This window comes from Comamonas kerstersii (assembly GCF_008801935.1).
In the GTDB taxonomy this organism is placed as follows: Bacteria; Pseudomonadota; Gammaproteobacteria; order Burkholderiales; family Burkholderiaceae_C; genus Comamonas; species Comamonas kerstersii.
Genome location: NZ_VZOT01000014.1, coordinates 1 through 54,987 on the forward strand (window position 1 = coordinate 1; position 54,987 = coordinate 54,987).

Consider the following 54,987-nt stretch of genomic DNA (forward strand, 5'->3'; position numbering starts at 1 on the left):
GCGCATCGATCACTTCGTTACGGCGCACAACGTCAACTGCCAGCCCTTCAAATGGACTGCCACCGCAGATTCGATCCTCGAAAAGCTCCATCGACTTTGCTCACGTATTAGCGGGACAGGACACTAGCACTTCCCTGCAGCGCCACTACATGGCCTTGGCCATCCACTCCGCAAAAGCCTGGCATTCCCAGCGGTCCATGGTGCCGGTGCGCCAGCACAGATAGTGGGCGTGGGGACTGGGGGCATCCAGATCAAACAGGCGTACCAGCGCGCCGTTGTCCAGCCATGGCGCGCCCAGCTTCAGCCGCACCGGGGCCACGCCCAGACCGGCGGCAGCGGCGTCACACAGCAGGCCAATGTCGTTGAACTGCGAGCCTTCCGAGGGCTCTGCCCAGTCCAGCCCTGCAGCCTGGAACCATGGCCGCCAGGACTCCAGCGGGCTGCGCAGCAGCGGCAGATCGCGCAGGTCTTCAGGGTGCTGGATCGGGCCATGGCGGCGCAGAAAGCCGGGGGAAGCCAGCGGGGTGTAGACATCGCGCGCGATTTCCATGTGCTCTACATCGGCGTAGTGGCCCATGCCATAGCGCACCATGAGGTCGGCATCTTCGGCCACCACATCCAGCAGCGGTATGGCCACCTGCAGAGCAATGTCGATTTCGGGATAAGCCTCGGTGAACTGCGCCAGCCGCGGAATCAGCATGCAGCGCGCAAACGTGGGCGTGACGGCAATCTTCAGCCGCGCACGGCCCGGCGCCACCGGGTGGTTAGGGAAGCACTGCAGCGCACTCAGCCCTTCACGCACCTGCTGCAGATAGGCCTGGCCTTCGGTGGTGAGGGAAAAATCCGCCCGCCCGAACAGCTGGGTGCCCAGCGTCTGCTCCAGCTGGCGCACGCGGTGGCTGACCGCGCTGGGGGTGACGCTGAGCTCTTCCGCTGTGAGCGTGACGCTGCGCAGGCGCGCCAGTGCCTCAAAGGTCAGCAGACACTGGATGGGCGGAATGCGCCGCGCCAGACGGCTGTCAAAAAAGCGCGAGGGTCGCTGACCGCTGTGACGTGATGTGGACATGAAGGCACACGCTGTGTCTGAGTGAAGATCTGCGCCATCTCTATGCTTTTAAAAGCACGTAGCGCTTGTGTCATCTGGTTTTGCAAATGTAATCATTCACAAAGCCAGAGACAACAAGCGCTAGACGCTTTTAATAAAAGAGCAGCCGTGCTTAGCGGAAGACGACGGTCTTGTGGCCGTTCAGAATCACGCGACGCTCGCTGTGCCACTTCACGGCACGGGCCAGCACCTGGCTTTCAGTATCCTGACCGCGTGTGGTCAGGTCTTCCACAGTGTCGGTGTGGTCGGCACGGGCCACGTCCTGCTCGATGATGGGGCCTTCGTCCAGATCGGCGGTCACGTAGTGGGCGGTCGCACCAATGAGCTTCACGCCGCGTTCGTGGGCCTGGTAGTAAGGCTTGGCGCCCTTGAAGCTGGGCAGAAAGCTGTGGTGGATGTTGATGGCCTTGCCCGCCAGCTTTTGACACAGGTCATTTGAAAGCACCTGCATATAACGCGCCAGAACGACCAGCTCGGCGCCTTCCGCCTCGATAATCTCGTACTGCTTGGCCTCGGCCTGTGCCTTGGTGGCAGCCGTCACGGGGATGTGGTGGAAGGGGATGTTGTAGCTGGCTGCGAGCTGATAGAAGTCGCGGTGGTTGCTGATGATGGCGCGAATGTCGATCGGCAGCTGACCCGAACTCCAGCGGAACAGCAGGTCGTTAAGGCAGTGGCCTTGGCGACTGACCATGAGGACGGTCTTCATGCGCTCTTCCTGGGAGTGCAGGCTCCACTTCATCTCATAGGTCTGAGCCAGCTGTGCTGTGGCCTCTTTCAATGCGGCGATGTCTGTGTTCTCACAGGCAAACTGCACACGCATGAAGAAAAGGCCGGTCGCATTGTCGTTGTACTGGGAGGCTTCTTCGATATTGGCGCCCTGCTCCAGCAAGAAGCCGGAGACGGCGTGCACCAGACCGCGTCGGTCTGGGCAGGAAAGAGTAAGAATATAGGCTTGGGTCATAGCCCTGCAATTGTCGCAGCATGGCTGCAGCCAATAATGAATTGAGGAAATACATGCAACAAGAGGGCGTTGACACCGTTGCACACATGGCACCGGGGCGTGCTTTTACGCTCTATCTGGTCGCCGGGCTGGTGTGGTTCGGCGCTGGTGACATCGGCCTGCCATGGCTCGTGCAAGACCGTGAAATGTATGTCCTGCTGCAGCGCTCACAGGACTACATCTTTGTGTTGCTGTCTGGCTGCTACGCGGCCTGGCTGATGTGGCGCATTCACCGCGGCGAAAAGCACCGCGCCAGCGTGGGTGAAGCGCTGGCCAAGAGTGAAGAGCGCCTGCGCCTGGCCCTGGAAGGCAGTGGCAGCGGCATGTGGGACTGGGATCTGGTGCAGGGCCGCCACACCTTCTCACCCAATGTGCCGGCCATGCTGCGCTACCAGGGCAGCGACTTTGACAAGGACTTTCAGCTGCTGCTGCGCCTGCACCCCAAGGATGCCAATCTGGTGCGGCAGCAGGCCTTTGATGCTTTGCACAAGGGCCTGCCCTTTGTCATGACCGTGCGTGTGCTGTGCTTTGACGGGCAGTACCGCTGGTTCGAAGCACGTGGCAACCGCTATCTGAATGAACAGGGCAAACCCATTCGCCTGTGCGGCATCGTGGCCGACAAGACGCAGCAGCGCGAGGAAGAAGATCGCCTGCGCCTGGCTGCGACTGTGGTGGACAACACCTCCGAAGGCATTGTGGTCACGGATGCGAACAGCCAGATTCTGTCCACCAACCCAGCTTTTTCCCGTCTGATGGGCTATGAAGCCAACGAGCTGATTGGCAAACGCCCTTCTGTGTTCAAGTCCGGCCGTCACGGCAAGGACTTTTACGACGCACTGTGGGACACGCTCAACCGCACCGGCCACTGGAGCGGAGAAATCTGGAACAAGCGCAAGAACGGTGAAATCTTTCCAGAGCGCATGTCGCTCAACGCCGTCAAGGATGCCAGCGGCAAGACCACGCACTATGTGTGCATGTTCACAGACATTTCCGAGGAAAAGCGGCGCGAGAAGCAGCTGGAGTTTCTGGCGCACCGCGATGCATTGACCGGGCTGCCCAACCGCGCCTGGTTCATGCAGGAACTCACGTGCATCACGGACACTGCGGCCCCACACACCCAGCAGCCCATGGCAGCCATCTTGCTCAATCTGGATCGCTTCAAGGATGTGAACGACAGCTATGGCCATGCCGTGGGCGACGAAGTGCTGCGCCACATCGCACGCCAGGTGCAGTCTGCGCTGCGCCCCGGTGATCTGATTGCCCGCATGGCGGGCGATGAAATCGTGGTGCTGGCCCGTGCGCTTAGCAGCCTTGAGGAGGCTTCGGACATGGCCGAGCAGCTCATTCAGGCCGCCGCCCAACCCTGGAAGTCTCCCGACGGGTTTGAAGTGGTTGTCAGCGTGCGTGCAGGCATCTGCTGCTACCCCCAGCACGCACAGACGGCTGCCAGCCTGGTGCAGGGCGCCCACGCCGCCGTCTATGGTGCCAAGCAGGGCAAGGGCGGCAGCAAATACTGGTGCTTTTTCGATGACGCCATGCCCCAGGCCGCGCACGAGCGCATTGCGCTGGAAGCACGCCTGCGCAATGCGCTGGTACAGGGGCACCTGCAGCTGTACTACCAGCCACAGGTGGACATTGCCAGCAACCGCATCGTGGGCTGCGAGGCGCTGATCCGCTGGTTTGACCCCGTGGAGGGCATGATTTCCCCCGCGCGCTTTATCCCGGTGGCAGAGACGTCTGGCCTCATCGGCCCGCTCGGTACCTGGGTGCTGGAAGCCGCCTGCAACCAGGCACAGGCCTGGACACGCCAGGGGCTGCCTGCCATCTCGATGGCCGTGAACATCTCCATGCACCAGTTTCTGCTGACTGACATCGTGGGCGGTGTGCGTGATGCGCTAGGCAGCTCCCAGTGGCCTGCCTCGCAGCTGGAGCTGGAAATTACCGAAAGCGCACTGGCCGAGCGCCCCGAAGAAGCCCTGCAGGTGCTGCGCAAGCTCAAGGCCCTGGGCGTGCGCCTGGCCATTGATGACTTTGGCACAGGCTACTCGTCACTGGCCCACCTCAAGCGCTTTCCGATTGACCTGCTCAAGATCGACCGCAGCTTTGTGCAGGATATTCCCCACAGCAAGGAAGACATGGCCATCAGCCATGCCGTCATCGCCATGGGCCAGAGCATGGACATGCAGGTGCTGGCCGAAGGCGTGGAAACGGCCGCACAGCTGGAGTTTCTGCGCCAGCATGGCTGCCAGCTCTACCAGGGCTATTACTGCAGCAAGCCCCTGCCTGCAGCAGAGTTTGCCGCCCTGCTGCGCGAAGACATGCAGCGGCCCAACGAAAGCAACCACTCCTTCGATATCTGAGCTTCCGCCAGATACCCGAAAAAAAAGAGGCGCTGTGCATCAGCGCCTCTTTGCTTTTTATAGGGGGAAATCTCAATGGATAAGCACCGGGTTCTGCGCCAGCTGTGCATAGCGCTCCAGCGTGGCTTCGACCTCGTCTTCGTCCGGTGCTTCACGCTGCCAGTCCTGTATGACCTGCTGGAACAGCTCAGCCCAGGAGCCATCGAGATACACCTCTTTGCCAGAGCGCTTGTCCACGATTTCAAAACCATGGCGGGGCAGCGCAGGCACCGAACCCATGCCATCAGCGCGGGGGACTTCCGTGGGCATGCCCAGATCAGGCCTCAGATGGAGCACCACAAAAGAATCCGAGTCATACAGCATTTTCATGGCGCCCTCCTTTCTTGTCTGCGTGTCCATATGTGAATACCGAGAGCCAAATAAGGACGTCGTATACAGTTTCAAGAGGCCTGCCCGGCAGACCGGTACACACAGTATTTCATGAAGCTGCGGCACCTGCGTTCACGCACGGAATTTAGGGCTTTGCGTGCGACTGCAGCTTCAGATCCAGCTCGTCACGGCCACCGTCTTCCAGCATGCGGATGCGCACCGGCAGATACTGCATGCCAGGTGCCAGCCACAGGGTAGATTGCAGATCGTTATCACCACCGTCAGAGGCATGTTCGAGCTTGAGCGCCGTCATGCTGCCTGCAGGCAGCTTCAGCGTTTCGCTGCCGCGCACGGTAAATGTCCATACCGCAACACGGCTGCTGCTGGCAGCCTGCACGGTAATGCTGCTGCCTGCGGGATATTTTTGGGGTGCGGCAGCAATCATGCCCGCCACCTGAAAGAACACACTCAGGCGGTCCTGTGTGCCAGCCACCAGCGGAGCGGCGGCTGAGCCACGGCTGAACACAATCTGCCCGGTCTGCGCATCAAAGGTGGTGCTGTATTCCTTGCGGCCACGGTCGATAAAGATTTCCGGCTGCAGGCCCTGGGGCACTATGCTGCCCACACTGGCCTGGCGGCGAATGCCTACCAGCGGCACCTGCACCTGCTGCGAGGCTTCGTAGCGCTGGCCTTGCGGCAACCAGTCCATCTGCGCCTTGGTCTGGTAAGGCAGGTTCTTGTACTTGCCCTGCACAGCAAACTGCATGCGCGCTGCGGCGGGCGCTTTCCAGGCCCACTGGCCCTGTACCAGCAGCCCCTGAGGGTTGCGCACTTCAATCGGCGATCCAGATGCAGCAGGCTGGGCACTGGCCGTGAACGCGCAGATGGTGAGCAGGCCTGCAGCAGCCAGCGTGCGGGTGTGCTTGGCAGTGCATACGGCAGGCACCAGAGAACGTAATGGCATGGGTGAACCTTAGAATTTGTGGGATACACCGCGGGGGCCGCTTGTTGTGCCAACCCTCGCATTCCAGTCTTTCCATTGTGGCAGCAGCGCCGGGCAGCTGCTGCACATGCCTTTCTATTCACCTTCCATGAAACTTGCTACTTACAGAGACGGTTCCCGCGACGGACAGCTGGTTGTGGTCTCACGCGACCTGCGGTTTGCGCACTATGCCACGGGCATCGCATCACGCCTGCAGCAGGTGCTGGATGACTGGAGCTTCATGGCCCCGCAGCTGCAGGACCTGTACCAGCAGCTCAACAGCGGCCGTGCACCCCATGCCTTTGCCTTTGACCCCATGCAATGCCTAGCCCCGCTGCCCCGGGCCATGCAATGGGTAGAAGCGGCCGCCTACCCCTCGCATCTGGCGCTGACGCAGCCTGACTGGACACTGAGCACCACCGAGCCCCTGCTGCGCCAGGGCAGCAGCGACCTTTTCTTTGGCGCCTGTGACGAAATCGTGATTCCCAGCGCCGCCATGGGCATTGACTTTGGCGCTGGGCTGGCAGCCATCACCGGCGACCTGCCCATGGGCTGCACCGCAGAGCAGGCGCTGTATGGCGTACGCCTGCTGATGCTGAGCAACACCCTGTGCCTGCGCCAGCTGATGCCTGAAGCACAGGGCATGGCGCTGAGCCACCTGCCCTGCTGGCCCGGCACAGGCATGAGCCCCGTGGCAGTGACCGTGGATGAGCTGGGTGATGCCTGGCGCGGTGGCCGCGTGCAGCTGCCCCTGCACAGCAGCTGCAATGGCCGCAAGCTGGGCATGTGCGATGCCGGACAGGACATGGCCTTTCACTTTGGACAGCTGATTGCCCATGTGGCCAGAACCCGCTCCATCCACGCAGGCAGCGTGATTGGCACGGGCGTAGTCAGCAATGCAGGCGAGACCACAGGCCGTGGCAAGGACAAGCATCTGGAGTGGCCCAAAGGGGCACACAGCATTGCTGAAAAGCGTGCCATGGAGCAGCAGCTGCATGGCAGCGCCAGCACCGGCTACCTGCAGTTTGGGGACAACGTACGCATCGAGATGAAGGGCAAAGACGGTGCCAGCATTTTTGGTGCGATCGACCACACCATCGTGTCACCGCAGGGGGATGGCAGCAGCGATGCATAAAGAAATTGGCCTCTAGCGCTTATTCCATAAGCGATAGCAGCTATCAATTCTCAAGCAGCCATTCACCCATCAGCGCTTGAGCGACAGGTCCATCTCATCTCCATTGACCTCCTGCATGTGAATGCGCACCGGCACAAAGCCCCGAGCAGGGTCCACCCAGAGCTGTGCGGTTTCTGCCTCATCCGCCTTGGGCTGACGGTGCAGGCGCAGCGTCTGCACCGCCCCTGCGGGCAATTCCAGCAGCTCATCCCCTTCCACCACAAAAGTCCACATCTGCAGGCTGCGTGAACCCAGTACAGGAGTTTCAATGCGCACCCCGGGCTGGCGCAGCTGGGGCATGGCCTGCAGCATGGCGGCCAGCTGCATGAACACACTCAATCGGTCCTGCGCACCCGTGCCAATGCGTGCAGCTGGGCGCTCTGGGGTAAACAGTGCCTGGCCAGCAGCCCAGTCAAAGTGCACGAATCGGGTTTTGAAAAACCGGCGGTCGCTGAAGTCCAGAGGCTGCAGGCCTTGCTCAGACATCAGCCCGGTGCTGTGCTGCTCCATGGACCCCAGCAAGAAGGCGCTGATGGACTGGCGCGCCTGATACTGCCCCCCGCCGACCTGCCACTCCAGCTCCGCATGCGCGTGGTATTCCTGCTGCTTCACAAAGCCATGCACTTTGTAGCGCAGCAGCATGTGCTGCTGCAGGGCAGAACCATCATCGGGCAGTGCCAGCGTCACCGCAGCGCCTTGGGCATCACGCACCTGCAGCGTGGGCCCTGCGGGGTGCTGTGGCGCGACAGGGGTTGCAGTCAAATGTTCTAGCTCCTGCGGCTGCACAGCCTCTGCAGCGTCCACCACCTCCCCCTCCTGCACGGTGGCTGCATCAGCAGCAGGCACTGTGATGGAAGGCAAGGGTTCCGGTGCAGGTGGTGCAACAGGCGCAATCCGCCTGCGCGATGGTGGCCGTGGTGAGGCAGGCTCTGCCGCGGGCTTAACCTCCTGCGGGATGGAAGGCTCAGGCTCAGGTGAAGGCATGGCCACCCACACAGCCTGCATAGGTGCTGGCTGCGCTGGAGCCAACACCAGCGCTGGCACACCCCAGGAGACCTGGCCCCCAGATCATGCACCAGTGCACCACAGCCACTGCTGCCGCAATGCCCACCACCGTACGCACGCGCATGCAGCTCACATGCTCCCGTGCCAGTGATCAGATGACCCGATGGTGCTCATGGTGCAAGACATGCGGCCTCAGTACTCGACCACAATCTTGCCGAAGTGCTGGCCGCTTTGCTGGTGGACAAAGGCCTCAGCCAGCTGCTCCAGCGCATAGCTGCGGTCAATCACGGGCTTGCACGGCATCAGATCCAGCGCGCGCACCATGTCCTGCTGCTGCTCGCGGCAGCCCACAATCAGTCCCTTGATGCTGGCCTGCTTGCTCATCAGCTCGGCCGTGGGCACCGCACCTGCAAAACCAGTCAGCACGCCAATCAGTGCAATATGGCCGCCAGCGGCACAGGCACGGATCGACTGCGGCAAGGAGCCAGGGCCGCCGACCTCCACCACGATGTCTGCCCCCTGACCTTGCGTGGCAGCCAGCACGGCATCGCCCCAATCCGGGGTCTCCCGGTAATTGATCACCACGTCTGCACCCAGCGCGCGCAGACGCTCTGCCTTGTCAGCACTGCTGGTCGTCGCAATGACGCGTGCGCCCATGCTTTTGGCCATTTGCAGCGCAAAAATGGAAACACCGCCCGTGCCCAGCACCAGCACCGTGTCACCAGCCTGGATCTGCCCATCCACCACCAGCGCACGCCATGCGGTCAGGCCTGCAGTCGTCAGTGTGGCGGCCTGCGCATGCGTCCATCCCTTCGGCGCGCGGGTAAAGGCCGTGGCAGGCAAGGTAATGGCCTCGCGCGCAAAGCCGTCCACGCCATCGCCAGGCACGGTACGGAAATGCGTGGGCACCTGTCGGCCAGACAGCCACTGCGGAAAAAAGGTGGAGACCACGGCATCCCCCACGGCGAATTCCGTGACGCCTTCGCCCACGGCTGTCACCACGCCCGCGCCATCAGCCATGGGAATGCGCTTGTCTGCCGCAGCACCGGGGCGTGAGCAAACCAGCAGATCGTGGTAGTTCAAAGAGGTGGCATGGATGCGCACCTGAATTTCCCCGGCTTGCGGTGCGGCGGCCTCTGGCAGCTCGACCAGTTGCAGGTGCTGCAGCCCACCGGGGGCGTTGAGTTGCATGGCTTTCATCGTCTATCTCCAAAAATCAGGCAAGGCGCAGGCTGCACTCAGCCGTGGCGCGCCACTTGCACGGCACAGTCATAAAAGGCGGGCGCACGGCCCATGTCCGTCAGCTGCTGGTGCGTGAGTTCATTCACATTCGTACCGTTCATGCCATCCTTGCGCCACCAGATACCCAGGCCCACAACCACGCCTGCACGGGCGCGGCCATTGATGCTGGCGTGGCACAGATATTCCCCACGGGCATTAAAGACGCGCACCGCATCACCATCGGCAATGCCACGTGCGGCAGCATCCTGCGGGTGCATTTCCAGCACCGGTCGCCCTTCGATATGGCGCAGCGTTTTCACGTTCACAAAGGTGGAATTGAGGAAGTTACGCGCTGGCGGCGAAATCATGGCCAGCGGGTAGTCCGCACTGGGCTGCTCGTAGTTGGGCAGGTAGTCCGGCACGGCGCTGATACCCATTTGCTCCAGCGCGCTGCTCACAAACTCGCACTTCCCTGATGGCGTAGGAAAGCCACCTTCGGCAAACGGTGCATCCGGCAAATCCTGCTGCGCAAAGCCTTGCATGCGCAAATCTGCAAAGTGGATGCGGCTGCCCTCCAATGCCTGGTGGCACAGGGCTTCATCACTGTCCTGAAAATGTGGGGCTGCAAAGGCCGGATCCCAAGCCGCCATGTGTGCCGCCAGTTCCCGGAAGATCTGTGCATTGCTCTTGGCCTGGCCCAGTGGCGCAATCGCTGCCTGGTTGAGCAACACATCGGTGTGGCCGTAGCTGCTGTGAATGTCCCAGTGCTCCAGCTGCGTGGTCGCGGGCAGCACATAGTCAGCGTAATCCGCCGTGTCGGTCATGAAGTGCTCCAGCACCACGGTAAACAGGTCTTCGCGCGCAAAGCCCTTCGCCACCTTGACCGAATCTGGCGCCACCGCCACCGGGTTGCTGTTATAGACCACCAAAGCCTCAATGGCAGGCTGCGCCTGCAGCAGGGCATCGCCCATCGTGCTCATATTAATGATGCGCGGGCGACGCTCTCCCAGCAGCTGCGGCATGTGCAGGCGTGCGGCGTTCAGCGGCGCATGCGATGAAGATGACAGCAGCAATCCCCCAGCGCGGTGTCGCCACGCACCTACCAACGCAGGCAGGCAGGCGATGGCACGCACGGCATTGCCACCACCGCGCGTGCGCTGCACGCCGTAGTTCAGGCGAATGGCGGCTGGCTTTGTCGTCCCATAGTCACGTGCCAGTTGCACAATCTGCTCCACCGGCAAGCCACAGACTTGGGCGGCGCGCTCAGGCGGCCACTCCAGCGCCTTGGCCTTGAGTTGCTCCCAGCCCAGGGTGTGCTCGGCGATGTAGTCATGGTCGAGCCAGTCGTTGCGAATCAGCTCATGCATCAGCGCCAGCGCCAGTGCTGCGTCCGTGCCCGGCAGCAGCTGCAGGTGCGCATGGCACTTGTCCGCCGTCTCGCTTTTACGGGGGTCAATGCAGATGAGCTTGGCGCCGTTGCGCTTGGCCTCCTGCGCAATGCGCCAGAAATGCAGATTGCTGCCAATGCTGTTGCTGCCCCAGATCAGAATGAGCTTGCTTTCCGCAAAGAACTCCACACGCATGCCCAGCTTGCCGCCATAGGTGTGCTGCAGCGCCGTGCTGCCCGCGCTGGCGCAGATGGTACGGTCCAGCAGGCTGGCACCAAGCTGGTGGAAAAAGCGCCGGTCCATGCTTTCCCCCTGAACGCGCCCCATGGTGCCTGCATAGCTATAAGGCAGGATGGCTTCTGGGTTGCGCTGGGCAATGTGGTGCAGGCGCTGGGCAATGTCTGCCAGTGCTTCATCCCAGCTCACAGGCTCAAACTGGCCGCTGCCTTTGGGGCCGCTGCGGCGCAAAGGCGTCAGCACACGCTCGGGGTGGTAGGTGCGCTCGGTGTATTTGCTGACTTTGGCGCACAGCACACCGCCGGTCATAGGGTGCTGTGCATTGCCTTGCACCCTGGTCGCTACACCATTCACCACCGTGGTGACCAGGGAGCAGGTATCTGGACAATCATGCGGGCAAGCGCCCAGAACAGTCTTTTCGTGCATTGCAAACCGTCTCATCGCAGGCATTGGAGGCTTGCATTTAAACATGTACGAAATGGGCCTGGTGCGTTCAGCTTGCTCACTCAAGGGCTGTACACCATCGCAACCCGTACACAGGCCGCCGCGTTAGAACGCTCGTGCTTTTCTGGACTTTTTTGGCTACACTGCCAGCGCACTTAACTATAAGGAGACTTGGTCTATGTCCGACCTGAATGCAACGTTCGAAGAAGCCGTCAAGAATTCCACTACGCTGAGCGAGCGCCCCGACAACGCCACACTGCTGAAAATCTACGCCCTGTACAAGCAGGCCACAGAAGGTGACAACGAAGCCAAGAAACCCAGCTTTACCGACATGGTTGGCCGCGCCAAGTGGGATGCCTGGGAAAAGCTCAAGGGCCAGTCGCAGGATGAAGCCAAGCAGCAGTACATCGACCTGATCAATTCCCTGCGCTGAAACCCTGCATCTTTTGCCGCGTGAGACGGGCGGCAAAAACAAAAAACCCTGCTGAATTTGCATTCAGCAGGGTTTTTAATTTGGTTGCGAGGGCTGGATTTGAACCAACGACCTTTGGGTTATGAGCCCAACGAGCTACCAGACTGCTCCACCTCGCGGTATTCCAAAATTATAGCAGACTTATTCTGCAGCAGGAGCTTCAGCAGCAACTTCTGTGCGCTCAACCAGCTCAACGTAAGCCATAGGAGCGTTGTCACCCACGCGGAAACCCATCTTCAGGATACGTGTGTAACCACCGGGGCGCTTTGCAAAGCGGGGGCCCAGCACGTTGAACAGCTTGGTCACGCTGTCGCGGTCACGCAGACGGTCGAATGCCAGGCGGCGGTTAGCCACGGTGTCCACCTTGGCCAGAGTGATCATGGGCTCGACCACGCGGCGCAGTTCCTTCGCCTTGGGCAGAGTGGTCTTGATGGCTTCGTGCTCGATCAGAGCGTTCATCAGGTTCTGCAGCAGAGCCTTGCGGTGTGCAGAAGTACGGTTCAGTTTACGCAGGCCATTTCCGTGACGCATGGTGCTTTCCTTTTCAAATAGTTTGGTCGGGTGGCCGTATCAGGTACCGCCCGGTGCACTGGTGTAAAAACCAACTGGCTCTTTGCCCGTTGTGCAAAGAGCCAGAGATTATAGTCTGAAAGTGCGAATTAACGCTTTTCCAGACCTGCTGGTGGCCAGTTCTCGAGCTTCATGCCCAGAGTCAGACCGCGGGAAGCCAGCACTTCCTTGATTTCGTTGAGCGACTTGCGACCCAGGTTAGGTGTCTTGAGCAGCTCGTTCTCGGTGCGCTGAATCAGATCACCGATGTAGTAGATGTTTTCTGCCTTCAGGCAGTTTGCAGAACGGACGGTCAGTTCCAGCTCGTCCACAGGACGCAGCAGGATAGGATCGAAGGTCTGGGCGCTCGAACGGCTGCCGCCAGCCTGCAGGATGCCACCTTCGGCGAATTCGCCATCCAGTTGTGCGAATACAGCCAGTTGTTCCACCAAGATCTTGGCAGATGCGCGCACTGCATCTTCTGCACCGATAGCACCGTTGGTTTCGATTTCGACAACCAGCTTGTCCAGGTCGGTACGCTGCTCCACACGAGCAGATTCGACGGTATAGCTCACGCGACGAACGGGCGAGAACGATGCGTCCAGAACGATGCGGCCAATCGACTTGGTCGACTCATCGCTGTAGCGACGCAGGTTACCGGGCACATAGCCACGGCCCTTTTCCACCTTGATCTGCATATCCAGCTTGCCGCCTTGCGACAGGTTGGCGATCACGTGGTCAGGATTGATGATCTCAACGTCATGGGGAGTCTGGATGTCACGCGCAGTCACTACACCTTCGCCATCCTTGCGCAGGCTCAGTGTTACTTCGTCACGGTTGTGCAGCTTGAACACCACGCCCTTCAGGTTCAGGAGGATGTTCACCACATCTTCTTGCACGCCATCAATGGACGAGTACTCATGCAGAACGCCAGCAATCGTGACTTCCGTCGCTGCGTAACCCACCATGGACGACAGCAGTACGCGGCGCAATGCATTGCCCAGCGTATGACCATAGCCACGCTCAAAAGGCTCCAGCGTCACCTTGGCACGATTGTGACCAAGCTGCTCGACATTAATCGTCTTGGGTTTCAGCAGATTTGTTTGCATGCAGACTTCCTCTCAATACCCCCGGCTCGTTACACCGGTAAGGCTGGTGAAGCACCTAAACCGCGATGCCTCGCGGTTTAGGAACGAGATGGTTGATTGCTCAACCTTTACTACGATTAACGCGAGTACAACTCAACGATCAGAGATTCGTTGATGTCGGCGCCGAATTGATCGCGGTCAGGCACTTGCTTGAAGGTACCTTCTACCTTGTCGATGCTCACTTCCACCCAAGCAGGGAAGCCAACTTGTTGAGCCAGTTGCAGGGCTTCAACGATACGGGCTTGCTTCTTGGACTTTTCGCGAACAGCGATCACGTCGCCTACCTTCACCATGTAGGAAGGAATGTTCACGCTCTGACCATTCACAGTGATGGCCTTGTGGGACACCAGCTGACGAGCTTCCGCACGTGTAGAGCCGAAGCCCATGCGGTACACCACGTTGTCCAGACGGCTTTCCAGCAGACCCAGCAGGTTCGCACCAGTGTTGCCACGGCGACGGTATGCTTCTTCGAAGTAACGGCGGAATTGCTTTTCCAGCACGCCGTACATGCGCTTGACCTTCTGCTTTTCACGCAGTTGCAGACCGTAGTCAGAAGTGCGCTGACCGGAAGTGCGGCCGTGCTGACCGGGCTTGGTGTCGAATTTGGCCTTGTCAGCGATCGAGCGACGAGCAGACTTCAGGAACAGGTCGGTGCCTTCACGGCGGGAGAGTTTGGCCTTGGGGCCGATATAACGTGCCACTTGAGTTTCCTTTATTCATCTACCGTGTTGAAACACGGGAGCCACCTGCGGTGTCAATGACACCACAGGTGGCGGTGGGCTTATAACAGATTAGATACGACGACGCTTTTGAGGGCGGCAACCGTTGTGGGGAACCGGAGTCACGTCCGAGATGGAAGTGATACGGATACCCAGGGCGCCCAGAGCGCGAACCGAAGATTCACGGCCGGGACCGGGACCCTTGATTTCCACGTCCAGGTTCTTGATGCCCTGTTCGATAGCAGCACGACCGGCCACTTCCGAAGCAACCTGAGCTGCAAAAGGAGTCGACTTACGCGAACCCTTGAAGCCCTGGCCACCCGACGAAGCCCAAGACAGAGCATTGCCTTGACGGTCGGTGATGGTGATGATCGTGTTGTTGAACGAAGCGTGCACGTGTGCAATACCGTCAGAAATGTTCTTGCGAACCTTCTTACGTACACGTGCTGCAGCGTTGTTTTGTGCCTTAGCCATAGTGATCTCTCAATCCCTTATTTCTTCAGTGCAGCTGCACCTTTACGGGGACCCTTACGGGTACGCGCATTGGTACGTGTACGTTGACCGCGCATGGGCAGACCACGACGGTGACGGAAACCGCGGTAGCAACCGATGTCCATCAAACGCTTGATGTTCATGGTTGTTTCACGACGCAGATCGCCTTCCAGAGTCATAGGATTCAGGAAGTCACGGATCTTATCCAGATCAGCGTCCGTCAGATCCTTGATCTTCTTGGAGTACTCGATGCCGCAAGCTTCGCAAATCTTGCGAGCAGTCGAACGACCAATGCCATAAATGGCGGTCAGGCCGATTTCAGCATGCTTGTGGGGCGGGATGTTAATACCAGCAATACGTGCCATATTAGTCCTCTAATACTTTCAATCAGCCCTGGCGCTGCTTATGGCGCTGGTCTGTGCAGATCACGCGCACCACACCCTTGCGGCGGATGATCTTGCAGTTGCGGCAGATTTTCTTGACCGAAGCCGAAACTCTCATTTCATTCTCCTAAAACTTGCATCCGTAACACTTCTTCGACCTGGGCACTGCCTGTGACCGCGAAAAAGCGTAGAGCACTCATTCTTGCCTGTTGTTAAATTCCTCCTGGGACACCCCAGGAGGAATCCGGTTCATATATCTCAGCGAGCTGATGCCTTGAAGTTGGCCTTCTTCAGCAGAGACTCATACTGCTGCGACATCATGTAGTTCTGTACCTGCGCCATGAAGTCCATGGTCACCACCACAATAATCAGCAGTGATGTACCGCCGAAATAGAACGGAACGTTGTATTTCAGGATCAGGAACTCGGGCAACAGACAGACAAACGTGATGTAGATCGCACCAGCCAGTGTCAAGCGCACCAAAATCTTGTCAATGTAGCGTGCTGTCTGGTCTCCAGGACGAATGCCGGGAATGAAAGCACCGCTCTTCTTCAGATTATCAGCGGTCTCGCGGCTGTTGAACACGAGGGCTGTATAGAAGAAACAGAAGAAAATGATGGCGGCTGCGTAGAGCATTACATAAATCGGCTGACCGGGAGTCAGTGTCGATGCAATGTCCTTCAGCCAGCGCATGGATTCCCCTGCACTGAACCAATTCACCACGGTTGCTGGCAGCAAGATGATCGAGGAAGCAAAGATGGGAGGAATCACACCCGCCATGTTGAGCTTCAGTGGCAAGTGCGAAGACTGACCACCATACACCTTGTTGCCGACTTGGCGGCGTGCGTAATTGACAAGGATCTTTCGCTGGCCTCGTTCAACAAACACGACGAAGTACGTCACGGCTGCCACAACGAGAACGATAAAGATCGCGACCAGAATGCTCATGGCGCCAGTGCGAACCAGCTCCAGCAGTCCACCGATCGAGCTGGGCAAGCCTGCGGCAATACCAGCAAAAATCAGAATGGAAATACCGTTACCCAGACCACGTTCAGTGATCTGTTCGCCCAGCCACATCAGGAACATAGTGCCAGCGGTCAGGCTCACCACCGCAGTCATGCGGAAGCCGAAACCTGGGTCCAGCACCAGACCTGGAGAGCTTTCCAGAGCCACGGCAATACCCAACGACTGGAAGATTGCCAGGCCCAATGTGCCATAGCGGGTGAACTGGGTAATCTTGCGACGACCCGCTTCACCTTCCTTCTTCAGTTGCTCAAATGTTGGGACAACATACGTCATCAGTTGCATGATGATCGATGCCGAGATGTACGGCATGATCCCCAGTGCAAACACCGTGAAGCGCTCCAGCGCTCCACCCGAGAACATGTTGAACAGGTTGAGAATGCCCTGCTGGCCATTGAACAGCTGCTGCAGCTGCGCTGGGTCGATGCCCGGCACCGGGATATGAGCCCCGATGCGGTATACGACCAGCGCAAGCAACAGAAAAACCAGTCGGTGACGCAAGTCACCAAACTTGCCGGTTTTTGCAATTTGAGCTGCGCTAGTAGCCACGGATGTCTTCTTTCAGTTAATCAGGCGATGCTGCCACCAGCGGCTTCGATAGCTGCCTTAGCACCGGCAGTAGCACCGATACCGTTCAGCTTCACAGCCTTGGTGATTTCACCATTCTTGATGACCTTCACCACTTGAGCGTTGGCGGGCACCAGGCCAGCCTGCTTCAGAGCGGCAACATCGACTTCGGCCAGACCCAGCTGTTCCAGAGCCTTCAGAGTCACTTCAGCGTTGAACTTCAGCGACGCAGACTTGAAACCACGCTTGGGCAGACGGCGCTGCAGAGGCATCTGACCGCCTTCGAAGCCTACCTTGTGGTAGCCACCCGAACGCGACTTCTGACCCTTGTGACCACGACCGGCGGTCTTACCCAGACCGGAACCGATACCGCGACCAACGCGACGCTTGGCGTGCTTGGCGCCTTCTGCGGGCTTGATGCTATTGAGTTCCATCATCAATCCTCTCAGAGTACCTTCACCAGGTAGGCGATCTTGTTAATCATGCCGCGCACTGCAGGAGTGTCCTGCAGTTCGCTGACGCTGTTCAGCTTACGCAGACCCAGGCCTCGCACAGTCGCGCGGTGCGACTCTTTGGTGCCGATGGGGCTACGAACCAGCTGAACCTTGATGGTTTGTTGTGTAGACATGTGCTGGACTCCGATCAGGCGAACAGGTCTTCAACCGACTTGCCGCGCTTAGCAGCCACTTCTGCAGGAGTAGTGACGTTCTTCAGCGCGTCGAAAGTGGCGCGAACCATGTTGTAGGGATTCGAAGAGCCATGGCTCTTGGCCACGATGTCGGTAATACCAACCACTTCGAACACAGCGCGCATTGGGCCGCCGGCGATGATACCGGTACCCTTGGGGGCGGGGTGCAGTTCCACGCGCGAAGCGCCATGGTGACCCACCACAGAGTGGTGGATGGTGCCGCTCTTGAGCGAAACCTTCATCATGTTGCGGCGAGACTCTTCCATGCCCTTTTGCACAGCTGCAGGCACTTCCTTGGACTTGCCCTTACCCATGCCAACGCGGCCGTCACCGTCGCCAACCACGGTCAGTGCAGCGAAGCCGAGGATACGGCCACCCTTCACAACCTTGGTGACGCGGTTGACCGCGATCATTTTTTCGCGCAGACCGTCGTCACGACCTTCGTCTTGCACCTTGGGGGATACTTTTGCCATTTTGTCCGCTCCGCTTAGAACTGCAGGCCCGCTTCACGAGCGGCTTCTGCCAAAGCCTTCACACGGCCATGGTATGCAAAACCGGCGCGGTCGAAAGCCACTTTCTCAACGCCAGCTGCCTTAGCCTTTTCAGCAATACGCTTGCCGATCAGTGCGGCTGCAGCCACGTTGCCACCCTTGCCAGCGGCGCCCAGTTGTGCGCGCACTTCGGCTTCTGCAGTAGAAGCAGTAGCCAGCACCTTGGTGCCGTCTTCGGAGAAAACGCTGGCGTAGATGTGGAGGTTCGTACGGTTCACGCTCAGACGTGCCACGCCTTGCTGTGCAATGCGGATACGTGTTTGGCGTGCACGACGCAGACGCTGCTCTTTCTTGGTCAACATATTGCAGCTCCTTACTTCTTCTTGGTCTCTTTGATCACGACCTTCTCATCCGAGTAACGGATGCCCTTACCCTTGTAGGGCTCTGGGGGACGAACGGCACGGATCTCAGCGGCCAGCTGACCCACCACTTGGCGGTCAGCACCCTTGATCACGACTTCAGTAGGCGTGGGGGTAGTGATGGTGATGCCCTGAGGAGCTTCAAAGTGCACGGGGTGCGAGAAGCCCACATTCAGGTTCAGCTTGCTGCCCTGCACAGCGGCCTTGTAACCAACGCCGATCAGGCTCAGCTTCTTTTCGAAGCCTTCGGTCACGCCCTTCACCATGTTGTTGACCAGCTGGCGGAAAGTACCGGCCAGAGCGTCAGCTTCACGGGAATCGTTAGCGGGGGCAAACGACAGCTTGCCTTCGTTGTTGCTGATGGTCACCAGGGCGTTCAGAGCTTGGGACAGTTCGCCGCCCTTGCCCTTGACCTTGATGGAGTCAGCAGTGATAGACACATCCACGCCAGCGGGGATGGTCACATTTGCTTTAGCTACGCGAGACATTTCAGTATTTCTCCTTCAATGTCCGTTAGGCCACATAGCACAGCACTTCGCCACCAACACCGGTAGCACGCGCCTTGCGATCGGTCATCACACCCTTAGGTGTAGTAACAATGGCCACACCCAAGCCGTTTTGGACTTGAGGAATTGCGTTACAGCCCTTGTACACGCGCAGGCCAGGACGGCTTACACGCTCGATGCGCTCGATCACGCCACGACCGGCGTAGTACTTCAGGGTAATAACGAGTTCAGATTTGCCGCCTTCAGTTTTGACTTCAAAACCGTCGATATAGCCCTCGTCCTTCAGCACTTGTGCGATGGCAACCTTCACCTTAGAGGAAGGAGCCGACACGGTGGCCTTAGACACCAGTTGGGCGTTGCGAATACGGGTCAGCAAGTCGGCGATAGGATCACTCATGCTCATCTTGTATCTCTCCTGCTTGCTTACCAGCTAGCCTTGGTCACACCGGGGATGTCACCAGCAAAGGCCAGTTCACGGATCTTGGCGCGGCCCAGACCGAATTGACGGAATGTGCCACGTGGACGACCAGTGATTTCGCAACGGTTACGTTGGCGAGTAGGGTTGGCGTTGCGAGGCAACTTCTGCAGACCCAGACGGGCTGCATCACGTTCTTCGTCGGTGCGCTTTGCGTCGCCGGCGATTGCCTTCAGTTCTGCGTACTTGGCAGCGTACTTAGCTGCCAGCTTTTCGCGCTTCAGTTCGCGCTCGATCAAAGCTTTCTTAGCCATGCGCCACCTCAGTTCTTGAAGGGGAATTTGAACGCTGCGAGCAGTGCCTTGCACTCGTCGTCAGTCTTGGCGGTCGTTGTGATGCTGATATTCAGACCACGCAGAGCATCCACCTTGTCGTATTCGATTTCGGGGAAAATGATCTGTTCTTTTACGCCAACGTTGTAGTTGCCGCGACCGTCGAACGAACGACCAGAGATACCACGGAAGTCACGCACGCGAGGCAGAGCGATCGTCACGAAGCGGTCCAGGAATTCGTACATGCGAACACCGCGCAGGGTCACCATGCAACCGATAGCCTGGCCTTCGCGGATCTTGAAACCAGCGATAGCCTTCTTGGCCTTGGTCACCACGGGCTTTTGACCAGCAATCTTGGTCAGGTCAGCCACAGCGTTGTCCAACACCTTCTTGTCGGCCACTGCCTCACCCACACCCATGTTCAGGGTGATCTTGGTCAGACGGGGCACTTCCATGACGGATTGGTAGCCGAACTTTTCTTTCAGTTCAGCCGCGATCTTTTCGCGATAGAGTTTTTGCAGTCGTGCCATGTGTTACTCCTTAGGCGGCCTTGATTTCAGCGCCATTGGACTTGAACACGCGAACACGTGTGCCGTCGGCGTTCACCTTGATGCCCACGCGATCGGCCTTGCCTGTCGCTGCGTTGAAGATAGCCACGTTGGATTGGTGGATAGGCATAGCCTTTTCCACGATGCCGCCAGTGGTGCCCTTCATGGGGTTTGGCTTCACGTGCTTCTTCACCAGGTTGATACCTTCGATCACCAGGTGAGAGTCATCCTTACGCGCAGTAACGATGCCACGCTTACCCTTGTCACGGCCAGTCAGCACGATGACTTCGTCGCCCTTGCGAATCTTGTTCATTGCGCTTCCTTTAGATAACTTCAGGTGCCAGGGACACGATCTTCATGAACTTTTCAGTACGCAGTTCACGTGTCACAGGGCCAAAAATACGTGTGCCGATAGGCTCGAGCTTGGCGTTGAGCAGCACAGCGGCGTTGGTGTCGAACTTTACCAGGGAGCCGTCTGCACGACGGATACCCTTGGCAGTGCGAACCACCACAGCACTGTAAACATCGCCCTTCTTGACGCGACCACGGGGGGCCGCCTCTTTGATGCTCACTTTGATGATGTCACCAACGCTCGCGTAGCGACGATGAGAACCGCCCAGTACCTTAATGCACTGAACAGACTTCGCGCCCGTGTTGTCGGCAACCTCTAAACGAGATTCTGTTTGGATCATTTCAATATTCCCAACTTGCTCCAGCAGACCCGGACAGCCCCAGAGAACTTCTCAAGGGCTGACTTAAGACAGCCGGTCAGTCTTGGGCCCGTCGTCCACCTCCCGGACCATTCCGAAAGGCTTCCCGCTGGGCAGAAACTTTCACGCTTTAATACGTGAAGCAGGCAATTGTCGCAAGAAATTCCTTGCATGTCAACCGCTTAGACCATGAAAACCGCAGCATCCACAGGGAATGCCATTCCGTCTTAAGTGCTTACAAAAAGGATAGCTAATAGCGCTTGCTAGATATTGATTTCAAATAAGTTTTTATCTGAAATCCACAAAAATAAAGCGCTGGCAGCTTCTTTTTCAGGAGCTATCCAGCGCTTCATCATGCAACTTCCGTGCCCAAATTACTTCTTGGGCGACAGGGTGTATTGTTGTGCCAGGGCCAAAAAGTCCGCCAGCTTGACATCAGCACCGGGCAGCTCCTGAGCCAGAATGTCGGCCACGCGCGGCGCTACGGCAGCGGCCTGGCGCGCATCCAGGAACAGCAGGCGGCAGCGGCGGGCCAGCACGTCTTCCACGGTGCGGGCGTATTCGTAGCGCGCCGCAAAGCGGACCATGGCCTCTGACAGACCATCGACCAGCCACTGGTCTGCACCCTTGAGTACGCGCACGGCTTCGGCCTCTGTGCCGTAGATGTGCTCACCCTGGGCCGCATTCATGCGGTGCTTGACCTGCGCTGGTTGGGGTGCACCCACCAGCGGCATCTTGACGGTAACGCCACCGGCACGTGCGGGCAGGAGCTTTTGCTCAAAGCATTCCTTGAGCACGTCTTCGGCCATGGCGCGGTAGGTGGTCCACTTGCCGCCGGTCACGGTGACGAGGCCGGACTTGCTGGTCATCACCGTGTGCTCGCGGCTGATCTTCTTGGTGTTCTCGCCATCATCGTCCTGTGGCTTGACCAGCGGACGCATACCCACCCAGATGCTGCGCACATCGGCGCGGGTCGGACGGCGGCACAGGTAGTTACCTGCTTCCTTGAGGATGAATTCGATTTCCTGCTCGAAGGCTTCGGGCTCACGCGCCAGGTCGTGGCGGGGGGTGTCGGTCGTGCCCAGAATGACCTTGCCCAGCCATGGCACGGCAAACAGCACGCGGCCATCGGCGGTCTTGGGCACCAGCAGGGCGTGGTCGGTCGGCAGGAATTCGCGGTCCACCACCACGTGCACGCCCTGGCTGGGCGCGACCATGGGCTTGACGGGCTTGCCCAGCATTTCGGCGTCCTGCTGACGGAACAGGTCCACCCAGGGGCCTGTTGCGTTGACCACACACTTGGCATGCACTTCGTAGCGAGTGCCGGTTTCTGCGTCTTCACAGACCACGCCCGACACCTTGCCATCCGTGTGCAGCAACTCCTTGGCGGGGCAGTAGTTCACCAGCAGAGCGCCCTTGGCGGCGGCCGTACGGGCCAGCGCCAGCGCCAGGCGTGCATCGTCGAACTGACCGTCCCAGTACTTCACGCCACCCTTGAGGTGGTCGGTACGCACGGTGGGCAGCAGGCGCAGGGTCTTGTCCTTGCTCAGAAATTCGGTGCGTCCCAACCCATCCTTGCCTGCCAGCGCGTCATACATCTTCAGACCGGCGCCGTAGAAGGGCGTGTCCAGCAGCCTGTACGAGGGCATAACGAATGGCAGAGGTTGCGCCAGGTGGGGCGCATTGTTCAGCAGCGTGGTGCGCTCGTGCAGCGCTTCGCGCACCAGCGAGATATTGCCCTGTGCCAGATAGCGCACGCCGCCATGCACCAGTTTGGTGGCACGCGAGGATGTACCCTTGGCAAAGTCGTGCGACTCCAGCAGACAGACCTTGAAGCCTCGCGCCACGGCATCTACTGCAGTACCCAGACCGGTGGCACCGCCGCCAATAATCAGCAAATCGTAGGTTTCTGGCTGAGCCAAGCGTGCCAGCAGCTCGGCACGGTCAGTGGTCAGGGGCGTAGAAGCAATCGTCATGGCGCTACAAAACTGGGCAAAGGGGCTGAAGGGTAATCAAAAAAACGGCCGTACCAGCGTCAGCCACACACCGATACTGTGCATTCATGCCATATTGTCATGCTTTCTGTTCGTTTGTGATTGGTTTTTTTCGATTTCCGGCGTTTCATGTTCGGTTTTACGATCGCAACGTCGCTTTTTCGTTCATCTTTGTTCTACCGTGATCAGCAATAACAATCCCCGCCAGCTGCGGCTGCTGGAAGAAGTCCGTAACCAACAATCTGCCACGGTGGAACAACTGGCGGAAACGCTGGGCGTGACGCTGCAGACCGTGCGCCGTGACGTGCAAAAGCTCGCGGCCTCGGGCCTGCTGGTGCGCTTTCACGGTGGTGTGCGCGTGCCCAGTGCCACGGTAGAAAATCTCGCGCACACGCGCCGTGAAACGCTCAATGCCGAAGGCAAGGCACGCATTGCCAAGGCCGTGGCTCAGGCGGTACCCAATGGCTGTTCACTGATTCTGAACATCGGCACCACCACCGAAGCCATTGCCAAAGCCCTGCTGCACCACCGCGGCCTGCGCGTGATTACCAACAACCTGAACGTGGCAGCCATTCTGAGCAGCAATGCCGAGTGTGAAGTCATCGTCGCTGGCGGTGTGGTGCGCACACGTGACCGCGGCATCATCGGCGAGACGGCCGTGGACTTCATGCGCCAGTTCAAGGTGGACATTGCCCTGATTGGCATTTCTGCCATTGAAGCCGACGGCACGCTGCGCGACTACGACCTGCGCGAGGTGAAAGTGGCCCAGACCATCATCGAGCAGTCGCGCGAAGTGTGGCTGGCTGCCGACCACAGCAAATTCCACCGCCAGGCCATGGTGGAACTCGCCAGCCTGAGCCAGATTGACCGGTTGTTTACCGATACCCCGCCGCCCAAGCCTTTTGACCGGCTGCTGGAAGATGCCGAAGTGCAGTGCGTGGTGGCGCAATGAGCAGCTTTACCATCCGCACAGCCCAGCCTGAGGATGCACCCGCCCTGGCCCGGCTGCTGCAAAGCATTGGCTGGTTTGCCAGTTTTGAGACTGGCTGCCCCGAAGACCATGCCGCAGCCATCGCCCCGCTGCTGAAGCCTTGTGAGCGCCAGCTGCAGCTGCTGGCTGTGGACGCACAAGGCCAGGTGCTCGGCTACTGCGCCACCCACTGGCTGCCTACGGCCATCCTGCAGCGCATGGACGCCTATGTGAGCGAGCTGTTTGTGCATGCATCGGCACGCGGCATGGGGGTGGGCGCCAAACTGCTGGATCAGGCCGTGGCTGCTGCACGCGAGAAGGGCTGCAGCCGCATCTGGCTGGTGAACAATCGAGACCGAGATTCCTACCTCCGGGGTTTTTATGCCCGGCAGGGCTGGCAGGAGCAGCCGCAAGCGGCGCGCTTTGTGCTGCCCCTGTGACTTGCACCTACTGCTTATGACCACCTATTTGCTCGCCTTGGACCAAGGCACTTCCAGCTCCCGCTCCATTGTGTTTGACGCACAGGGCCGCATCGTGGCCTCGGCACAGCAGGAACTCCCGCAGATCTACCCCCGCCCCGGCTGGGTGGAGCATGATCCGCGCGAGATCTGGCGCACACAGCTGAGCACCGCCCGTGAAGCGCTGACCAAGGCTGGCCTGAAGGCCAGCGATATCCGCTCCGTAGGCATTACCAACCAGCGTGAAACCACCATCGTCTGGAACCGCGCCACCGGCACGCCGATTCACCACGGCATCGTCTGGCAGGACCGCCGCGCCGAGCCCACCTGCCAGCAGCTGCGCGAAGCCGGACACAGCGACGCCATCCTGCAAAAGACCGGCCTGCGCATTGATGCCTACTTCTCCGGCACCAAGCTCAAGTGGCTGCTGGACCACAGCCCCGGCGCCCGCGCTGCGGCCGAGCGCGGCGAGCTGGCCTTTGGCACGGTGGACAGCTGGCTGATCTGGCAGCTCACCGGCGGCAAGCGCCATGTGACCGATGTGTCCAACGCCAGCCGCACCATGCTGTTTAACGTGCACACCAACCAGTGGGATGCCGACCTGCTGGCCCTGCTGGACATTCCCGCCAGCCTGATGCCTGAAGTGCTGCCCTCCGCTGCCGACTACGGCCACACGGCAGAAGACGTGCTGGGCGGCGCCATCCACATTGGCGGTGTGGCGGGCGACCAGCAAAGTGCGCTGTTCGGTCAGGCCTGCTTCAGCGCCGGCATGGCCAAGAACACCTACGGCACGGGCTGCTTCATGCTGATGCACACGGGCCAGCAGTTCCAGCCCTCAGCCAACGGCCTGCTGACCACCAGTGCCGCCCAGCCCAGCGGCACGCCCCAGTTTGCGCTGGAAGGCAGCGTGTTTGTGGGCGGTGCCGTCGTGCAGTGGCTGCGCGACGGGCTGCGCGCCATTGAGCACAGCGGCCAGGTGCAGCAGCTGGCGGAAAGCGTGCCCGACTCCGGCGGCGTCATGCTGGTGCCCGCCTTTACCGGCCTGGGCGCGCCCTACTGGGATGCCGATGCACGCGGCTCCATCACGGGCCTGACACGCGGCACCACGCTGGCCCACATTGCCCGCGCTGCGCTGGAATCTATTGCCTACCAGAGCGCTGCCCTGCTGCTGGCCATGAGCCGCGATGCCGTGGCCAACGGCGGCGCAGCCGTGAGTGAGCTGCGTGTGGACGGCGGGGCCTGTGTGAACAACTTGCTGATGCAGTTCCAGGCCGATCTGCTGGGCATTCCCGTGGTGCGCCCCGCCTGCGTGGAAACCACGGCCCTGGGCGCGGCCTATCTGGCGGGTTTATCGTCGAATGTGTACCAGAGCACGGAAGAACTCTCGCAGCTGTGGAAGGCCGAGCGCCGCTTTGTACCCACCATGGACAAGGCCCGCGCCGATGAGCTGATGGCACGCTGGGAGCGCGCCGTGCGCCAGACCACTGCCCAGTAAGCCCTGTAACCACTACACAAAAAAGAGCTGCTAGCGCTGACGCAATGGACTTTTCAAAGCAAAAAGTATTTGAAAACCAAGCAATACAGGCACTGGCAGCTCTTGTTTTTTAGAAAGCACTGATATGAGCCAGACATCTTCTACACGGATTGCCTTTATCGGCGGCGGCAATATGGCCAGCGCCATCATCGGCGGGCTGATTGCACGCGGCCTGCCTGCGGCGCAGATCACCGTGGTCGAACCTTTTGAAGCCGCGCGCACTGCGCTGAAGGCCAAGTTCGGCATTGATGCCCTGCCCGCTGCCAGCGATGCGCTGGCTGGCGTGGATCTGGTGGTCTGGGCCGTCAAGCCCCAGACCTTCAAGGACGCGGCAGCGCCCGTAGCGGCCTACACCACCAATGCCCTGCACCTGAGCGTGGCCGCTGGCATTACCACCGACAGCATTGCCCTGTGGCTGGGCTCGGGCCGCATCGTGCGCGCCATGCCCAACACCCCTGCCCTGGTGGGCAAGGGCATGACGGGCCTGTTTGCACGCGCAGAAGTGAACGCCGAAGGCAAGGCGCTGATCGAGCGCGTCATCGGCACCACCGGTCAGTTTGTGTGGGTGGATGCGGAAGACAAGCTGGATGCCGTCACAGCCCTGTCTGGCTCCGGCCCCGCCTATGTCTTTCTGTTCCTGGAAGCCATGACCCAGGCGGGTGTGGACATGGGCCTGAGCGCCGAGCAGGCCTACCAGCTGGCGGTAGCGACCTTTCAGGGCGCATCGGAACTGGCTGCACGTTCGGAGGAGCCCGCCTCCGTGCTGCGCGAGCGCGTCACCAGCAAAGGCGGCACCACCTATGCAGCCCTCACCCACATGCAGGCGAATCAGGTTCCCGAGCACTTTATCGCTGCCATGCGCAAGGCCGAGACCCGAGCCAAGGAGCTGGCCGCAGAATTTGGCAAATAAGCCGCACTGCACCACCAAAACCAAGGGGCCACGAGGGCCCCTTGTTGCATGCATGGCAGCGGCGTTTTACGACTTGCTGCTGATGCGCGCTTTCAGGTGTGCGGCAGAGGCCTTGACCTCGTTTTTCCAGTCCTCCACCTTGTGCTCCCACTTGTCCAGATGCTGCAGTCGCAGCGCACGCACGGCGGCCTGGGCCGCAACGTCATGGGCTTCTTTTTGTGCACGCACTTCCGCCTGCACAGCCTCCAGCGGACGGCGCAGCAAAGTGGCTTCCAGCTGTTTGGCAATGGCATCCACCGCTGCCACATCGGCTTCATCCACCTGGGCAATCAGGGCGGTGCTGCCCTGAGGAATCACGGTGCCAATCTGATCCACCACGCTGGCGCGGTCTTCCGCACGGTCCAGCGCCACGGCGTCACCAAACACCGCGCCATACACGCCGCCCAGCAAAATACCCAGCGGGCCTGCCAGCATGCCCACCAGGGCACCAATCAGCGTGCCGTTCAGGGCCACACGGGCTACGGCACCATCCGAGGCCTGGTCCTGAATGTTCAGCATGCCCTGCGCATCGCGCTGCACCACCACAGCGTTGTGCAGCTTCAGCTGCGGGCCCACGGCATTCTTCAGGAGTGACAGCGCCTCAAAGGCGCGGCTTTCTTCGGCAAAGCTCAGTACGACAACGTTTTGGTCCATGGCAAGTTCCTTGATTGCAATCCGGCGAAAGGGCTAGCAGCCCCACAACTTGAACAGTGTGCATACAGCATGCCTGCACAACTGCCAGAAAATGCCGCATTCGTGACAAAAAGCGACACGCTTCTGGATCTAAGTCAAGCCGCGCGCAGATGACATGCCCTCCGCACGGCCTCACAAGGTCTGACGAGGCTTAACGCAGCGCAAAACCCAGCGCCACGCCCGCAAAAATGGCCATGCCAATGTAGTGGCTCTTGCTGAACGCCACAAAGCAGCCTTCGCGTGAACGGTTTCGGATCAACGTGAAATGCCAGATCACCTGCGCCGCGGCCACAGCCATGCCCAGCCAGAACGGCCAGCCCAGACCATAGGGCAGCACCGCCCAGATGGTCAGCCCCAGGCACAGCACAAAAAAGCCCATGACCCCCAACACATCAAAGCGCCCCAGCGTAATGGCCGAGGTCTTGATGCCGATTTTCAGGTCGTCATCGCGGTCCACCATGGCGTATTCGGTGTCATAGGCCAGCACCAGGCACATATTGGCCAACCACAGCACCCAGGCCGTAGTGCCCACCGTACCCACCACCGCCGCAAAGGCAATCAGTATGCCGAAGTTGAACGCAATGCCTAAAAAGGCCTGCGGCATGGCAAAAAAACGCTTGGTAAACGGGTAAAGCATCGTGAACAGCACCGCTGGCACAGACCAGGCCACAGCCTCCCAGCGCGTGGAAAGCACCAGAAAGAAAGACACCAGCGTGAGCACCAGGCCCACCATGGCCGCTTCCTTGACGCTGACCTGCCCGCTGGTAATGGGGCGCTGCGTGGTGCGCTTGACGTGCTTGTCAAAGTCGCGGTCGGCAATGTCATTGATGGTGCAGCCTGCACTGCGCATCAGCACCGTGCCCAGCGCAAACACCAGCAGCAGGTGCCAGCCCGGAAAGCCATCGGCCGCAATCCATAGGGCCGCCAAGGTAGGCCATATCAGCACCAGCCAGCCAGCCGGGCGGTTGAAGCGAATCAAATCCAGATACAGCGACAGCTTGCTGCGCTGCACCTCAGGAGAGCTTGGAGAAGTCATACACCTCGGTTCACAAATTGGGGAGTCGCCATACTCTAACCAGCCTGGCGGCGATGCGCAGCCACATGGCGCGCCATGTCTGCGGCGGCAATCACCAGCGACAGCCATGCCAGCCCCAGCAGCCAGCCTGCCAGCACATCACTCACATAGTGGGCACCCAGCACCACGCGGCTCATGCCGACCGATAGCACCACGGCCACGGTCAGTGGCACCACGCCCCGGGGCGGTGCATGGCGGGACATGCTCAGCCACAGCCAGGCCAGCAGGCCATAGCACACCAGCGTACCGGCACTGTGCCCGCTGGGGAAACTGTAGCCCTGCTCCAGCACCCAGCGCACTTCGGGGCGCTCGCGGCCCACGCTGTGCTTGATCAGACGCACGCACAGACCCACACCGGCCACACCAACCACCCATGCCCCCAGTTGCAGCCATGCCCTGCGCCACAACAGCCAGAAGCTGGCCATGGCGCCCAGTGCGGCCATCCAGACGATGTGGCCAAGCTGTGTCAGCAGCTTGACGACACCCAGCCAGGGTGCACCTTCCTGCGCCTGCACCCAGGCGGCCACGCGACCATCGATGGACAGCCAGTCCACACAGCCCGCACAGGAGGCCGTGCCACCGCCCTGCGCCATATTCCAGACCATCCATGCCAGCGGCAGTGCCGCCAGCAGGCCCAGCGCGCACCAGCCATACGCCGCACGCAGCGTGCGCTGTGCGTGCATGTCCCGCACTGGCAGGCGCCAGCGTTCATGCAAAAAAAAGCCGCCAGCGGCGGCTATCAGCAGCAGCGCCAGTAACGGTGCTGCTGCCTGGTCAATCCACTGCATCATGCGTGGCAGTGTGTCGACCACATGCTTACTCTTCCAGCAGCGAGCGCAGCATCCATGCGTTTTGCTCGTGCACGGTCAGGCGCTGTGTCAGCAGGTCAGCCGTAGGCTCATCATTGGCCTTGTCTGCCAGCGGGAACAGTTCGCGTGCCGTGCGGGCTACAGCTTCGTTGCCTTCGACCAGGGTGCGAATCATCTCGCTGGCCTTGGGTGGTGTGACAGGCACATCCGGCAGGCTGGTCAGCTTGCCAAACTGTGCGTAGGAGCCTGGTGCATAGTGGCCCAGCGAGCGGATGCGCTCGGCGATGGGGTCCACAGCGTTCCACAGCTCGGTGTACTGCTGCATGAACATCGTGTGCAGCGTGTTGAACATGGGCCCCGTCACATTCCAGTGGAAGTTGTGCGTGGTCAGGTACAGGGTGTAGGTATCAGCCAGCAGGCGCGACAGGCCGCCGGCGATTTCTTCACGGTCCTTGGTGCTGATGCCAATCTTGATGGGCATGCCCTTGGTGGCCTTGGCCTCAGGGGCTGCAACAGCCTTGGTGGTTTGCTTCTTGGTTTCTTTTGCCATGATGTACTCCTCAATCATGTAGCCCGGCGCAGCAGCATGCCACTGCGTCAGATGGAAGATGTTTTCTACTGTAGCTCAACCCTGTACATGGGGTGGCATTCACAGTTTGCAATGAGCCGAGCCCTGGCTCAGGTCAGCAGCTTGGCGCCTGACAGTTCGCAGGCATAGACCGCATTGCGCAGCGCTGCAATCGCCTCGTAGCGCGTAAAGCTGCGTCGCCACACCAGCACCACACGGCGCGATGGAGGTTCGTGCCCGTCTTCGTTATGAATGGGCAGATAGCGGATGTGTGGAGCATCGGTGGCACGGCGGCGTGGTGACTCCAGCGCTTCCTTGGGCACGGACAGGCGGGGCACCAGCGTCACGCCCATGCCGGCGGCCACCATGTGCTTGATGGTCTCCAGCGAAGAGCCTTCAAAGGTGCGGCGAATGCCTTCGGCATTGCTGGCGTAGCGTGCGAACTCAGGGCAGACTTCCAGCACATGGTCGCGAAAGCAGTGGCCCGAGCCCAGCAGCAGCATGGTCTCGTTCTTCAGATCGGTGGTGGTGACGGCATCCTGCTGCGCCAGCGGGTGGTTGCTGGGCACGGCAGCCATGAAAGGCTCGTCATACAGCGGCGCCATGGCCAGACCGGTTTCAGGAAAAGGCTCAGCCACGATGGCGCAGTCAATTTCACCGGTGCGCAGCATCTCCAGCAGCTTGACGGTGAAGTTCTCCTGCAGCATCAGCGGCATCTGCGGCGTCATCTTGATGGAGTTGCGCACCAGCTCAGGCAGCAGATAGGGGCCGATGGTGTAGATCACGCCCAGCGTCAGCGCGCCAGACAGCGGGTCTTTGCCACGCTTGGCAATTTCCTTGATCTCTGCCGCCTGCTCCAGCACGCTCTGTGCCTGACGCACGATGGCTTCACCCAGCGGGGTCACCGAAACTTCACCGGCGCTGCGCTCAAAAATCTTGACGTCCAGCTCCTCTTCCAGCTTCTTGATCGCCACCGACAGCGTAGGCTGTGACACGTAGCACGCGTCTGCGGCGCGTCCAAAGTGCTTTTCGCGCGCAACGGCCACGATGTATTTGAGTTCTGTAAGCGTCATAAGCTTTTGAGATTGCCTATCGAGGTGAAGAATCAATCACCTATTGTGCATTCATGTCAGCGCATGCATGCGCTTTGTAACCAATATCCAGACGCATTTTGGTCTTGTCCTACGCCTTCAGGAACTCAGATTTGGCGCCCAACCAACGCTGGATATGCGCCTGCGCCAGATGCGGGTACTGACTGAGCATGCGCGGTGCCAGCTCACGCGCCCATTCCAGCAGCGCCACGTCCTTGTCCAGGTCGGCAAAACGCAGCAGCGCATCGCCCGACTGGCGTGCCCCCAGAAATTCACCGGGGCCACGGATTTCCAGGTCGCGCCGCGCAATCTCAAAGCCATCATTGGTCTCGGCCATGGCACGCAGGCGTTCCTTGCCCGTTTCAGACAGCTTGCCGTTGTCCCCCACGGAGTACAGCAGCACGCAGGCCGACGCTGCCGCGCCACGCCCCACACGGCCGCGCAGCTGGTGCAGCTGGGACAGGCCAAAGCGCTCGGCATGCTCAATCACCATCAGCGAGGCATTGGGCACATCCACCCCCACCTCAATCACCGTGGTGGACACCAGCACGCCCATCTTTCCGGACGTGAACAGCTCCATCACCGCTTTCTTCTCAGCCTGCGGCATGCGTGAGTGCAGCAGTCCCACCATGACGCCAGGCAGTGCCTCGCTCAGCTCCACGTGTGTGGCCGTGGCATTGGACAGGTCCAGCGCCTCGCTCTCTTCAATCAAGGGGCAGACCCAGTAGACCTGCCGCCCCTGTGCAATCTGCGCGCCAATGCGGGCGATGACTTCGTCCTTGCGGCTGTCGGAAATCACCTTGGTCACGATGGGCGTGCGCCCCGGTGGCAGCTCGTCGATCACGGAGACGTCCAGGTCCGCGTAATAGCTCATGGCCAGTGTGCGTGGAATGGGCGTGGCACTCATCATCAGCATGTGCGGCTCCAGCCCCTGGTGGGCGAGCTTCTGGCGCAAGGCCAGGCGCTGCGCCACGCCAAAGCGGTGCTGCTCGTCAATCACCGCCAAGGCCAGGTTGTGGAACTGCACCTGCTCCTGAATCACGGCATGCGTGCCGACCACCAGCGCAGCCTCGCCACTGGCCACCAGCTCCAGCATGGCCGTGCGTTCTTTTTTCTTCTGCGCACCCGACAGCCAGGCGACCTTTTTGCCAATCGGCGCCAGCAGTGGCTCCAGCCAGCCCACGAGCTTGGCAAAGTGCTGCTCCGCCAGAATTTCCGTGGGAGCCATCAGCGCGCACTGCCAGCCGGCCGCAATACACACCATGGCCGACATGGCCGCCACCACGGTCTTGCCCGAGCCCACATCACCCTGCAGCAGGCGGTGCATGGGAATAGGCCGTGCCAGGTCCTGTGCAATCTCCCGGCACACACGCTGCTGCGCACCCGTCAGGCCAAACGGCAGCTGCTGCAGAAACTGCTCCACCAGTGTCAGCGTGCCCGCTGCGGGCTGGGGCACCTGCAGCACGGGGGCCTTGAGCGCGGCACGCTCCTGCCGTGCCTGGTATTGCGACAGCTGCTGGGCCAGCAGCTCTTCCGCCTTCAGGCGCTGCCACGCGGGGTGGGTGTGATCTTCCAGCGTAGCCAGTGCCACATCGGGCGTGGGGTGGTGCAGAAATTGAAGCGCCTCGCGCAGCCCCATCAAGGGCTGGAGGCCATTTTCACCCCAATAGTTTTCAATCGGCGGCTGTGCATCGGGCGGCAGGGTCTCCGGCAGCTGCACGCGCTGCATGGCGCTGGCAATGGCGCGCCGCAGATAGGCCTGCGGCAAGCCTGCCGTAGCGGGGTAGACGGGCGTGAGTGCCTGGGGCAGATCGCCTCCTGCGGTCTTGACCACGGGGTGCATCATCTGTCTGCCCCAGAAGCCCCCTTTGACCTCGCCACGAATGCGCAGCGTCGTACCCACGGCCATGCTTTTTTGCTGCGAGGGGTAGAAGCTGAAAAAGGTCAGCACGCAAGTGCCTGTGCCGTCATCCACCGTGACTTTGAGCATGCGGCGCGGGCGCAGCTGCACTTCGCAGTGGGTGACCGTGGCTTCAATCTGCACCGTGTCGCCATCGCGTGCATTGCGCAGCAGGGTGATCCGGGTTTCATCTTCGTAACGCAGGGGCAGGTGCAGCACGAGGTCGATATCGCGCACCAGCCCCAGTTTTTGCATGGCCTGCTGCGCCGGGCTGGGTGCCGTTTTCTTGGCAGGCGTAGAAGAAGAGGAAGGCATGAATCTGAAAGCGTAGGCAAAGCACAGAAGTAAGCACCAAAGGCTAACACGCCCCATCGTGCTTCCATAGGCCATATGCACAGAACATGGGCCCTGCGTGCAGGCATTGGCTGCGCATGGATATTGCAGACCATGACGCCATCACCACGGCGCAGATTTGCGAGAATGCGCGCTTTGATTTTTCCTTGGGACGGGCTTGTCAGGCCCTCAAGAACTCTCATGTCTTCTAGCCACCGCGCTCCTCATACCCTCAGCGATTTTGACTTTGTGCTCCCCGAGCACCTGATTGCCCAACACCCTGCTGCTGAACGCAGTGCCTCGCGTCTGCTCGACGCGCGCGCCCCGGAACTGGTGGACCGCGTCTTCAAGGATCTGCCCGATCTGCTGCATGAAGGCGACCTGCTCATCTTCAACGACACCAAGGTGGTCAAGGCCCGTATCTTTGGCGAGAAAGCCAGCGGCGGCAAGCTGGAACTGCTGATCGAGCGCGTGCTGCAGGGCAATGAAGTCGTGGCCCACATGAAGGTCAGCAAAAAGCCTTTGCCCGGTGCACGCATTCATCTGTGCGGCGGCGTGAAAAACGGCGGCTTTGACGCTGTACTGCTGGGCCGCTGGCCCGATGAAAGCGGTCCGCTGTTCCGCTTTGCGCTGCAGGGCGCCAACAACGAGTCGCCCTGGGAGCTGATGGACCAGTTTGGCCACCTGCCCCTGCCACCCTATATCGAGCGCAACCAGAACGCCGAAGAAGACCCGGACGAGGAAGAAGATTCCGAGCGCTACCAGACCGTGTTCGCCAGCCACCCAGGCGCCGTGGCCGCGCCTACGGCTGCGCTGCACTTTGACGAACAGGTGCTGGCCGCCCTCAAGGAAAAAGGCGTGGAAACTGCAGCCGTGACCCTGCACGTGGGCGCAGGCACTTTCCAGCCTGTGAAGGTGGAAAACATTGCCGAGCACCAGATGCACAGCGAGTGGTACAACATTCCGCTGGAAACGCTGGCAGCCTTGGAGCGCTGCCGCCAGCGCCGTGGCCGCATCATTGCCGTGGGTACGACCAGCGTGCGCACACTGGAATCCTGGGCACGCACAGGGCAGATTTCGGGCGACACCAACATCTTCATCACCCCTGGTTTTGAGTTCCGCGTGGTGGACTGCCTGATCACCAACTTCCACCTGCCCAAGAGCACGCTGATGATGCTGGTGAGCGCCTTTGCGGGCTACAAGCACATCATGGACACCTACCAGCACGCCATCCAGAATGAGTACCGCTTCTTCAGCTATGGCGACTCGATGATCCTGGAGCGCCGCCGCTAAGCGCTGGGCTGCATGGCACACACAGGGAGCACTTGCGTGCTCCCTTTTTTGGTGATTGCGCAAGTGCTCCTGCATTGATCACAATGCGCCATGCTTTCCTCTTCGCTCTCTGTGGCACGCACCAGCCTGTGCGTAATCTCTGCATGGTTGCTGGCCAGTTGCGGCGGTGGTCACCATCACGCGCCAGACGCTTCCAATGCACAGCTCATCGACATCCACTTGCTGGCATTCAATGACTTGCATGGCCACTTGGATGCGCCCGGCGTACAAGCGGATGTGCCTACGCACGCAGGCAGCACGCAAAAGATCGCGCTGGGTGGCATGCCATGGCTGGCAGGCACGGTGCAGCAGTTGCGCCAGCGCTACCCGCATCATGCCGTGGTAAGCGCGGGGGATATGGTGGGTTCTTCGCCGCTGCTGTCGTCCTTCTTTCTGGACGAACCCACGATTGAAGCTGCCAATGCCATGCAAGTGGACTTTGCAGCCGTTGGCAACCATGAGTTTGACCGCGGTTGGCAAGAGCTGCTGCGCCTGGCACAAGGCGGCTGCGAGACCTATACCCAGCGCACACCTTGCCAAGTCAACCCCAGCTTTGCGGGTGCGCAGTTCCCCATGCTGGCCGCCAATGTGTTCAGCCAGGATGGCCGCAACCTGCTGCCAGCTACCGGCCTGAAAACCTTTGAGCACAACGGCCAGCAAGTGACGGTGGGCTTTATTGGCATGACGCTCAAAGACACGCCCAAGCTGGTGATGGCGACCGCCATCCAGGGTCTGCGTTTTGACGATGAAGTGCAGACCGCCAATGCTTTGGTGCCCCAGCTGCTGGCGCAGGGTGCTGACATCATCACCGTGCTGCTGCACGAAGGTGGCCAAACCGATGTCTCACCATTTGAGCAAGGCTGCGAGGGCCTGAGTGGCTCCATCGTGCCGATTCTGGAAAAACTGGACCCTCGCATCAGCGTGGTGGTGTCCGGCCACACGCACCAGACCTATGTGTGCGACTACGCCACGGTCAATCCACAGCACCCATTTCTGCTCACCAGTGCAGGCCTGCATGGCACGCAGCTGACGGACATTCAACTGCGCTGGGACCCGCAGCTGCGCCAGCTGCACAGCCGCAGTGCTCGCACCCTGGCCATACCTGCCAACGCACAAGCAGCGACAACACCTTCGCCCTTCGTGGTTGAGCACACCCATGCGCATCCTGAGGTGCAACGCATTGTGGAGCGCTACCGCAGCGTGATTGCGCACGAAGCGCAAAAAGTGGTGGGCCGCATCATCTCGCCGGGCAATATGCCGCTGTCCAATCTGCCCGTCGCGTCCGGCGAAATTGCCTTGGGCAACCTGATATCGGACGCACAGGTCTGGGCCATGCAAGACCCTAAGCTGGGCGGCGCGGATATTTCATTCATGCACAGCGGCGGCATTCGCGCAGCGCTGCAGCCTGATGCCGATGGCCATGTGCGCTTTGACCAGCTCTACGCCATCCAACCCTTTGGCAATGCCTTGATTGGCATGACGCTGACCGGCGCACAGATCAAGGAACTGCTGGAAGACACCTACGCCGTGCCGCTGTCCAGTTCTGGCCGCCGCCGTGTGCTCTCACCCAATGCAGACTTGCGCTGGCGCCATGACGCCCATGCCCCCGTGAACGAGCAAGTCAAAGACCTCACGCTGCGCGGCCAGCCGCTGGATATGCAGGCCAACTACCGCGTGGTGGTCAGCAGCTTTTTGGCCGACAATGGTGATCGCTACAGCGTCTTCAGCCAAGGCACTGATCGCACGCAAGGCCCGCTCGATATCGACGCGCTGGAAGCCTATGTGCGCGCACACAGCCCGCTACCAGCGCCTGCCACCGATCGCATTCAATAAAAGTAGCTGCCTACGCTGTATTAAAAAGGATTTCAGATACTTTTTTATCTGAAATCTTTTATCTGTCAGCGCAACAAGCTCTTATTTCTGAACCCCATTGCAGACTTGCATGCGTGCATCGGCCATCTTCTGCGGAGCCAATAACGCCACCAATCCACAGCCCAGCGATGCCTGCCACTGCACATAGTCGTGGCCTGAAATCCACTCGCGCTGCGTCACAGACAAGCCGTGCGCGCGCAACACGTCGCCCAATTCGCGTGAAGTTTCCAAAATGCCATTGCGCCCGCCGCGGCCAGTTTCAAACCGGCCGGCGTCGATGTAAAAACGCACATGGGGCATGGGCGACGGCAAGTTCTGCCACGCGCGTTGCATCCATCCCGCTGGCTCGCCTTGCGGTGCCCACCAGTACGAGCCCGACATGCTCAGCACATTGCCAAATAGCTCTGGGTGCATCAGGCCCAGATAGCTCGAAACCAAGCCGCCATAGCTACTGCCTGCCACCACCGTGTGGCGCGCCATTTGCGCCAAGCCCTGCTCGCGCACCCAAGGCATGAGCTCCTCAGCCATGAACTGCGCAAACTTGGGATTGGGCGGCAACTCTTGCCCACGCGCTTCGGGGCTGGCATTGCCCACGATGACCGCTGCCGTGTTTGGCAATAAACCATCGGCCATCAAGTTGTCCAAAATGCGCGGCGTGGGCACATCGTGCACAAAGGCATGCGCGTCAAACAGCACCAGCAGATTCTGTGGCTCGGCGCCTGCAGGCACATAGGTCCAGACATCGCGGTCATTACCCAAAATCTGGCTGTGCACCACATGGCGCGTGAGCGTGCCCTGCGGCACATCGCTGCGCGCTTGGACCCACGGCTGCTTGGGCGCTTGCGGCAATTGCAACACCGAGCGGCCTTGGAACCTATCGACCGCTTGCGTGGCCAATTGCGCTGGGAAGGTATGCGGATTGAGTGGATCACGCTGCAGCGTGGCCAAAATCATGCGGCGCTGCTGGGCGGCATTCGCCACCTTGGGCACATCGGGCGCCAAGGCATAGCTCAACCGCGCGCGTGGGTCCATGACCACGCTGGTCCACCACACATCACTGCCACCCAGCTTGCGCAGCGGGTTGTGGTCACCGCTGGGGCTGCCAAACAGCCGCACATTGTGGTTGCCTTGGTCGCGCCACAAGAAGGTAACGAGCAGCTGGCCGCCCTCCCAAGGCTCCACCAGCGGCGTGCCTTGCTGCTGCACCTGCTGCCAGAACGCATCGGTGCTATGGCCTTGGGCCAGCGCCTGTTGCAATTTTTTCAGCCGTGGCCCCATGGGCGTGTCTTCAGGCTTTGGCTGCTCTTCGCCCTGTACCTGCCAAGTGTTCAGCACCTGCAATGAGAACGGCGCGGCTGCAAGATTCTTTTCAGCGGGCACCACCCACAGCTGTTCTTGCTGCGCGCCCAGCGAACGCCACATGGCCGTTTGCACGCCACGCCCGTCTTCGGCCAAGCGGCGAATGTGCTGGCCTTGCGCATCGCGCAAATCCAGATGCAGGCCCGCGCCCGCAAAGCGCAGCTGCACGACAGCGCCTGCAGGCACCTGCAACTGCACTTGCTGCGCCATGCCTTGCAGCTGTGACTGCACCACTTGCTGATCGCTCACCACCAGGGGCTCAGCCTGCGCTGCGCAACTACCCACCATCCAAGCCGCTATGGCGGCACTTAATTTTTTCTTCAAAAACATAGCTACTTACGCTGTTAAGACCAAGGATTCGCGGGGAAAGTTGCTTGAAGTCGAGGTTCTACCAACGCTACAAGCTATGTTTTTATCGATCTTGGTGCGCGCTAAACGCTACGCAAAGTAGTGGCACAGGCGCTGGCCTTTGATCTCATGCACGCTGACGGGAATCTCATACAGCGCGCTCAAGACCTCATCCGTCACCACCTGCAACGGTGCGCCTTCGTGCGCCACATGGCCGTTTTTCATGGCGATGATGTGGTCGGCATAGCAGCTGGCAAAGTTGATGTCGTGCAGCACCACCACCACGGTTTTCCGGCGCTCATTCACGAGGCGGCGCAGCAGCTTCATCATGCTCACGGCATGGGCCATGTCGAGGTTGTTCAGCGGCTCGTCCAGCAGGATGTAGGGCGTGTCCTGGCACAGCACCATGGCGATGTAGGCACGCTGGCGCTGACCGCCTGAGAGTTCATCCAGATAGCGATCCGCCAGCGGCGTGAGCTGCAGGAACTCCAGCGCCTGATTCACGTGCTGAACGTCCTCAGCCGTCATGCGGCCCTTGCTGTGTGGAAAGCGGCCAAAGCCCACCAGATCGCGCACCGTCAGGCGCAGGGTGGACTGGTTGTCCTGCCGCAAAATGGCCATCACCTTGGCCAGCGCATCGCTGGCGGTTTTGGCCACATCCAGCCCCGCCACATGGGCCGAGCCAGACGTGATGGCATCCAGGCGGCTGACCATGGACAGCAGCGTGCTCTTGCCCGCTCCGTTGGGGCCGATGATGGCCGTGAACTGCCCCACCGGAATCTGCACACTCACCCCATGCAGTACCGTGGTGCTGCCGTGGGTCTTCGCGACCTTATGTGTCTCAATCATTGTTTGCCCTTGCGCAGCAGCAGCCCGATAAACACCAGACCGCCCACAAATTCCACCACCACCGACAGCGCGGAGTTAAAGCCCAGCACGCGTTCCAGAATCACCTGGCCGCCCAGCAGCAAGATGCAGCCCCAGAGCACCGCCGCTGGCAGCACCCACTGGTGGCGGCGCGTGCCCATCCACTGGTAGGCCATGTTGGCGACCAGCAGGCCAAAGAAAGTCACAGGGCCGACCAGCGCGGTGGAAATCGCCACCATGGCACACATCACCACCAACAGGCGCAAGACCTGCGGCTGGTAGTCCACGCCCAGATTCACCGCCGCGTCACGCCCCAGCGCCAGCACGTCCAGCACATGGCGCTTGTGCCAAAAATACGCCACGCCGAAGGCCAGCAGCACCAGCGAAGGCCACAGCAGCTGCGTGTGGATGGTGTTGAAGTTCGCAAACATACGGTCTTGCAGCGTGGCGAACTCATTGGGGTCGATCATGCGCATGGCAAAGCTGGTCATGCTGCGAAACAGAATGCCCATGACCATGCCCACCAGCAGCATCAGGTGCAGGCTGGACGCATGGCCCGTGAACAGCCAGCGCATCAGCGCCACGCTGAGCACAACCATCAGCACAATCTCCAGCCCAAACTTCGGGATCACGCCCAGACCGACCACGCCGACCGATCCCAGCACCAGTACCAGCACGGCCTGCAGGAACAGATACAGGGCATCGAGCCCCATCACCGCAGGCGTCAGAATGGTGTTGTGCGTCACCGTCTGGAACACCACCGTAGACATGCCCAAAGCGCAGGCCACCACCATCATGGTGATGACCTTGGTGCCACGGTGCTCCAGCACAAAGGCCCAGTCGGCATCCACACCCAGCGTCATAAAGGCAGCGATGGCCACCACGGCCATCAACACCAGCGTCCACAGGCGGTTGCGGGACTGCGACCACCATGCGGGCCTGGTCGCCGGTTCGTACAAATCTTGCGCCATGACTTATCCCTTGATACGACGGCGCAACAAAATCGCCAAGAACAGACCACTGCCCACGACACCCATCACAGTGCCGACAGGAATCTCATAGGGCGCAATGATCAGGCGCCCAAACAGGTCGCAGAGCATGGTCAGCGCTGCACCGGCAATCGCCACCCACCAGACGCTGCGGCGCACGTTGTCACCCAGCATCAGACGCACGAGGTTGGGCACGATCAAGCCCACAAACGGGATGGAGCCCACGGTCACCACCACGCAGGCCGTGACCACTGAGACCACGATCAGCCCCTGCAGCACCAGCGCCTTGTAGTTCAACCCCAGATTGGTGGCAAAGGATTCGCCAAGCCCTGCCACGGTAAAGCGGTCGGCCGCCAGCACTGCCAGGCCGGTCACGCCCAGCGACAGCCACAGCATCTCGTAGCGGCCTTCAATCACCACGGAAAAATCGCCGTTAGAGAAGGCGCGCAGCGACTGGATCATGTCGTACTGGTAAGCCCAGAACGTGGTCGCCGCCTCAATCACCCCCGCCAAAATCAAGCCCACCAGCGGCACAATCCAGGCCGAACGCAGGCGGATGCGCGAGAGGATGGCCATGAACAAGGCCGTACCCGCCATGGCAGTGAGCGCTGAGACGCCCATCTTGGCAAACACCGGCAGATCAGGCGCCACCAGCATGCAAAACAGCATGCCCAGCGTGGCGGACTCCACCGTGCCCATGGTCGATGGCTCCACAAAATGGTTGCGCGCCAGCATCTGCATCAGCAGACCTGCCACCGCCATGGCGCTGCCCGCCAGCATCAGGGCCAGCGTACGCGGCACGCGCGAATACATCAGCACCTGGGCCACCATGTCGTCTTCGTTGTCACTCCACAAGGTGTTCCAGGACACATCGCTCACGCCCACTGACAGGCTCCACAGCGCCAATGCAAAAAGGGCCACAAGGGCCCCTGTCCACGCCAGGGCTTGTCGCCCCGCGGGTGTGTGTTTATTTGGAGAAAGCATCCGACAACTGTTTCAAATTGGCTTTGAGTGCAGAAGGGCTCGAATTGGACATGGTGTACCAGTCTGCCGCGTTCAGATACACCACACTCCCATTGCGCCAGGCTTTGGTGGCGTACACCAGCTTGTTGTCCAACAGCTTCCTGGCAGCTGCGCCATCGTTGCCGATGGCGGCGTCGCGGTCCAGCACCAGCAGGTAGTCAGGATTGGTCTTGAGCAGGTACTCAAACGACACGGCCTGGCCATGCTTGGACACCTCAATCTTGTCCTTGATGGGCTGCACGCCAAACACCGAATACAGCATGTCAAAGCGCGAACCTGGGCCATAGGCGCTGAGCTTGCCGCCATTGGTCATCAAAAACAGTGCACCACCTTTATTGACTGCTTTGGCCTTCACATCCGCAATGGCCGCATCAATTTCCTTGATTTCTTGCTCACCCTTTTCCGGCACGCCGTAGATGGCCGCAATGGAGCGAATATTGCGGTAGACATGCGCCATCTGGTTCTGGTTATCGATGGTCACATCGAGCACGGGCGCAAACTTCTTGAGTTCTTCCACCTTGGGCAGAGAACGGTTGCCCGCAATGATCAGATCGGGCTTGAGTGCTTTGACTTTTTCATAGTCAGGCTCAAACAGCGTGCCGATGTTGGCGTACTTGCTGCTATCTCCATATTCCTTGAGCGAGGGTGGCAGCGCCTGTGTGGGATTGCCCGCCACCTGACCACCAATGGTCTTGATGATGTCCAGCGCGCCAAAGTCATAGACCAGCACTGTCTTAGGCTTGAGCGGCACAACCACTTCACCCGTGTTGTCCTGCACCTTGATGGTCTCTGCCGCCTGCGCAGCAGCAAAAGGCAGGGCCACGGCCAACATCAAACCCGCCAGTGTCTGGCGACGATTCCACACAGCTTTCATGTTCAACTTTCTAAACCGTCTTGCGCGACGGAGGATCACAACATGAAGCATTTTATGAGAATCATTCTCAATATTTTTAATGTGGACTTGTTGCCTTCAATGGGCCAACTGAATTGCAGCGATGCTTTGACGACCTCCACCGCGCGCCTCTGAGCCTCATGCTGTACGTAAAGCCTGTGCTAGATTCGAGGTTTTCAATCTTTCACTTGTGATGTATTTGTAATGGAATCCTCAGCTGCACAAACAGACGATGAAATCGATTTGCTCGACTTGCTGGTCGTCATTGCAGAAAACCTGAAACTGCTCATCTTGGGACCATTGTTCGTTGGTATTTGCGCTCTGGGCACTGCTTTCACGCTGCCTCAGACCTATGAAAGCCAATTCACTCTCAACCCACAAAAACCTGGTCTGAATGTTTCGGGCGCAATGCTCGCCAGCTACATCAAATCCTTCGACGTACTCAAAAAAGCAGCGGACGATATCGGATTCGAGCCAGACAGCAGCACACAGCAACGCATCGAAAAACTGGAAAAACTCCTAGCCGTTTCCGTGGGAAAGCAAGATCAGCTGGTGACGCTCAAAACCCAAGGTGATTCACCTGAGAGTGCGCGTTTACTCAATGAGAGTATCTGGAAAAATGTCTTGCCTTTGACCATTCCGCGTGGCAAGGATATGGAGCGTCTGCAAACCCAAATTCAGGCAGAACGTGAGCGCCTGCAGGCAGGTCAGAAACTGGAGATTGAAACTGCGAAGAAACTGTTGAGCGGTAGCGCCTCTGCCTCAGAGGTAACTTCGCGCCTTTACGGTGAACTGCTCGCAGCCAATAGCACACGACTCCAAGCAATTGCTGCCTTGGAAGCCCAAGCAGAAGGCTTAACCCTCGAAAACTTGACGGAACAGCCCACTGTGCCAGAGCGCGCCATCAAACCCAAGAAAGCTCTGATCGCCATTGCCGCCACCTTAGGGGCTGGCATGCTGCTGCTGTTCTTTGTGTTTGTTCGCCATGCGCTGCGCAGCTCCAGCAAAGATCCTGAGCAAGCAGCCAAGCTGCAGCAGATACGACGCGCTCTGGGCTTTAAGTCGTAATTGCGCTGCAAGCCTCTACACCAAGCGCCTTCGGGCGCTTTTTGCTTTCAATACCCGTGCCGCTCCCGAAACGCCTTGGCCTGCCCGAAGTGGCCATTGCCCATAAACGGCACCGGCGGGCGCAGGGCGGACAGCGGCGAGGGGTGGTTGCTCATCAGCACCAAGTGGCCGCGGTCCTGCGGGATCAGCACACGCTTGGACTGGGCGTGGCTGCCCCAGAGCATGAACACCGTGGGTCTGCCCTGCTGCGCCACATACTGAATGATGCTGTCGGTCAGCACTTCCCAGCCTTTTTTGCTGTGGCTGGCGGCCTGGCCTTCTTCCACCGTGAGGCAGGTGTTGAGCAGCAGCACGCCGTTCTGCGCCCATTTCACCAGTGAGCCGCCGGGGTTGGGAAACGGTGGAAAGGGCACGCCCAGATCGCGCTGCATTTCCTTGAAGATGTTCTGCAGCGAAGGCGGCAGGCGCACACCGGGGGCGACAGAAAACGCCAGCCCTTCGGCCTGCCCACGGCCGTGGTACGGGTCTTGCCCCAGAATCACCACACGCACATCGTCAGGCGCTGTCAGCTCCAGCGCACGCAGGGGCTGAGGCGGGAAGATCACCGCCCCGTCATCGAGCCGCTGCTGCAAAAAGTCCAGCACCTTCTGCCCCAGGGGCGAGAAAAAGAAACTGTCGACCAGTTCCTGCCAGCCCGGCGCAACAGGCCAGTCGCTGGGGTTGGCGCTCATCAATTGCGTAGCTGCTTGCGCTGATGAATCGGTCATTTCAGGCCACTTTCTCTCTGAAAACAAATAAAGGCAAGCGCGAGATGCTTCTTTTATGAAAGCATTCCACACTTGCCTTGATCGTAACGCGCTGGCTCATGGCCTACCTTAAGAGCCGCTCACGCTACCCAGTCAACCGCAGGTTGACGTTGGAGACGAGGCGTGCAGCCGCAGGCAGTACAAGTCGTACGACAAGGCTGCGCAACGACGTATCCAGGGTTGCATGAGGGGTCTCCAGGCGTTTAGCCAAACAGCTTGGCCAGTGCCTCGCCAGGATCTTTGGCGCGCATGAATGTCTCGCCCACCAGGAAAGCATCAATGCCTGCATCGCGCATGGCCTTCACATCGTCCTTCGTGGCAATGCCTGATTCAGTGACCAGCAGGCGATCGGCTGGCACGTCTTTTTTCAGCGCAATCGACGTCTGGATATCGACCTCAAACGTGCGCAGATTGCGGTTGTTGATGCCCACCAGCGGGGTCTTCAATTTCAGCGCACGCTGCAGCTCTTCGCCGTCGTGCACCTCGACCAGCACGGCCATGTCCAGGCTGTGGGCAATCTGCTCCATCTCGGCCATCTGCGCATCGTCCAGACAGGCGGCAATCAGGAGCACGCAGTCCGCGCCCATCACGCGCGATTCGTAGATCTGGTAGGGGTCGACCATGAAGTCCTTGCGCAGCACCGGCAGCAGCGTGCTGGCGCGGGCCTGCTTCAGAAAATCTGGCTCGCCCTGAAAGAACTGGCGGTCCGTGAGCACCGACAGGCAGGCTGCGCTGATCTTGCCGTTGCCCACCATGTAGCTCTGGGCGATGTCCACGGGGTCAAAGTCTGGGCGGATCACGCCCTTGCTGGGGCTGGCTTTTTTCACTTCGGCAATCACGCCGGCCTGGCCCTGGGCGATTTTGGCGCGGATGGCGCCCACAAAGTCACGCGTAGAGACGCGGCTTTCGGCATCGCGGCGCATTTCCTCGAACGCAATGGCGCGCTTGGCAGCGGCGACTTCCTGGACTTTGACGTCGCAGATTTTTTTCAGGATATCGGACATGGTGTGCTTTCTGTTCTGGGGCCGCGCCCGGGGGCATGGCGATGCGGGCTATTGTCTGCGCTCTGGCGTTCAGGCGGACAGCTGGCTGCTGTAAGTCACCAACGCGTGCAGCTTCTTCAGCGCTGCGCCACTGTCAATCGCAGCCTGCGCACGCTGCAGGCCCTCTTCAATGCTGGACGCCACATTGGCCGCATACAGGGCCGCACCAGCGTTCAGGCAGACGATGTCACGCGCGGGGCCTTGCTCACCCTGCAGCACGCCCATGAGCATGGCTTTGGAGTCTTCCGGCGTTTCCACCTTGAGCGCGCGCGTGCCTGCCATGCGCAGGCCAAAGTCTTCGGGGTGAATTTCGTATTCACGCACCACGCCGTTCTTGAGTTCACCCACCAGCGTGCCTGCGCCCAGGCTGATTTCGTCCAGCCCATCGCGGCCATAGACCACCAGTGCATGCTCGGCGCCCAAGCGCTGCAGGGCTCGCACCTGGATGCCGACCAGATCTTCGTGGAACACCCCCATGAGGATGTTGGGGGCGCCCGCCGGATTGGTCAGGGGGCCGAGGATGTTGAAGATGGTGCGCACACCCAGCTCCTTGCGCACGGGGGCCACGTTCTTCATGGCAGGGTGGTGGTTGGGCGCGAACATAAAACCGATGCCCACATCACGGATGCAATCCGCTATTCGTGAAGGGCTGAGGTTGATGTTCACACCCAGCGCTTCCATAGCATCCGCGCTGCCGGATTTGCTGCTGACGCTGCGCCCGCCATGCTTGCTCACTTTGCCGCCTGCGGCCGCAATCACAAAGGTGGCGCACGTCGAGATGTTGAAGGTGTTGGCACCATCACCGCCGGTGCCGACGATGTCCACCAGATGCGTCTTGTCGTGCACCTGCACCTTGTTGGAAAACTCGCGCATCACCTCTGCTGCTGCGGTGATTTCGCCAATGGTTTCCTTCTTCACGCGCAGGCCGGTGATGATGGAAGCCGTCATCAAGGGCGACAGCTCACCGCGCATGATCATGCGCATCAGCTCCAGCATTTCGTCGTGGAAGATTTCACGGTGTTCAATCGTGCGTTGCAGCGCTTCCTGGGGGGTGATCTTGGTCATGGCACATCCTTTGCTATTTCTTTAGAAGCTGCTTGCGCTTGCAATACCTGGCTTTTAGATATTTATTGCTTTCAAATCCAATAAAAACCAGCGCTGGCAGCTATCAAAAACAAAGGCCGCCTGCATGCAGCAGTGCGGCCTTGGGGCTTACTTCTGGTCGAGAAAGTTTTTGAGCATGGCGTGGCCGTGCTCGGTCAAGATGCTTTCGGGGTGGAACTGCACGCCCTCCACGGCCAGCGTCTTGTGGCGCACGCCCTGGATTTCGCCGTCCTCGCTGGTCGCGGTAATTTCCAGGCAATCCGGCAGCGTGTTTTTATCAATCACCAGCGAGTGGTAGCGGTTCACCGTGAACTGCTTGGGCAAGCCCGCAAACACGCCTTGCTGGTCAGTGGTGATGACACTGGTCTTTCCGTGCATTTGCTGGCCCGCGCGGATGATGTCGCCCCCAAAGGCCGCACCAATGCTCTGGTGGCCCAGGCACACGCCCAGCACGGGCAGCTTGCCCGCAAAGTGCTGGATGGCAGCCACTGAAATCCCGGCCTCTTTGGGAGAGCTGGGGCCGGGCGAGATCACCACGCGCTCCATGCCTTGTTCAGCCACCAGCGCAATCACTTCTTCGAGCGTGATTTCGTCATTGCGCACCACGGTCACGTCAGCCCCCAGCTCACCAAAGTACTGGACGATGTTGTAGGTAAAGCTGTCGTAGTTGTCGATCATCAGGAGCTTCATGCCTGTGCTCCTTCGCTCTTCTTGGGCTGCAGACCTGCAGCACGCAAGCGTGCCAGTTCCTGGCGTTCGTAATCGATATAGCACTCCATCATCGCGCGATAGATGCGCTCAATCAGCTCTGGGTTGCCGCCCTGTGCCTCCGCCATGGGGCGTACGCGATCGATGATGGCCTGAATGCGTGCCTCATCACGCACCAGGTTTTCGTCGTTTTTGACCTTGGCGGCCTGTGTCATGTAGCCGCTGCGCTCCACCAGCAGAGGCACCAGAATGTCATCCAGCGCATTCACACCGGCACGCACCTCTTGCATGCTCTGGCAGTCTTTGACTTTGTCGATAGCTCGCATCATTCCAGGCCCTCCTCTACCAGTTCTGCCGCACGCAGCAAGGCACGCGCCTTGTGCTCGGTTTCGCGCCATTCCATTTCAGGCACGGAATCAGCCACCACACCGGCAGCCGCCTGTACGTACAAATGGCCGGCCTTGATCACGCCGGTGCGAATGGCAATCGCCATGTCCATGTGACCGGCAAAGCTCAGGTAGCCCACCGCACCGCCGTAGATACCGCGCTTGGTGGGTTCGAGCTGGTCAATGATTTCCATGGCATGCACTTTGGGCGCACCCGAGAGCGTGCCTGCGGGAAAGGTGGCCTTGAGCACATCCATGCTGCTCATGCCGTCCTGCAAAATGCCTTCGACGTTGCTCACGATGTGCATCACGTGGCTGTAGCGCTCCACCACAAAGGCTTCGGTCACCTTCACGCTGCCAGTCTTGGCGATGCGGCCAATGTCGTTGCGCGCCAGGTCAATCAGCATCACGTGCTCGGCGCGCTCCTTGGGGTCGGCAATCAGCTCGGCCTCCGTCGCCTTGTCTTTCTCGGGCGTAGAGCCACGTGGGCGTGTACCTGCCAGCGGGCGGATGGTGATCTTCTGCCCTTCTTCCACCTGCTCCTGACGCACCAGAATCTCGGGGCTGGAGCCCACGACCTGGAAGTCACCAAAGTTGTAGAAGTACATATAGGGCGAGGGGTTGAGTGAGCGCAGCGCACGGTACAGGCTCAGCGGCGACTCGGTGTAGCGCTTGTGGATGCGCTGGCCGACTTGCACCTGCATGAATTCGCCGGCAGCAATCAGCTCCTTGGCGTGCTCGACGGCCTTGAGGTAATCCTGCTTGGCAAAGCTGCGCTCGGCGGGGTGGCTGTCACCGCCCTTGATCTGCGGCACGCTGACCGAATAGCGCAGCTGCTCCTTGAGCTGGCGCATGCGCTTTTTGCCCTTGCTGTAGGCCTCGGGCTCAGCCGGGTTCACATAGACGATGAAGTACAGCTTGCCCGAGAGGTTGTCGATGACAGCCAGCTCTTCGCACAGCAGCAGCAGGATGTCGGGCGTACCCAGCGTGTCGGGCGGGCATGTGGCTTCGAGCTTTTTCTCGACATAGCGCACCGCGTCATAGCCAAAGTAACCGGCCAGACCACCACAAAAACGCGGCAGACCCGGCACCAGCGCCACTTTGAAGCGCTTCTGGTAGTCCGCAATAAAGTCCAGCGGATTGCCGGCGTGGGTTTCCACTACGGTGCCGTCGGTCACGACTTCCGTCTTGGCCGCAGCCCCAAAGCCGCTGGCACGCAAGAAGCTGCGCGCGGGCAGACCGATAAAGCTGTAGCGGCCAAAGCGCTCGCCACCCACGACGGATTCCAGCAAAAAGCTGTATTTGCCATCGCCCTGGGCGTGCGCCAGCTTCAGGTACAGCGAGAGCGGGGTTTCCAGATCGGCAAAAGCCTCTGTCACCAGAGGAATGCGGTTGTAGCCTTGGCTGGCCAGGCTTTTGAATTCAAGTTCTGTAATCACAGAGCAGGGTTCCCGGTGGGGCAACGCACTGCGCAGGTTGTCTTTGGTAAGGCAGGCGCTGCGATTCATTCAAACCATCCGCGGCGGTGGCGGACATGGGCGCGCCCTATGCTTTGCGGGCGCAATCAGACGGTCATAGCTGCAGGCTTACGCCAGGGCCAGGCTCCCCGGTCCGCGCAACCTGTGATGAACGTGTAGTGAATGAACATAGCGAACGAGTGTAGCGCATGCAGGAGCGAATGCCCATATGTCGGCACCTGCACGTGGATGATGCCGCTCGTCGCCAATTCAGTGTTAGCCCTAAAGTGGTTTTCCCGTGGAATCCATGCTTTGCCGTTGTGCGCATCAGGCCTGCACATCACAATGAGATACACAAAAAGCACGATCGTGCGTTTTCTCATTACATGGAGGACACCATGCGCACTGCCTGGGACTTGCTTCGCTGGAGTTTTGTGAGCGTGTTTGCAGCCCTGTCATGCTGGGTACTGCCCAGCTGGGCGCAGACGGATGATTCGCCTGCCCTGGCCACCCACCCCAAGACCGTAGAAGTGGCAGGCCAGAGCCTGCAGCGCAACGGTGCGGGCATTCGTACCAAGGCCATCTTCAAGGTCTACTCTGCCGCGCTGTATCTGGAGCAGCCTGTCACTTCACTGGACGAAATTGCCCCGCTGCAAGGCCCCAAGCGCATGGCCGTGCGCATGCTGCGCACCATCAATGCCTCGGAGCTGGGCAAGCTGTTTGCCCACGGCATGCAGGACAACATGGACAAGCAGCAGTTCTCCAAGCTGGTGCCCGGTGTGCTGCGCATGAGCGAGGTCTTCAGCCGCCACAAGGAGCTCAAGCCCGGCGACCAGTTCACCCTGGACTGGATACCCGGCAAAGGCATGGTGCTCAGCGTCAACGGCCAGCCCGAGCCTGCGGAATTCCCCGAGCCTGAGTTCTACCAGGCCATGCTCGGCATCTGGCTGGGCCCCAAGCCTGCTGACGCCCGCCTGAAACGGGCTTTGCTGGGCGAGCAGCGCATCGAATAAGCCCCGCGTTGTCACACGCTTCCATGCAAACAGCCCCGCCATGCGGGGCTGTTTTTTGCGCTGTGCATGTCCTGTGCTCAGGCCACCAGATCGCGGTAGTAGTTGGGCAGCGCAAACAGGGCGCCGTGCACTTCAGGGTTGTAGTACTGCAGCTCCTTCACACCACGTGCCTGCAGGCGCTGTTGCACGGTGGCGGCATCGAGCGCCTTTACATCCAGCGCATTCGAGCACACGGCCATGCCCCAGTACGCACCGTACAGCGGCACGTACACGCCATAGCAGCACACATGCTTGAACAGGCCGCGCAGCGTCTGGCTGAGCTGGCGTACCTGCTCGGGGTGGAAGATGGGGCTGCCCAGGTGCAGCACCAGGGCACCATCGGGCGTCAGCACGCGTTGCATGCGCTGCAGCGCTGGCGTCTGATAGAGCGGGCTGGCAGGCGTGTCGGGGTCGGTCAGGTCCATGACCAGCAGGTCAAAGCGCTCCTCGGTCTGGTCGATCAAGGCCATGCCATCGCCAATGCGGATCTGCAGGCGCGGATCGTTCCAGACATTGCGGTGCACTTTTTCCAGCTCCGCCTTGCTGGCTGCAATCACCGCCTCATCCAGCTCGGCCAGCACCACGCGCTGCATGGTGCTGTGCTTGAGCAGCTCTTCAGCCATGCCACCATCACCGCCGCCAATGATCAGTGCCTGCTTCGGCGCTGGATGGGCAATGGCTGCGGGGTGCGCCATGCACTCGTGGTAGAAAAATTCATCGCGCTCACTGGTCATGAAGTGGCCATCCAGGCGCATGACACGGCCAAAGCAGGCGGTTTCCATCATCTCCAGCGTCTGGAAGGCGGTCTGGCGGCGCTGCACATGGCTGGCTCGAAAGCCAAAGGCTGCGTCAGGCGTGAGCTGCTCCATCACCCAGGGGTACTGACCCACGCCATCGGTGGCGATATGACCGCGCCACAGCTGCTGACGCACGGCATGCTTGGGCTGCAAGGCTTGCACTACGCCTTCCATCAATGCCTGCGCCTTGGGAGAGTTGTCTGCCGAGAAGTTGCAGACATAGACATCAATCGTCACATTGCCAGTTTCTGGCCAGGTGTGAATGGCCAGGTGAGACTCTGCCAGCAAGATGGTGCCTGTCACGCCGCCTGGCTGCCCCTGCCAGTCCGGAAACTTCACCCAGCGTTCATCGACCAGGGTCAGGCCCGAAAGCTCCGTCTGATTGCGGCACAGTGCGGCTATCGCATCTGCATCCAGCATCAACTGTGAATCACAAGCGCATTGGTACAAATCTGCCGTCAGATGCAAACCTTGCATGGCGTCTAATCCTCCCAGTGACTGTGCCGCGGGTGAAGAGCTTCTCCCCCGGACATTTAGACAAATTTTGAATAAGCAAAAGCCTGCAATGGTAATAAAAAAACGCGCCTTCTACAGAAGGACGCGTTTTCAGAGTTTTTGCACCAATTTGGCACCATCACTGCGCAAGAAGCTGCGTGATGCTGGAAATATGCCCATCTGCAGCGACCTGCTCCACAGGCTGACCATGGTTGTAGCCATAGGTCACCAGCACCACGGGACACCCCGCAGCGCGGGCTGCCTGCGCATCATTGCTGGAATCTCCAATCATCAGCGTGCGCGCAGGTGCTGTGCCCAGCGCTTCACAGGTTTTGAGCAGCGGCAGCGGGTCTGGTTTTTTCCTGGCAAACGAATCACCACCAAACACCTGCTCAAACAGGCCATCCAGCCCCTTGGCCGCCAGCAGCGGGCGCGTGAAAGACAGGGGCTTGTTGGTCACACAGGCCAGACGCAGCCCAGCGCGTTTCAGCCCCTGCAGTCCTTCCAGCACCCCGGGATAGACGCGGGAATACTGCCCGTTGATCGACAGGTAATGGAACTCATAGCGCTGCAGCGCCTGCGCAAAACGCTGCTGCACGGCTTCGGCCAGTGCTTCCTGCGACTGCCCGGCCTGCTGCAGCACATGGGCCAGCACGCTGCGCAGCAAGTGCTCCGTGCCCTTGCCCACCATATGCTCAATGGCCTGTGCAGGCAGTGACGGCAAACCCAGGTCAGCCAGCATGCGCGAGATAGCCTCGGCAAAGTCGCCAATGGTGTCCACCATGGTGCCATCCAGGTCCACGATCGCCGCATCCAGTTCCACCGCTTGCGTCGCAGCGCCAATTTTCAGCAACACCGACATATATTCCCTCAAAAACTATAGCATCCAGCGCTTATCTGACGGGCGCTAGATCCAAAAAAACACTATAAAAAAGGCCTGCAGATGCAGGCCTTGGAGAGCAAAACAGCGATCACCGCGCCGCGGCAATCAGGCTGCCAGATTGGCACGCATCTGGTCAATCACGGCCTTGTAGTCTGGCTTGCCAAAGATGGCACTGCCCGCCACAAAGGTGTCCGCACCGGCATTGGCCACAGCGCGGATGTTGCCTTCCTTGATGCCGCCGTCCACTTCCAGTCGAATGTCCTTGCCGCAGGCATCGATGCGCTTGCGCACGGCTTCGATCTTGCGCAGGGTGCTGTCGATGAAGCTCTGGCCGCCAAAGCCGGGGTTCACGCTCATGAGCAGAATCAGGTCCAGATCTTCAATCACCCAGTCCAGCACATCCAGTGGCATGGCGGGGTTGAACACCAGACCGGCCTTGACGCCGTGCGACTTGATGTTCTGGATGCTGCGGTGCACGTGGGGCGATGCATCAGGGTGGAAGCTGATGTAGTCTGCGCCTGCCTTGGCAAAGGCGGTCGCCAGCTCGTCCACGGGCTGGATCATCAGGTGCACATCGATGGGCACAGGCTGGCCTTCAGGCGTGACGGCATGAGGCTTGAGCGCCTGGCAGACCATGGGGCCAAAGGTGAGATTGGGAACATAATGGTTGTCCATCACGTCAAAGTGAATCCAGTCAGCGCCAGCTGCGACAACAGTGCGTACTTCCTCACCCAGACGGGCGAAGTCGGCGGACAGGATGGAAGGAGCGATACGGTACGTGGGGTTCATGCCGTCAATTGTCGCAGTTACCATAGCCACATGCCCAAATACGAGTTTCAGGTAGAAGCACAGGCCCAATACGAGGCCGAACAGTCCGCGCCTCAGCAAGGCCTGTTTCGCTTTTCGTACACCATCACCGTGACCAATACGGGAGATGCTGCCGCCCAGCTGATTGCACGCCACTGGTACATCACCGATGCCAGCGAGACACAGCAGGAAGTCCATGGACTGGGTGTTGTGGGCCGCCAGCCCTTGCTGCAGCCCGGAGAAAGCTTTACCTACAGCAGTGGCTGTGAGCTGCGCACCAGCTCCGGCAGCATCCATGGGCACTACCTGTGCGTGAGCGAAACCGGCGAAACTTTTGAAGCGCCCATCGCTCCTTTTGTGCTGGATGCCTCGCTGACCGAGATGCACCTGCACCGCATGACTTCCCCCTCTTCCCGCACCCTGCATTAAATGCCGCGTAAAACCCATGATCTCCCCCGCCTGCTGGCGGAACTTGACCCCAACGCAGAACTGGCACAGCGCCACCTGTGGCTTATTCATGTGCTGCAGTGGATTCGCGCAGCCCAGCCATCGGTGGAAGTGGCCGTAGGGCGTGTCGAGCAGCTGGTCAATGCCTTTGAAAACGATGCCGAGGCACACCAGCGACTGATGGCCTGGTGGCTGACCTTTATCGACCACGTAGACATCACCACGCTGCTGGCCGACTTTGGTTTTGCGCCACGCACCGCCATGATCACCGAGCTGGCAGAGCGCCTGCGCAGCAAGATCATGCCGGGCACACCAGAGACCATTGACGCCTCCGAGCTGTTTTCGATTGCCCTGCCTGATGAGTTTGATGCCCGCTGGCTCAACGCGCTGCCCGAGCCGCTGCTGCAGCGCATGGCACAGCTGCTGGCCCCGGCAGACAGCCAGGGTGCCAGCCACTGGCAGCACGCCCTGCTCAACGCCATCACCTACTGTGCAGGCCAGATGCTGGCCACCGGCTTTGCGCCCGAGCTGCGCCTGCGCATGAGCGAAGAAGCACGTGAAGCGCGGCCTTTCCATGACCTGATTCGTGACGTAGAAAGCCTGCGTGTGGAAGTGCTGCACGGCCTGCGCACCACCGACCGTCTGGAAGCTGCCGAGCGCCGCCTGCGTGAGCGGCTGGATGCCTGCCGCGCCGCCATTGGCACGGTCTACAACCACTTCGGTGATGAAGGCATCTCCGTGGGGCTGGTGTTCCGCCTGCGCCAGCTGCGCACCCGCATTGTGCGCATTCGCCAGCTGCTCGACTGCCTGACCAGCGAGCGCCCGGAGTACGAAGCCGTGCACCTGCTGGCAGGCTTTGTCAGCGTGGGGCGTGACCGGCGCAGTATCCGTTCGCTGATTTCCAGCAACACTTCTTTGCTGGCCGCCAAGGTCACAGAGCGCAGCGCGGAAACGGGGGAACACTACATCACCCGCAACAGCGCGGAATACCTGCAGATGGTGCGCCGCGCAGCAGGTGGCGGCATGGTCATGTCGGTCACCACCATGCTCAAGTTCGGCATTACGGCGCTGGCGTTTTCAGCCTTCTGGGGCGGTTTCTGGGCAGGCATCAACTACGCGGCCAGCTTTGTGCTGATTCAGTTGCTGCACTACACGGTGGCTACCAAGCAGCCTGCCATGACGGCCCCTGCCATGGCTTCCAAACTCAAGAACATCAACGAGCCCGGTGCCGTTGACAGTTTTGTGGATGAGGTGGCCAACCTCACCCGCACCCAGATGGCAGCCATTCTGGGGAATGTGCTCATCGTCTTTCCTGCCGCACTGGTGCTGGCCTTGGTGTACCAGTGGATCTTCCAGCACCCGCCACTGGACACCGAACACGCTACCTATGTCATTGAGTCGCTGGACCTGCTGGGCCCCTCTCTGCTGTTTGCCGCCTTCACGGGCGTGCTGCTGTTTGTCAGCAGCCTGATTGCCGGCTGGGTGGAAAACTGGTTTGTGCTCAACCGCCTGGACTCGGCCATGCGCTACAACCCGGCCATCACCCGCATGCTGGGCCAGGAGCGTGCACGGCGCTGGAGCCTGTTCTGGCGCAACAATATTTCCGGCTTTGCCGCGAATATCTCGCTGGGCCTGATGCTGGGGCTTGCGCCCTCGATTGCAGGGTTTTTCGGCTTGGGGCTGGAAGTGCGACATGTCACACTGTCTTCAGGACAGCTCGGGGTAGCCAGTGCTACCTTCGGTCTGGAAATCCTGCACGATGACGCATTCTGGTGGGCAGTTGCCATGCTGCCATTCAATGGTGCCATCAACGTTCTGGTGAGCTTCTGGCTGGCCTACAACATGGCGCTGCGCTCCCAGAACATCACCGGCGTGGAACGGTCGCGGCTGTATGCCGCCATTTTCCAGCGCCTGCGCAAGCGCCCGCTGAGTTTCCTCGCTCCCTGAGGAGCGGCTCACACCCTGCAAATCACTGATTTGCCAGCACGTTGCCGTGCGAAGCCACAGGGCCATGCCCCAGGCTTCGCCAGTGCGTGTCGGGTCTGGGTGAACGGTTTTTGATTCAGGCGCTCAGTGTGCTTCTCCTTGCTTGCGCATCATGAGGAGATACAACGAGGATGAAGGCATGAAC

At 60.1% G+C, this 54,987-nt stretch carries 60 protein-coding genes, 1 tRNA gene and 1 pseudogene (1 of these 62 only partly in view); 15 read left to right on the plus strand and 47 right to left on the minus strand.

Going from position 1 to position 54,987, the window contains the following annotated elements:
- Positions 1-127 (plus strand): annotated as a pseudogene (locus tag F7P80_RS14245) (IS630 family transposase); the annotation flags it as partial.
- 18 nt (positions 128-145) lie between these two features.
- Here F7P80_RS14245 and F7P80_RS14250 read toward each other — a convergent pair.
- Both F7P80_RS14250 and purU read right to left on the minus strand, forming a co-directional pair.
- Positions 146-1,066 carry a LysR substrate-binding domain-containing protein gene (locus F7P80_RS14250; protein ID WP_151045663.1) on the minus strand — a complete coding sequence of 307 codons (921 nt, stop codon included), beginning with the start codon at positions 1,064-1,066 and terminating at the stop codon, positions 146-148.
- A gap of 151 nt (positions 1,067-1,217) precedes the next feature.
- Positions 1,218-2,066, minus strand: a complete 849-nt coding sequence (gene purU, locus F7P80_RS14255; protein WP_054065049.1) for a formyltetrahydrofolate deformylase — start codon at positions 2,064-2,066, stop codon at positions 1,218-1,220.
- Positions 2,067-2,119: 53 nt separating this feature from the next.
- Here purU and F7P80_RS14260 point away from each other — a divergent pair, with 53 nt between their 5' ends.
- Positions 2,120-4,465 (plus strand): putative bifunctional diguanylate cyclase/phosphodiesterase, encoded by a 2,346-nt coding sequence (locus tag F7P80_RS14260; RefSeq protein WP_249041492.1) that lies wholly within the window; start codon positions 2,120-2,122, stop codon positions 4,463-4,465.
- 72 nt (positions 4,466-4,537) lie between these two features.
- Here the strand turns inward: F7P80_RS14260 and F7P80_RS14265 are convergent, their stop codons facing one another.
- Positions 4,538-4,834 (minus strand): BTH_I0359 family protein, encoded by a 297-nt coding sequence (locus F7P80_RS14265; RefSeq protein WP_054065048.1) that lies wholly within the window; start codon positions 4,832-4,834, stop codon positions 4,538-4,540.
- Positions 4,835-4,979: 145 nt separating this feature from the next.
- The gene (locus F7P80_RS14270) at positions 4,980-5,798 is read right to left on the minus strand and encodes a DUF3108 domain-containing protein (protein WP_151045667.1); all 819 of its coding nucleotides are present in this window, start codon (positions 5,796-5,798) and stop codon (positions 4,980-4,982) included.
- A 127-nt stretch (positions 5,799-5,925) separates the two neighbouring features.
- Between F7P80_RS14270 and F7P80_RS14275 the strand changes: the two genes are divergently transcribed.
- Positions 5,926-6,951: a fumarylacetoacetate hydrolase family protein gene (locus F7P80_RS14275; protein WP_151045669.1), complete on the plus strand. Its 1,026-nt coding sequence runs from the start codon at positions 5,926-5,928 to the stop codon at positions 6,949-6,951.
- Between the two features lie 69 nt (positions 6,952-7,020).
- On the opposite strand, the gene F7P80_RS14280 is transcribed toward F7P80_RS14275, so the two are convergent.
- From F7P80_RS14280 to F7P80_RS14290, 4 genes are all read right to left on the minus strand, one after another.
- Entirely contained in the window at positions 7,021-7,974 is a 954-nt protein-coding gene (locus F7P80_RS14280) for a DUF3108 domain-containing protein (protein WP_170265395.1), read from the minus strand.
- A complete protein-coding gene (locus F7P80_RS16830) occupies positions 7,961-8,119 on the minus strand; it encodes a hypothetical protein (protein ID WP_170265396.1) in 159 nt (52 codons plus the stop codon). The genes F7P80_RS14280 and F7P80_RS16830 overlap by 14 nt, the downstream gene beginning before the upstream one ends.
- A gap of 68 nt (positions 8,120-8,187) precedes the next feature.
- Entirely contained in the window at positions 8,188-9,195 is a 1,008-nt protein-coding gene (locus F7P80_RS14285; protein ID WP_151045673.1) for a zinc-dependent alcohol dehydrogenase family protein, read from the minus strand.
- 38 nt (positions 9,196-9,233) lie between these two features.
- Positions 9,234-11,267 carry a molybdopterin-containing oxidoreductase family protein gene (locus F7P80_RS14290; protein WP_249041493.1) on the minus strand — a complete coding sequence of 678 codons (2,034 nt, stop codon included), beginning with the start codon at positions 11,265-11,267 and terminating at the stop codon, positions 9,234-9,236.
- A gap of 196 nt (positions 11,268-11,463) precedes the next feature.
- Between F7P80_RS14290 and F7P80_RS14295 the strand changes: the two genes are divergently transcribed.
- Positions 11,464-11,718 (plus strand): acyl-CoA-binding protein, encoded by a 255-nt coding sequence (locus F7P80_RS14295; protein ID WP_054065043.1) that lies wholly within the window; start codon positions 11,464-11,466, stop codon positions 11,716-11,718.
- Between the two features lie 81 nt (positions 11,719-11,799).
- On the opposite strand, the gene F7P80_RS14300 is transcribed toward F7P80_RS14295, so the two are convergent.
- The 19 genes from F7P80_RS14300 to F7P80_RS14390 all read right to left on the minus strand — a co-directional run bounded on the left by F7P80_RS14300 (position 11,800) and on the right by F7P80_RS14390 (position 22,723).
- Positions 11,800-11,876, minus strand: a tRNA-Met gene (locus F7P80_RS14300).
- Positions 11,877-11,898: 22 nt separating this feature from the next.
- Positions 11,899-12,288, minus strand: a complete 390-nt coding sequence (rplQ, locus tag F7P80_RS14305; RefSeq protein ID WP_054065042.1) for a 50S ribosomal protein L17 — start codon at positions 12,286-12,288, stop codon at positions 11,899-11,901.
- Between the two features lie 128 nt (positions 12,289-12,416).
- Positions 12,417-13,415, minus strand: coding sequence for a DNA-directed RNA polymerase subunit alpha (locus F7P80_RS14310; protein WP_054065041.1), 999 nt, complete (start codon positions 13,413-13,415; stop codon positions 12,417-12,419).
- 116 nt (positions 13,416-13,531) lie between these two features.
- Complete coding sequence (rpsD, locus tag F7P80_RS14315; RefSeq protein ID WP_151045677.1) at positions 13,532-14,155, minus strand: 30S ribosomal protein S4; 624 nt, start codon at positions 14,153-14,155, stop codon at positions 13,532-13,534.
- Positions 14,156-14,245: 90 nt separating this feature from the next.
- The gene (gene rpsK / locus F7P80_RS14320) at positions 14,246-14,647 is read right to left on the minus strand and encodes a 30S ribosomal protein S11 (protein WP_042417426.1); all 402 of its coding nucleotides are present in this window, start codon (positions 14,645-14,647) and stop codon (positions 14,246-14,248) included.
- Between the two features lie 17 nt (positions 14,648-14,664).
- The gene (rpsM, locus tag F7P80_RS14325; RefSeq protein WP_054065039.1) at positions 14,665-15,030 is read right to left on the minus strand and encodes a 30S ribosomal protein S13; all 366 of its coding nucleotides are present in this window, start codon (positions 15,028-15,030) and stop codon (positions 14,665-14,667) included.
- Between the two features lie 22 nt (positions 15,031-15,052).
- A complete protein-coding gene (rpmJ, locus tag F7P80_RS14330; RefSeq protein WP_003050535.1) occupies positions 15,053-15,166 on the minus strand; it encodes a 50S ribosomal protein L36 in 114 nt (37 codons plus the stop codon).
- A gap of 140 nt (positions 15,167-15,306) precedes the next feature.
- On the minus strand, positions 15,307-16,620 hold the full coding sequence (gene secY, locus F7P80_RS14335; protein ID WP_054065038.1) for a preprotein translocase subunit SecY: 1,314 nt from the start codon (positions 16,618-16,620) through the stop codon (positions 15,307-15,309).
- Positions 16,621-16,640: 20 nt separating this feature from the next.
- Positions 16,641-17,072 (minus strand): 50S ribosomal protein L15, encoded by a 432-nt coding sequence (rplO, locus tag F7P80_RS14340; protein ID WP_054065053.1) that lies wholly within the window; start codon positions 17,070-17,072, stop codon positions 16,641-16,643.
- 11 nt (positions 17,073-17,083) lie between these two features.
- Positions 17,084-17,266, minus strand: coding sequence for a 50S ribosomal protein L30 (gene rpmD, locus F7P80_RS14345; protein ID WP_054065037.1), 183 nt, complete (start codon positions 17,264-17,266; stop codon positions 17,084-17,086).
- A gap of 14 nt (positions 17,267-17,280) precedes the next feature.
- Positions 17,281-17,799 carry a 30S ribosomal protein S5 gene (rpsE, locus tag F7P80_RS14350; protein ID WP_054065036.1) on the minus strand — a complete coding sequence of 173 codons (519 nt, stop codon included), beginning with the start codon at positions 17,797-17,799 and terminating at the stop codon, positions 17,281-17,283.
- A gap of 14 nt (positions 17,800-17,813) precedes the next feature.
- Positions 17,814-18,179, minus strand: coding sequence for a 50S ribosomal protein L18 (rplR, locus tag F7P80_RS14355; RefSeq protein ID WP_054065035.1), 366 nt, complete (start codon positions 18,177-18,179; stop codon positions 17,814-17,816).
- An 11-nt stretch (positions 18,180-18,190) separates the two neighbouring features.
- Positions 18,191-18,724 (minus strand): 50S ribosomal protein L6, encoded by a 534-nt coding sequence (gene rplF, locus F7P80_RS14360; RefSeq protein ID WP_054065034.1) that lies wholly within the window; start codon positions 18,722-18,724, stop codon positions 18,191-18,193.
- A gap of 25 nt (positions 18,725-18,749) precedes the next feature.
- Positions 18,750-19,145, minus strand: a complete 396-nt coding sequence (rpsH, locus tag F7P80_RS14365) for a 30S ribosomal protein S8 (protein ID WP_054065033.1) — start codon at positions 19,143-19,145, stop codon at positions 18,750-18,752.
- Positions 19,146-19,165: 20 nt separating this feature from the next.
- Entirely contained in the window at positions 19,166-19,471 is a 306-nt protein-coding gene (rpsN, locus tag F7P80_RS14370; RefSeq protein WP_054065032.1) for a 30S ribosomal protein S14, read from the minus strand.
- An 8-nt stretch (positions 19,472-19,479) separates the two neighbouring features.
- On the minus strand, positions 19,480-20,019 hold the full coding sequence (gene rplE, locus F7P80_RS14375) for a 50S ribosomal protein L5 (protein ID WP_054065031.1): 540 nt from the start codon (positions 20,017-20,019) through the stop codon (positions 19,480-19,482).
- Between the two features lie 10 nt (positions 20,020-20,029).
- Positions 20,030-20,350 (minus strand): 50S ribosomal protein L24, encoded by a 321-nt coding sequence (gene rplX, locus F7P80_RS14380; RefSeq protein WP_054065030.1) that lies wholly within the window; start codon positions 20,348-20,350, stop codon positions 20,030-20,032.
- Positions 20,351-20,360: 10 nt separating this feature from the next.
- Complete coding sequence (gene rplN, locus F7P80_RS14385) at positions 20,361-20,729, minus strand: 50S ribosomal protein L14 (protein WP_054065029.1); 369 nt, start codon at positions 20,727-20,729, stop codon at positions 20,361-20,363.
- Between the two features lie 392 nt (positions 20,730-21,121).
- Entirely contained in the window at positions 21,122-22,723 is a 1,602-nt protein-coding gene (locus tag F7P80_RS14390) for a glycerol-3-phosphate dehydrogenase/oxidase (protein ID WP_054065028.1), read from the minus strand.
- A gap of 199 nt (positions 22,724-22,922) precedes the next feature.
- On the opposite strand from F7P80_RS14390, the gene F7P80_RS14395 reads away from it, so the two are divergent.
- From F7P80_RS14395 to proC, 4 genes are all read left to right on the plus strand, one after another.
- The gene (locus F7P80_RS14395) at positions 22,923-23,693 is read left to right on the plus strand and encodes a DeoR/GlpR family DNA-binding transcription regulator (RefSeq protein ID WP_133936513.1); all 771 of its coding nucleotides are present in this window, start codon (positions 22,923-22,925) and stop codon (positions 23,691-23,693) included.
- Positions 23,690-24,151, plus strand: coding sequence for a GNAT family N-acetyltransferase (locus tag F7P80_RS14400; RefSeq protein ID WP_054065027.1), 462 nt, complete (start codon positions 23,690-23,692; stop codon positions 24,149-24,151). The genes F7P80_RS14395 and F7P80_RS14400 overlap by 4 nt, the downstream gene beginning before the upstream one ends.
- Positions 24,152-24,167: 16 nt before the next feature.
- Positions 24,168-25,664: a glycerol kinase GlpK gene (glpK, locus tag F7P80_RS14405; protein ID WP_151045679.1), complete on the plus strand. Its 1,497-nt coding sequence runs from the start codon at positions 24,168-24,170 to the stop codon at positions 25,662-25,664.
- Positions 25,665-25,788: 124 nt separating this feature from the next.
- Positions 25,789-26,613: a pyrroline-5-carboxylate reductase gene (proC, locus tag F7P80_RS14410; RefSeq protein WP_151045681.1), complete on the plus strand. Its 825-nt coding sequence runs from the start codon at positions 25,789-25,791 to the stop codon at positions 26,611-26,613.
- Positions 26,614-26,679: 66 nt separating this feature from the next.
- Here the strand turns inward: proC and F7P80_RS14415 are convergent, their stop codons facing one another.
- The 6 genes from F7P80_RS14415 to recG all read right to left on the minus strand — a co-directional run bounded on the left by F7P80_RS14415 (position 26,680) and on the right by recG (position 33,103).
- The gene (locus F7P80_RS14415) at positions 26,680-27,306 is read right to left on the minus strand and encodes a DUF1269 domain-containing protein (protein WP_151045683.1); all 627 of its coding nucleotides are present in this window, start codon (positions 27,304-27,306) and stop codon (positions 26,680-26,682) included.
- 190 nt (positions 27,307-27,496) lie between these two features.
- Entirely contained in the window at positions 27,497-28,381 is an 885-nt protein-coding gene (ubiA, locus tag F7P80_RS14420; protein WP_151045685.1) for a 4-hydroxybenzoate octaprenyltransferase, read from the minus strand.
- A 35-nt stretch (positions 28,382-28,416) separates the two neighbouring features.
- Positions 28,417-29,232 carry a phosphatase PAP2 family protein gene (locus tag F7P80_RS14425; protein WP_249041494.1) on the minus strand — a complete coding sequence of 272 codons (816 nt, stop codon included), beginning with the start codon at positions 29,230-29,232 and terminating at the stop codon, positions 28,417-28,419.
- Positions 29,233-29,236: 4 nt separating this feature from the next.
- A complete protein-coding gene (locus tag F7P80_RS14430) occupies positions 29,237-29,779 on the minus strand; it encodes a Dps family protein (RefSeq protein ID WP_151045687.1) in 543 nt (180 codons plus the stop codon).
- Positions 29,780-29,907: 128 nt separating this feature from the next.
- Positions 29,908-30,870 carry a LysR substrate-binding domain-containing protein gene (locus F7P80_RS14435; protein WP_151045689.1) on the minus strand — a complete coding sequence of 321 codons (963 nt, stop codon included), beginning with the start codon at positions 30,868-30,870 and terminating at the stop codon, positions 29,908-29,910.
- Positions 30,871-30,979: 109 nt separating this feature from the next.
- Positions 30,980-33,103 carry an ATP-dependent DNA helicase RecG gene (recG, locus tag F7P80_RS14440; protein WP_249041495.1) on the minus strand — a complete coding sequence of 708 codons (2,124 nt, stop codon included), beginning with the start codon at positions 33,101-33,103 and terminating at the stop codon, positions 30,980-30,982.
- A gap of 219 nt (positions 33,104-33,322) precedes the next feature.
- On the opposite strand from recG, the gene queA reads away from it, so the two are divergent.
- Positions 33,323-34,414: a tRNA preQ1(34) S-adenosylmethionine ribosyltransferase-isomerase QueA gene (gene queA / locus F7P80_RS14445; protein ID WP_151045693.1), complete on the plus strand. Its 1,092-nt coding sequence runs from the start codon at positions 33,323-33,325 to the stop codon at positions 34,412-34,414.
- Positions 34,415-34,504: 90 nt separating this feature from the next.
- Positions 34,505-36,286, plus strand: coding sequence for a bifunctional metallophosphatase/5'-nucleotidase (locus F7P80_RS14450; protein ID WP_151045695.1), 1,782 nt, complete (start codon positions 34,505-34,507; stop codon positions 36,284-36,286).
- Positions 36,287-36,367: 81 nt separating this feature from the next.
- On the opposite strand, the gene F7P80_RS14455 is transcribed toward F7P80_RS14450, so the two are convergent.
- The 5 genes from F7P80_RS14455 to F7P80_RS14475 all read right to left on the minus strand — a co-directional run bounded on the left by F7P80_RS14455 (position 36,368) and on the right by F7P80_RS14475 (position 41,785).
- Positions 36,368-37,933, minus strand: coding sequence for an enterochelin esterase domain-containing protein (locus tag F7P80_RS14455; RefSeq protein WP_249041496.1), 1,566 nt, complete (start codon positions 37,931-37,933; stop codon positions 36,368-36,370).
- A gap of 189 nt (positions 37,934-38,122) precedes the next feature.
- Complete coding sequence (locus tag F7P80_RS14460; RefSeq protein WP_058879953.1) at positions 38,123-38,881, minus strand: iron ABC transporter ATP-binding protein; 759 nt, start codon at positions 38,879-38,881, stop codon at positions 38,123-38,125.
- Positions 38,878-39,870, minus strand: coding sequence for an iron chelate uptake ABC transporter family permease subunit (locus F7P80_RS14465; RefSeq protein WP_151045699.1), 993 nt, complete (start codon positions 39,868-39,870; stop codon positions 38,878-38,880). The genes F7P80_RS14460 and F7P80_RS14465 overlap by 4 nt, the downstream gene beginning before the upstream one ends.
- Positions 39,871-39,873: 3 nt before the next feature.
- Entirely contained in the window at positions 39,874-40,872 is a 999-nt protein-coding gene (locus F7P80_RS14470; RefSeq protein ID WP_058879951.1) for an ABC transporter permease, read from the minus strand.
- Complete coding sequence (locus F7P80_RS14475; protein WP_151045701.1) at positions 40,856-41,785, minus strand: siderophore ABC transporter substrate-binding protein; 930 nt, start codon at positions 41,783-41,785, stop codon at positions 40,856-40,858. Before F7P80_RS14475 ends, F7P80_RS14470 begins: the two co-directional genes overlap by 17 nt.
- Before the next feature lie 222 nt (positions 41,786-42,007).
- On the opposite strand from F7P80_RS14475, the gene F7P80_RS14480 reads away from it, so the two are divergent.
- A complete protein-coding gene (locus F7P80_RS14480; protein WP_151045703.1) occupies positions 42,008-42,871 on the plus strand; it encodes a Wzz/FepE/Etk N-terminal domain-containing protein in 864 nt (287 codons plus the stop codon).
- A 47-nt stretch (positions 42,872-42,918) separates the two neighbouring features.
- Here the strand turns inward: F7P80_RS14480 and F7P80_RS14485 are convergent, their stop codons facing one another.
- From F7P80_RS14485 to trpE, 6 genes are all read right to left on the minus strand, one after another.
- Positions 42,919-43,638 carry a uracil-DNA glycosylase gene (locus tag F7P80_RS14485; RefSeq protein WP_151045705.1) on the minus strand — a complete coding sequence of 240 codons (720 nt, stop codon included), beginning with the start codon at positions 43,636-43,638 and terminating at the stop codon, positions 42,919-42,921.
- Positions 43,639-43,880: 242 nt separating this feature from the next.
- Entirely contained in the window at positions 43,881-44,681 is an 801-nt protein-coding gene (gene trpC / locus F7P80_RS14490) for an indole-3-glycerol phosphate synthase TrpC (RefSeq protein ID WP_054065006.1), read from the minus strand.
- A gap of 69 nt (positions 44,682-44,750) precedes the next feature.
- Positions 44,751-45,785 carry an anthranilate phosphoribosyltransferase gene (gene trpD / locus F7P80_RS14495; RefSeq protein ID WP_054065005.1) on the minus strand — a complete coding sequence of 345 codons (1,035 nt, stop codon included), beginning with the start codon at positions 45,783-45,785 and terminating at the stop codon, positions 44,751-44,753.
- A 147-nt stretch (positions 45,786-45,932) separates the two neighbouring features.
- Positions 45,933-46,514 carry an aminodeoxychorismate/anthranilate synthase component II gene (locus tag F7P80_RS14500; protein WP_058879947.1) on the minus strand — a complete coding sequence of 194 codons (582 nt, stop codon included), beginning with the start codon at positions 46,512-46,514 and terminating at the stop codon, positions 45,933-45,935.
- A complete protein-coding gene (locus tag F7P80_RS14505) occupies positions 46,511-46,861 on the minus strand; it encodes a chorismate mutase (protein WP_077345441.1) in 351 nt (116 codons plus the stop codon). The genes F7P80_RS14500 and F7P80_RS14505 overlap by 4 nt, the downstream gene beginning before the upstream one ends.
- A complete protein-coding gene (trpE, locus tag F7P80_RS14510; RefSeq protein ID WP_151045707.1) occupies positions 46,858-48,357 on the minus strand; it encodes an anthranilate synthase component I in 1,500 nt (499 codons plus the stop codon). The genes F7P80_RS14505 and trpE overlap by 4 nt, the downstream gene beginning before the upstream one ends.
- Before the next feature lie 416 nt (positions 48,358-48,773).
- On the opposite strand from trpE, the gene F7P80_RS14515 reads away from it, so the two are divergent.
- On the plus strand, positions 48,774-49,388 hold the full coding sequence (locus F7P80_RS14515; RefSeq protein ID WP_151045709.1) for a chalcone isomerase family protein: 615 nt from the start codon (positions 48,774-48,776) through the stop codon (positions 49,386-49,388).
- 77 nt (positions 49,389-49,465) lie between these two features.
- On the opposite strand, the gene speE is transcribed toward F7P80_RS14515, so the two are convergent.
- The 3 genes from speE to rpe all read right to left on the minus strand — a co-directional run bounded on the left by speE (position 49,466) and on the right by rpe (position 52,391).
- Positions 49,466-50,701 (minus strand): polyamine aminopropyltransferase, encoded by a 1,236-nt coding sequence (speE, locus tag F7P80_RS14520; RefSeq protein WP_151045711.1) that lies wholly within the window; start codon positions 50,699-50,701, stop codon positions 49,466-49,468.
- 157 nt (positions 50,702-50,858) lie between these two features.
- Positions 50,859-51,581, minus strand: coding sequence for a phosphoglycolate phosphatase (locus tag F7P80_RS14525; RefSeq protein ID WP_151045713.1), 723 nt, complete (start codon positions 51,579-51,581; stop codon positions 50,859-50,861).
- A gap of 126 nt (positions 51,582-51,707) precedes the next feature.
- Positions 51,708-52,391 carry a ribulose-phosphate 3-epimerase gene (gene rpe / locus F7P80_RS14530; protein WP_054064998.1) on the minus strand — a complete coding sequence of 228 codons (684 nt, stop codon included), beginning with the start codon at positions 52,389-52,391 and terminating at the stop codon, positions 51,708-51,710.
- A gap of 30 nt (positions 52,392-52,421) precedes the next feature.
- Here rpe and apaG point away from each other — a divergent pair, with 30 nt between their 5' ends.
- From apaG to F7P80_RS14545, 3 genes are all read left to right on the plus strand, one after another.
- Entirely contained in the window at positions 52,422-52,838 is a 417-nt protein-coding gene (gene apaG, locus F7P80_RS14535) for a Co2+/Mg2+ efflux protein ApaG (RefSeq protein WP_151045715.1), read from the plus strand.
- The gene (locus F7P80_RS14540; protein ID WP_151045717.1) at positions 52,839-54,803 is read left to right on the plus strand and encodes a site-specific recombinase; all 1,965 of its coding nucleotides are present in this window, start codon (positions 52,839-52,841) and stop codon (positions 54,801-54,803) included.
- A gap of 178 nt (positions 54,804-54,981) precedes the next feature.
- On the plus strand, positions 54,982-54,987 hold the start of the coding sequence (locus tag F7P80_RS14545; protein ID WP_151045719.1) for a cation:proton antiporter domain-containing protein. The gene runs 1,248 nt beyond the window's last position; only the first 6 of its 1,254 coding nucleotides appear in the window; the start codon lies at positions 54,982-54,984; the stop codon falls past the right edge of the window.

What these genes read in the sequence shown, in the direction of transcription:
- F7P80_RS14475 (WP_151045701.1), bottom strand. Translation starts at nt 41,785, where the DNA reads ATGAAAGCTGTGTGGAATCGTCGCCAGACACTGGCGGGTTTGATGTTG.
- queA (WP_151045693.1), top strand. Translation starts at nt 33,323, where the DNA reads ATGTCTTCTAGCCACCGCGCTCCTCATACCCTCAGCGATTTTGACTTT.
- rpe (WP_054064998.1), bottom strand. Translation starts at nt 52,391, where the DNA reads ATGAACCCCACGTACCGTATCGCTCCTTCCATCCTGTCCGCCGACTTC.
- rplX (WP_054065030.1), bottom strand. Translation starts at nt 20,350, where the DNA reads ATGAACAAGATTCGCAAGGGCGACGAAGTCATCGTGCTGACTGGCCGT.
- rpsM (WP_054065039.1), bottom strand. Translation starts at nt 15,030, where the DNA reads ATGGCACGTATTGCTGGTATTAACATCCCGCCCCACAAGCATGCTGAA.
- F7P80_RS14310 (WP_054065041.1), bottom strand. Translation starts at nt 13,415, where the DNA reads ATGCAAACAAATCTGCTGAAACCCAAGACGATTAATGTCGAGCAGCTT.
- rpsK (WP_042417426.1), bottom strand. Translation starts at nt 14,647, where the DNA reads ATGGCTAAGGCACAAAACAACGCTGCAGCACGTGTACGTAAGAAGGTT.
- glpK (WP_151045679.1), top strand. Translation starts at nt 24,168, where the DNA reads ATGACCACCTATTTGCTCGCCTTGGACCAAGGCACTTCCAGCTCCCGC.
- F7P80_RS14295 (WP_054065043.1), top strand. Translation starts at nt 11,464, where the DNA reads ATGTCCGACCTGAATGCAACGTTCGAAGAAGCCGTCAAGAATTCCACT.
- recG (WP_249041495.1), bottom strand. Translation starts at nt 33,103, where the DNA reads ATGCCTTCCTCTTCTTCTACGCCTGCCAAGAAAACGGCACCCAGCCCG.
- F7P80_RS14480 (WP_151045703.1), top strand. Translation starts at nt 42,008, where the DNA reads ATGGAATCCTCAGCTGCACAAACAGACGATGAAATCGATTTGCTCGAC.
- F7P80_RS14450 (WP_151045695.1), top strand. Translation starts at nt 34,505, where the DNA reads ATGCTTTCCTCTTCGCTCTCTGTGGCACGCACCAGCCTGTGCGTAATC.
- F7P80_RS14525 (WP_151045713.1), bottom strand. Translation starts at nt 51,581, where the DNA reads ATGTCGGTGTTGCTGAAAATTGGCGCTGCGACGCAAGCGGTGGAACTG.
- rpmJ (WP_003050535.1), bottom strand. Translation starts at nt 15,166, where the DNA reads ATGAGAGTTTCGGCTTCGGTCAAGAAAATCTGCCGCAACTGCAAGATC.
- rplR (WP_054065035.1), bottom strand. Translation starts at nt 18,179, where the DNA reads ATGTTGACCAAGAAAGAGCAGCGTCTGCGTCGTGCACGCCAAACACGT.
- F7P80_RS14465 (WP_151045699.1), bottom strand. Translation starts at nt 39,870, where the DNA reads ATGGCGCAAGATTTGTACGAACCGGCGACCAGGCCCGCATGGTGGTCG.
- rpsH (WP_054065033.1), bottom strand. Translation starts at nt 19,145, where the DNA reads ATGAGCATGAGTGATCCTATCGCCGACTTGCTGACCCGTATTCGCAAC.
- F7P80_RS14400 (WP_054065027.1), top strand. Translation starts at nt 23,690, where the DNA reads ATGAGCAGCTTTACCATCCGCACAGCCCAGCCTGAGGATGCACCCGCC.
- ubiA (WP_151045685.1), bottom strand. Translation starts at nt 28,381, where the DNA reads ATGACTTCTCCAAGCTCTCCTGAGGTGCAGCGCAGCAAGCTGTCGCTG.
- F7P80_RS14390 (WP_054065028.1), bottom strand. Translation starts at nt 22,723, where the DNA reads ATGACGATTGCTTCTACGCCCCTGACCACTGACCGTGCCGAGCTGCTG.
- rplO (WP_054065053.1), bottom strand. Translation starts at nt 17,072, where the DNA reads ATGGAACTCAATAGCATCAAGCCCGCAGAAGGCGCCAAGCACGCCAAG.
- F7P80_RS14415 (WP_151045683.1), bottom strand. Translation starts at nt 27,306, where the DNA reads ATGGACCAAAACGTTGTCGTACTGAGCTTTGCCGAAGAAAGCCGCGCC.
- rplE (WP_054065031.1), bottom strand. Translation starts at nt 20,019, where the DNA reads ATGGCACGACTGCAAAAACTCTATCGCGAAAAGATCGCGGCTGAACTG.
- rplN (WP_054065029.1), bottom strand. Translation starts at nt 20,729, where the DNA reads ATGATCCAAACAGAATCTCGTTTAGAGGTTGCCGACAACACGGGCGCG.
- F7P80_RS14505 (WP_077345441.1), bottom strand. Translation starts at nt 46,861, where the DNA reads ATGATGCGAGCTATCGACAAAGTCAAAGACTGCCAGAGCATGCAAGAG.
- rpsE (WP_054065036.1), bottom strand. Translation starts at nt 17,799, where the DNA reads ATGGCAAAAGTATCCCCCAAGGTGCAAGACGAAGGTCGTGACGACGGT.
- trpD (WP_054065005.1), bottom strand. Translation starts at nt 45,785, where the DNA reads ATGACCAAGATCACCCCCCAGGAAGCGCTGCAACGCACGATTGAACAC.
- rplF (WP_054065034.1), bottom strand. Translation starts at nt 18,724, where the DNA reads ATGTCTCGCGTAGCTAAAGCAAATGTGACCATCCCCGCTGGCGTGGAT.
- speE (WP_151045711.1), bottom strand. Translation starts at nt 50,701, where the DNA reads ATGCAAGGTTTGCATCTGACGGCAGATTTGTACCAATGCGCTTGTGAT.
- trpC (WP_054065006.1), bottom strand. Translation starts at nt 44,681, where the DNA reads ATGTCCGATATCCTGAAAAAAATCTGCGACGTCAAAGTCCAGGAAGTC.
- F7P80_RS14265 (WP_054065048.1), bottom strand. Translation starts at nt 4,834, where the DNA reads ATGAAAATGCTGTATGACTCGGATTCTTTTGTGGTGCTCCATCTGAGG.
- F7P80_RS14270 (WP_151045667.1), bottom strand. Translation starts at nt 5,798, where the DNA reads ATGCCATTACGTTCTCTGGTGCCTGCCGTATGCACTGCCAAGCACACC.
- F7P80_RS14285 (WP_151045673.1), bottom strand. Translation starts at nt 9,195, where the DNA reads ATGAAAGCCATGCAACTCAACGCCCCCGGTGGGCTGCAGCACCTGCAA.
- rpmD (WP_054065037.1), bottom strand. Translation starts at nt 17,266, where the DNA reads ATGTCTACACAACAAACCATCAAGGTTCAGCTGGTTCGTAGCCCCATC.
- F7P80_RS14290 (WP_249041493.1), bottom strand. Translation starts at nt 11,267, where the DNA reads ATGCACGAAAAGACTGTTCTGGGCGCTTGCCCGCATGATTGTCCAGAT.
- F7P80_RS14500 (WP_058879947.1), bottom strand. Translation starts at nt 46,514, where the DNA reads ATGAAGCTCCTGATGATCGACAACTACGACAGCTTTACCTACAACATC.
- F7P80_RS14460 (WP_058879953.1), bottom strand. Translation starts at nt 38,881, where the DNA reads ATGATTGAGACACATAAGGTCGCGAAGACCCACGGCAGCACCACGGTA.
- F7P80_RS14470 (WP_058879951.1), bottom strand. Translation starts at nt 40,872, where the DNA reads ATGCTTTCTCCAAATAAACACACACCCGCGGGGCGACAAGCCCTGGCG.
- F7P80_RS14515 (WP_151045709.1), top strand. Translation starts at nt 48,774, where the DNA reads ATGCGCACTGCCTGGGACTTGCTTCGCTGGAGTTTTGTGAGCGTGTTT.
- F7P80_RS14250 (WP_151045663.1), bottom strand. Translation starts at nt 1,066, where the DNA reads ATGTCCACATCACGTCACAGCGGTCAGCGACCCTCGCGCTTTTTTGAC.
- F7P80_RS14275 (WP_151045669.1), top strand. Translation starts at nt 5,926, where the DNA reads ATGAAACTTGCTACTTACAGAGACGGTTCCCGCGACGGACAGCTGGTT.
- F7P80_RS16830 (WP_170265396.1), bottom strand. Translation starts at nt 8,119, where the DNA reads ATGCGCGTGCGTACGGTGGTGGGCATTGCGGCAGCAGTGGCTGTGGTG.
- F7P80_RS14430 (WP_151045687.1), bottom strand. Translation starts at nt 29,779, where the DNA reads ATGGCAAAAGAAACCAAGAAGCAAACCACCAAGGCTGTTGCAGCCCCT.
- apaG (WP_151045715.1), top strand. Translation starts at nt 52,422, where the DNA reads ATGCCCAAATACGAGTTTCAGGTAGAAGCACAGGCCCAATACGAGGCC.
- F7P80_RS14540 (WP_151045717.1), top strand. Translation starts at nt 52,839, where the DNA reads ATGCCGCGTAAAACCCATGATCTCCCCCGCCTGCTGGCGGAACTTGAC.
- rpsN (WP_054065032.1), bottom strand. Translation starts at nt 19,471, where the DNA reads ATGGCTAAGAAAGCTTTGATCGAGCGCGAACTGAAGCGCGAAAAGCTG.
- F7P80_RS14485 (WP_151045705.1), bottom strand. Translation starts at nt 43,638, where the DNA reads ATGACCGATTCATCAGCGCAAGCAGCTACGCAATTGATGAGCGCCAAC.
- purU (WP_054065049.1), bottom strand. Translation starts at nt 2,066, where the DNA reads ATGACCCAAGCCTATATTCTTACTCTTTCCTGCCCAGACCGACGCGGT.
- F7P80_RS14260 (WP_249041492.1), top strand. Translation starts at nt 2,120, where the DNA reads ATGCAACAAGAGGGCGTTGACACCGTTGCACACATGGCACCGGGGCGT.
- F7P80_RS14280 (WP_170265395.1), bottom strand. Translation starts at nt 7,974, where the DNA reads ATGCCTTCACCTGAGCCTGAGCCTTCCATCCCGCAGGAGGTTAAGCCC.
- F7P80_RS14435 (WP_151045689.1), bottom strand. Translation starts at nt 30,870, where the DNA reads ATGACGCTTACAGAACTCAAATACATCGTGGCCGTTGCGCGCGAAAAG.
- rplQ (WP_054065042.1), bottom strand. Translation starts at nt 12,288, where the DNA reads ATGCGTCACGGAAATGGCCTGCGTAAACTGAACCGTACTTCTGCACAC.
- proC (WP_151045681.1), top strand. Translation starts at nt 25,789, where the DNA reads ATGAGCCAGACATCTTCTACACGGATTGCCTTTATCGGCGGCGGCAAT.